Genomic DNA, 55,742 nt, shown 5'->3' on the forward strand with positions numbered 1-55,742 from the left:
TTCTCGCCTGCCGCGCGCTTGGCGTCCACGGCGCGGGCCTGCGCGAGCGCGCCCTCGCGGTCGACGTGCAGGAAGGCGTGCACCTTCTCGTCGACGGCCTCGATCCGGGCCAGGTGGGCCTCGGTGACCTCGACGGCGGTGAGCTCGCCGGCCGCGATCTTCTGGGCGATCTCGGCCGCGGTGAGCTTGATGATGTTGACGTTGGTGTCCGTCATGGTGATTAGTCCTCCCCCAGGATCTGCGGCACCTTGAAACGCTGCTGCTCCTGGGCCGGGGCGCCGGAGAGCGCCTGCTCGGGGGTGAGCGACGGACGGACCTCGTCCACGCGCATGACGTTCGTCAGCGGCAGCGGATGAGAGGTCGGCGGTACGTCTTGGTCGGCGACCTCGCTGACGCGGGCGACCGCGCCGATGATGTCGTCGAGCTGGCCTGCGAAGTGGTCGAGCTCTTCGCCCTTCAGCTCCAGACGCGCCAGCCGTGCGAGGTGGGCGACCTCCTCGCGCGTGATGCCAGGCATGCAGCGATCCTCTGGGGTGAGTGCGGTGTGGTTTGGCCCAATCCTATGGGGCCCGGGCCGATGCCCGCGCCCGGGTTTGCCGGGCCACGCCGACACCCCGGCCTCCGGCCGGACGTCCCCCACCCACGCACCACCCGTTCACCGTCCGACGAGAAGCCGGACTCTCCCGCCCGCCGTCCCGCCGTCGGCGGCCGACGGACCGACACCCGGCCTGCGGCCGGACGTCTCCCACCCACGCACCACCCGTTCACCGTCCGACGAAAAGCCGAGCTCTCCCGCTCGGTCGTCCCGCCGTCGGCGGGCCTCGCGGCGAGGGGGACGGTCGGCCGGAGGGCGGGGCCGAGTTGCTACTCGGCGGCAGGGAGCGCGGCTCGGGGGCGCTGCCAGCCGCGGGCTCCCCGGGCGAGCAGCCAGGCCGTCGCCTCCTCGGGCGGCATCGCGGCGGCGACGAGCCACCCCTGGACGGCGTCACACCCCAGATCCCGCAGCCGCTCCCACGTCTCGTCGTCCTCGACCCCCTCAGCCACGACGAGGAGCCCCAGCGAATGGGCGAGGTCGACGGTGCACCGCACGATCTCGGCGTCCTCGGCGTCGACGGCGAGCCGCGCGACGAACGAACGGTCGATCTTCAGCTCGCTGACCGGCAGCCGGCGCAGATGGACCAGGGAGGAGTACCCGGTGCCGAAGTCGTCCAGCGACATCTTCACGCCGTGCCCGGTGAGCGCCGCCAGGGTGTCGGCGGCACGCTGCGGGTCCTCCAGGAGCACATGCTCCGTTATCTCCAGTTGGAGCGCTCCCGCGGGCACTCCGTGCCGGGCCAGCCGCGCGGCGACGGCGCCCGCGAACCCCGGGGTGTGCACGTCGCGCGGCGACACGTTCACCGCGACCGGCACGTACAGCCCCTGTGCCCGCCAGCGCGCGACCTGCCCGAGGGCCGTCTCCAGGACGTACTCGGTGAGGTGCGGCATCAGCCCGGACGACTCGGCGATGGCGATGAACTCGTCCGGCGGCACCTTGCCGCGCTCGGGATGCACCCAGCGCACCAGCGCCTCCAGCCCGGCCACCTGTCCGTCGAAGCGGACCTTGGGCTGGTAGTGCAGTTCGACGTCGCCGGTGTCCAGGGCCCGGCGCAGATCGCCGAGCAGACCGAGCCGGTCGGGGGTGTTGGAGTCCCGCTTGGACTCGTACACCTCGACGCCCGTACGGTCCCGCTTCGCCTGGTACATCGCGATGTCGGCCAGGCGCAGCAGCCCCTCCGCGTCGAGCGCGTGGTCGGGGAAGACGGCGAGCCCGGCACTGGCCTCCAGGACGAGGGTGAGCCCGTCCAGGTCGAGCGGCGAGCCGAGGGTGGCGACCAGATTGCGGGCCACCCGCGTGGCCGACGTGGTGGAGTCCACGACCGGCAGTAACACGGCGAACTCGTCGCCTCCGAGCCGCGCGGCCTCCGCCCCGCGCGGCAGTGCCAGCCGCAGCCGCTCGGCTATCTGGAGGAGCAGCCGGTCACCGGCGAGGTGTCCCAGGGTGTCGTTCACCGAACGGAAGCGGTCCAGGTCGATGAGCAGGAGTGCGGAGCGCACGCCGATGCGCTCGGCGTCGTCCAGGGCCGTCCAGGTGCGTTCCAGCAGCCACTGACGGTTCGGCAGCCCGGTCAGCGGGTCGCGCAGTTGCTCCTCGGCCCGGGCCCGGGCTATCCACAGGGTGGAGTCGAGGGCGATCAGCGGGATCGAGAACAGGGGCAGCAGGGCCGGCTGGGCCGTCGCGACGACACAGATCAGCGGCGCGATGCCGAGCAGGGCCACGGCGACGAGTCCGTGCCTGACCAGGGCCGTACGGGCGACGGTGGGCAGGCCCCCACGCGGCGTGTTCAGGTACCAGAGCAGGGCGCGGGTGACGGCGAGATAGGCGCCGGCGACCAGCACGACCTGGGGTGCGGCGTAGAACGTCCAGGTGTCGGGGGCCCAGGGCGTCTCGACGCTCGGGAACCGTCCGAACGACGCGAGGACCAGGGCTCCGGCGCCGATGCCGAGGATGTCGACGGCGCCGTGCACGATGCCCTGGCGCCAGCGGTTGCGGCGGGCGGTGCCCACCAGGACGACGACGGTGAGGCTGACCATCCCGGCCGGGACCCAGCCGTACAGCAGCAGGACCGCGAGGGTGAGCGCGGCGCCGGAACCGGTGGCTCCCCACCAGCGGGCCCGGCCGAGGGCGACCAGGTGACCGACGATGACGCCGGTCAGCAGGGCCAGCGCCCAGCCGACGGTGCCGCACGGGAAGAGGGCGTGATGACCGCTGAACGCCCGGTAGAAGCCCGCCCCCAGGACGAACGCGGCCGTGGCCACGACCGCCGTGGGCAGCGTCGGCCAGGACAGATGGCGCTCGGGGTCCTGGCCGGGCAGGCCGGTGCCGGCGGTGAGGGCGGCGGGGCCGGCGGGAACGGGGAGCGGGGCGGCGCCGAGCCCGCTCCGGGCGGCGCGCTCCGACTGCCGTCCCGTCCGCAGGCCGGTCAGCCACGCGCCGGTCGTCCGGCGCGGGCGCAGCCGTGAGTCGGGAGCGGCGCTCTCGGTCGGTTCCATTCCCGTCCCTCTCACTGCCGGCGGTGCCGACGCCACACGATCCGTTGCCGGCGACAGCGGCCAACGGTGCTGCGTCGGAAAACCCTTCCCTCCGCTCATGCGGAGTCGAGGATGCGCCGGCCGCGGCCGGGCACGGCAGGCGCACACGTCAACAGTAGGCCGCGGAAGGCTTCCACGGGCAGCGGTCGTCGACGGTTGCCCGAATGCGACCTGGTCACCCGTATATCCCCGATTTGCTCCGAACGGGTGGTCTTGAACCCCTATTCCTCGATCGGAAGGGCGACTTCCGCAGCCGCGTCCGGTCCCTGCGCCAACAGGACCGCGAAGCCCTCCTCGTTCAGGACCGGAACCTTCAACTGCATCGCTTTGTCATACTTCGAGCCGGGATTGTCGCCCACCACGACGAAGGACGTCTTCTTCGAGACGGAGCCGGTCACCTTTGCTCCACGGCTCTGCAGCTCCTCCTTCGCCCCGTCCCGTGTGTGGTGTTCGAGCGTGCCCGTGACCACGACCGTGAGGCCTTCGAGCGGTCGCGGCCCCTCGTCCTCCCCCGCGCCCTCGTCCTCCATCCGGACGCCGGCCGCCTTCCACTTGCGGATGATCTCGCGATGCCAGTCCTCGGCGAACCATTCCTTGAGCGAGGCGGCGATGATCGCCCCGACGCCCTCGGTGGTGGCGAGCTCCTCCTCCGTGGCCGCCTCGATGCGCTCCACGGAACGGAACTCCCGGGCCAGCGCCTCGGCCGCGACGGGCCCGACGTGACGGATCGACAGACCGGTCAGCACGCGCGCGAGCGGCCGCTCCTTGGCCGCGGCGATGTTCTCCAGCATGGCAAGCGCGTTCTTCTTCGGCTCGCCCTGCTGGTTGGCGAAGACCGTGGCGATCTTCTCCTCGCCGGTCCTCGGATCACGCTTGGGCAGCCCGCTGTCCTGGTCGAGGACGTACGCCTTGATGGGCAGCAGCCGCTCGATCGTGAGGTCGAAGAGGTCGCTCTCGTCCTTCAGCGGCGGGTCGGAGGGTTCCAGCGGCTTGGTGAGGGCCGCCGCCGCCACGTACCCGAAGTGCTCGATGTCCAGCGCCTTGCGCCCCGCGAGGTAGAACAGCCGCTCGCGCAACTGGGCGGGGCAGGCCCGCGCGTTCGGGCAGCGCAGGTCGACGTCGCCCTCCTTCATGGGCCGCAGCGCCGTACCGCATTCGGGGCACTCGGCCGGCATCACGAACTCCCGCTCGGTGCCGTCGCGCAGGTCGGCGACCGGTCCGAGGATCTCGGGGATGACGTCACCCGCCTTGCGCAGCACCACCGTGTCCCCGATGAGGACGCCCTTGGCCTTCACCACGTCCTGGTTGTGCAGGGTGGCGAACTCGACCTCGGAGCCCGCGACCGTCACCGGCTCGACCTGCGCGTACGGAGTGACCCGGCCCGTACGGCCCACGCCGACACGGATGTTGACGAGCTTGGTGTTGACCTCCTCGGGCGCGTACTTCCAGGCGATCGCCCAGCGGGGTGCGCGCGCGGTGGAGCCGAGCCGGCCCTGGAGGGGGATCTCGTCGAGCTTGACGACCACCCCGTCGATCTCGTGCTCCACGGAGTGGCGGTTCTCCCCGTAGTTCGCGATGAACGCCCGTACGCCGTCGAGGTCGTCGACCACCTCGGCGTACCGCGTCGTCGGCAGCCCCCACGAGTGGAGCAGGCCGTAGGCCTCGGAGAGCCGGCCCAGTCCCTCGAAGCCCTCCAGGGCGCCGATGCCGTGGACGACCATGTGGAGCGGCCGGGACGCGGTGACGCGCGGGTCCTTCTGCCGCAGCGAACCGGCCGCCGCGTTACGGGGGTTGGCGAACGGCTTGTCACCCGCCGCCACCAGCCGGGCGTTGAGCTCCTCGAACTTCTCCATCGGGAAGTAGACCTCGCCGCGGATCTCCACGAGGTCGGGGACGTGATCGCCGGTCAGACGGTCCGGGATCTCCGCGATCGTACGGACGTTGGGCGTGATGTCCTCGCCCGTGCGGCCGTCACCGCGGGTCGCCGCGCGGGTGAGACGGCCCCGCTCGTACGTGAGGTTGACGGCGAGGCCGTCGACCTTCAGCTCGCACAGGAAGTGGTGGTCGGAGGCGCCCACGTCCCTGGCCACGCGCTCGGCCCACGCCGCCAGTTCCAGGTCGGTGAAGGCGTTGTCGAGCGACAGCATGCGCTGCCGGTGCTGGACCGAGGTGAATTCCGTGGCGTAGGCCCCGGCGACCTTCTGGGTCGGCGAGTCCGGTGTCCGCAGCTCGGAGTACTCCTCCTCCAGCGCCTCCAGGGAACGCAGCAGCGTGTCGAACTCCGCGTCGCTGACGACCGGGGCGTCCTTCACGTAGTACCGGAAGCGGTGCTCCTCGATCTGCTCGGCGAGCTGCGCGTGCCGCTCGCGTGCCTCGGCGGGTACCGATGTGGGCTCTGCGTGCATTTCGCCGGCCACCGTTGTGTCCTCCCGTTACTCTGGGTTGTCCGCGAGGGATCTCGCCGCCCGGACGCAGTGGGCCAGCGCCCTGCGCGCGAAGTCGGGGGAGGCCCCCGCGAGTCCGCACGACGGAGTGAGCGTGACGGCCTCCGCGAGAAGACCCGGCCGCAGCCCCAGCCTGCGCCACAACGTCCTGACACCCATGACGCTACCGGCAGGGTCCGACAATGGGACGTCCACGCCGGGGACGACACCGGCGAACAGACGGGTACCGCCCTCGACCGCTTCCCCGATCGCCTCGTCGTCACGCTCGGTGAGGAGGGAGAAGTCGAACGAGATCGCCGCCGCGCCCGCCCGGCGCAGCAGGGCGAAGGGGACGTCCGGAGCGCAGCTGTGGACCACGACGGGGCCGCCGCCGTTCACCGCGACGACGTCCCGCAGCGTGGCCTCGGCGATCTGACGGTCGACCGCGCGGTGGGTGCGGTAGCCGCTGGCGGTCGGCACCCGGCCGCGCAGCACGGAGACCAGGGAGGGCTCGTCGAGCTGGAGGACGATCTCGGCTCCCGGGATCCGCCGGCGGACCTCGTCGAGGTGGAGACGCAGTCCCTCGGCGAGCGAGCCGGCGAGGTCGCGGCAGGCGCCGGGGTCGGAGAGGGCGGACTCGCCGTTCCTCAGCTCCAGCGCGGCGGCCAGCGTCCAGGGACCGACGGCCTGCACCTTGAGGGGTCCCTCGTACCCCTGGGTGAACTCCTCCAGGGCGTCGAGGTCCTCCCCCAGCCACGACCTGGCCCGCTTGGTGTCCCGGCCCGGCCGGTCCCCGAAGCGCCAGCCGCTGGGCTCCACGCGCGCGTACAGCTCGACGAGCATCCCCGCGGTCCGGCCGATCATGTCCGCCCCGGGCCCGCGGGCGGGCAGTTCGGCGAGGAAGGGGAAGTCCTCGAAGGATCCGGTGACGGTCCTCGCGGTCTCCCGCGCGTCACCGCCCGGCATGGATCCGACGCCGGTGGCGGAGCCGAACCTGAACTCGCTGTTTTCGCTCACCCCGGAAGCCTACGGAATCCCGCGCGGAGGTCAGCCTCCCGGGCGCACCGTCAGGTCGTTGACCTCGGCGTCGCGGGGCAGGTCGAGCGCCATCACGATCGTGGTCGCCACCGACTCGGGGTCGATCCACTTAGAGGCGTCGTACTCCTTGCCCTCCTGCTGGTGGACCTTGGCCTGCATGGGGCTGGCGGTGCGCCCCGGGTAGACGGAGGTCACGCGGACGCCGGCCGCGTGCTCCTCGTGGCGCAGCGAGTCGGCGAGGGCCTTCAGGCCGTGCTTGGAGGCGGCGTAGGCGGACCAGTCGGCGTGGGCGTTCAGTCCGGCTCCGGAGTTCACGAAGACCACGTGGCCCTGGGCGAGGCGGAGCTGGGGCAGGAAGTGGCGGGTGAGTTCGGCGGGAGCGACCAGGTTGACGTTGAGCTGGTGGCGCCAGGACTTCGGGGTCAGTTCGCCGACCGGGCCGAGGTCGACCACGCCAGCGATGTGCAGCAGGGAGTCGATGCTGCCCGGGAGCGCCTGGTGCGAGAACGCCCAGGAGAGCTTGTCGGGATCCGCCAGGTCGCCGACCAGGGTCTTCGCGCCGGGGAACGCGGCGGCCAGTTCCTTCGCGCGGCCGGCGTCGCGCGCGTGGAGCACGAGTTCGTCCCCGCGCGCGTGCAGACGGCGGGCGACGGCCGCGCCGATGCCGGAACCGGCCCCGGTGATCACATGTGTAGCCATGGACGCCATGCTCGCATCACCGGGCGCCGGTCTCGAACCGCCCGCCGGGCATCTCGGCGGACGGCGTCCCGAACCGCCCGCCACCTCGGCGGGTGCCGGTCGCGTACCGCGCGGACGGTCAGCGGATGCCGACGCTCTCCTCCAGGTAGGCGAGCGCCCCCACCGGCTCCTCGGCGAAGAACACCAGGTCGGTGAGGGGGCGCGGCAGGAAGCCCTCGGTGTCCATCCGCCGGAACTGCTCCTTGAGGCCGTCGTAGAAGCCGGCCGTGTTCAGCAGGACGACCGGCTTCTCGGTCTTCCCGTGCTTCTTCAGCTCCAGGATCTCGGTCGCCTCGTCCAGGGTGCCGGTGCCGCCGACCATGACGACGACCGCGTCGGCCTTCGCCAGGAGCAGCGCCTTGCGCTCGGCCAGGTCACGGGCGACGACCATCTCTTCGGCGCCCGGGCGGGCCCGGTCGGCCAGGAAGTCCACGGAGACGCCCACGAGCCGTCCGCCCGCCTGCTGCACCCCGTCGGCGACGACCTTCATGAGTCCGACGTCGGAACCGCCCCACACGAGGGTGTGGCCGCCCTTTCCGAGGAGTTCGGCGAACTCCCGCGCGGGGCGTGTGTAGCGGTCGTCGAGGTCGGCGGCGGAGAGGAAGACGCAGATGTTCATGGCTTCACCGTACGCGGGAACGATTCGGGGCCCGCGAGCGCTTTCCCTGTATGGCTGAAGGACACACGATCACCATCGAGCAGGGCACGCGGAGCGTCCGTGTCGTGCACGGCGGCCAGGTCCTGGCGGAGAGCGACCGCCCCCTGGTGCTGCGCGAGACGGGCTGTCCGGTGCGCTACTACATCCCGCCCGAGGACGTCCGCCTGGACCTGCTGACGCCTTCCGACACCCACACGTACTGCCCGTTCAAGGGCACCGCGTCCTACTGGTCGCGTCCCGGCGCGGCCGATCTGGTGTGGGCCTACCCCGATCCCAAGCCCGATGTCGCCGAGATCAGGGACCATCTGTGCTTCTACGAGGTCGACGTGTCCTGAGATCCGGGCGGACGCGGGCGTGGTGACGCGATGAGTTCCCGGGCTGCGGGCAGTCTGTGCAGGCATGGACAAGAAGACCATCTCGCGCGACGGGACACCCATCGCGTACGAACGCCACGGTGACGGCCCGACGGTCGTCCTGGTCGGCGGTGCCATGTGCACCGGCGCCACGCTCGCGCCGCTCGCCGAGGCCCTCTCGGACCGCTTCGGCGCCGTCACCTACGACCGGCGGGGCCGCGGCGACAGCGGCGACACGGCGCCCTTCGCGGTGGCCCGTGAGATCGAGGACATCGCGGCACTGATCGAGACCTTCGGGGGCAGCGCGGCGCTCTACGGCATCTCGTCGGGCGGCGCGCTGGCCCTGGAGGCGGCCATGAGCGGGCTGCCCGTCCGTGAAGTCGTCGTCTACGAGACGCCGTTCGCCGTCGACGAGGTCGCGGGCAAGCAGCGGGCCGAGTACACCGAACGGCTGACGGAACTGCTCGGCCAGGACCGGCGCGGCGACGCCGTCGAACTGTTCCTGACCCTCGTGGGCACGCCCCCGGAGATGATCTCCGGGGTGCGCATGTCCCACGCCTGGCCCGGTATGGAGGCCATCGCGCCGACCCTGGCCTACGACGACGCCGCCATGGGGAGGGGCGAGAGCCGGGTGCCCCGCGAGCGGCTGGCCACTCTCTCCCTGCCCCTGCTGTCCGTCGCGGGCGACGCCAGCCCCGCGTGGATGCGCGAGGCGGCGCGGAGCATCGCGGAGGCGGCGCCGAACGGGTCGTACCGCACGCTGGAGGGTCAGACCCACATGGTGGATCCCCGGGTGCTGGCTCCGGTGCTGGCGGAGTTCTTCCGTACGGGCGTCTAGGCGGCCGGGCGACCAGTCGATCGGGCAAGGGGGCGAGGTCCCCCTCGCCCGGTCCGGCTAGACGTCCGCCGTCGCGCGCGTGGTCGTCGCGATCGTCGCCGAGCCCACCACGCGGGTGCCGTCGTACAGGACGATCGCCTGGCCGGGCGCGACGCCGCGGACCGGCTCGGTGAAGGTGACCCGCAGCTCGCCGTCGACGAGGTCGGCGCTCACCTCCGTCTCGCCCCCGTGGGCGCGGAGCTGGGCGGTGTAGGTGCCGGGGCCGGTCGGGGCCACGCCGCACCAGCGGGGCTTGATCGCGGTCAGCGCGGACACGTCCAGGGAGGCGGCCGGGCCGACCGTGACCGTGTTGTTCACCGGTGAGATGTCGAGGACGTAGCGGGGCTTGCCGTCGGCGGCCGGGGTGCCGATGCGCAGTCCCTTGCGCTGGCCGATCGTGAAGCCGTAGGCGCCCTCGTGGGTGCCGATCGTGGCGCCGCTCTCGTCGACGATGTCGCCCTCGGCCTTGCCGAGCCGGCCCGCGAGGAAGCCCTGGGTGTCGCCGTCGGCGATGAAGCAGATGTCGTGCGAGTCGGGCTTCTTGGCGACGGCCAGGCCCCGGCGCTCGGCCTCGGCCCGGATCTCGTCCTTGGTGGTGACCGTGTCGCCGAGCGGGAACAGCGCGTGGGCGAGCTGGCGGTCGTCCAGGACGCCGAGGACGTACGACTGGTCCTTGGCCATGTCCGAGGCGCGGTGCAGCTCGCGGGTGCCGTCCTCGCGGACGATCACCTGGGCGTAGTGGCCGGTGCAGACCGCGTCGAAGCCGAGCGCGAGCGCCTTGTCCAGCAGCGCGGCGAACTTGATCTTCTCGTTGCAGCGGAGGCACGGGTTCGGCGTGCGGCCGGCCTCGTACTCGGCGATGAAGTCCTCGACGACGTCCTCGCGGAAGCGCTCGGCGAGGTCCCAGACGTAGAACGGGATGCCGATGACGTCGGCGGCCCTGCGGGCGTCGCGCGAGTCCTCGATGGTGCAGCAGCCGCGCGCGCCGGTCCGGAACGATTGCGGGTTCGCCGAGAGGGCGAGGTGCACGCCCGTCACGTCGTGCCCGGCCTCGGCGGCACGGGCGGCGGCTACGGCGGAGTCCACTCCGCCCGACATGGCGGCGAGGACGCGGAGGGGGCGCTGCGAGGTGTCAGTCATAACCCCTCCAGAGTACGGGGCCGCGGGAACCGGGACCCGCGAGTATCCGTTGAAGATCGCATGGGGGCGAAAAAGGGGAGTCCGGGAGCGCCGCGAAGCCGTGGAGCCGCGGCGGGAGCCGGGGACGGCGACAAGCCGGTCGGCCGCCGGGTGCTGCTGATCGGCGGTCTGGTGGCCGCCGCGAGCGCGGCCGGTCTCGCCCGGGAGAAGCTGTCGCACCTGTGGTGGCGGCTGCCGGGCGTGGAGAAGTCACGCGTGGCCGGGGCGGTGGACTTCCGGGGCGCGCAGTGGGTGGCGGCCTCCGCGGCGAACTGGCGGCGGGCGGACCGACCCGACGACTACGGGATAGACCGCGTGGTCGTCCATGTCACCCAGGGCAGCTTCGCGAGCGCGGTACGGGTCTTCCAGGACCCCAAGCACGGAGCCGCAGCGCACTACATCGTGCGCAAGGACGGCCATGTCACGCAGATGATCCGCGAGCTGGACGTGGCGTTCCACGCGGGAAACCGCTCGTACAACGAACGCAGTGTCGGCATCGAGCACGAGGGATTCGTCGACCGCCCCTCCTCGTTCACGGACGCGATGTACGAGGCGTCGGCGCGGCTGACGGCCGGGATCTGCGGGCGGTACGGCATTCCCGTGGACCGCGAGCACATCATCGGGCACGTCGAGGTCCCGGGCACGGACCACACGGATCCCGGGCGGCACTGGGACTGGGACCGGTACATACGGCTCGTCCGGCGGGCACGTACGGCGTCCGCCTGACCCGGGCCGATCGGTCCCGGCCCCGGGTCTCCTCCGGGTGCCGATCCCGGCCCCGGCTCTCCCGGCCCCGGCTCTCCCGGTCCCGGTTCTCCCGATCCGGTCCCGGTCCTCGGCGGGTGAGGTCAGGTGAGGCCCGCCCGGCGCGCCCGTTCCACCGCAGGGCCGATGGCCTGCGCCACCGCGGCGACGTCGGCCCGGGTGGAGGTGTGGCCCAGGGAGAAGCGCAGGGTGCCCCGGGCGAGGTCGGGGTCGGTGCCGGTGGCGAGGAGGACGTGGCTCGGCTGGGCCACCCCCGCCGTGCAGGCCGATCCGGTGGAGCACTCGATGCCCTGCGCGTCGAGCAGCAGGAGCAGCGAGTCGCCCTCGCAGCCGGGGAACGTGAAGTGGGCGTTCGCGGGCAGCCGGCCCCCGGGTGCCGGGTCTCCGCCGAGGATGGCGTCGGGCACGGCCTTCACGACCGCGTCGGCCAGGTCGTCGCGCAGGGCGCCGATCTCGCGGGCGAACCACTCCTGGCGTTCGGCGGCCAGCCGTCCGGCGACCGCGAAGGACGCGATGGCGGGCACGTCGAGCGTGCCGGAGCGGACGTGGCGTTCCTGACCGCCGCCGTGCAGCACGGGAACCGGGGTGTACTCACGGCCGAGGAGCAGCGCGCCGATCCCGTACGGGCCGCCGATCTTGTGGCCGGACACCGTCATCGCGGCGAGGCCGGAGGCCGCGAAGTCGACGGGGACCTGACCGAAGGCCTGGACCGCGTCGGCGTGCAGCGGGACGTCGAACTCGGCCGCGACGTCGGCGAGTTCGCGGACCGACATGATGGTGCCGATCTCGTTGTTGGCCCACATGACCGTGGCGAGGGCGACGTCCTCGGGGTTGCGGGCGATGGCCTCGCGCAGGGCCTCGGGGTGGACGCGGCCGTAGGCGTCGACGGGCAGGTACTCGACCGTGGCGCCCTCGTGCTCGCCGAGCCAGTGGACCGCGTCGAGGACGGCGTGGTGCTCGACGGGGCTCGCGAGCACGCGGGTGCGGGCCGGGTCGGCGTCCCTGCGGGACCAGTACAGGCCCTTCACCGCGAGGTTGTCGGCCTCGGTGCCGCCGGAGGTGAGGACCACCTCGCTGGGGCGGGCGCCGAGGGAGTCCGCCAGGGTCTCGCGGGCCTCCTCGACCGCGCGCCGCGCGGTGCGGCCGGCGGCGTGGAGGGAGGAGGCGTTGCCCGTGACGCCCAGTCGGGCGGTCAGTGCCTCTACTGCCTCGGGAAGCATGGGGGTGGTCGCGGCGTGGTCGAGGTAAGCCATGGTGGGCTCGATTCTACGGGCCCGCTCCCCCTCGCCCCGGCCCCCCGTCCCCTGGGCCCCGTGGCGGCCTCAGAAGCTCCAGGACACCGTGTTGTCGACCTGCATGAAGGCGACCAGGACGACCAGGTCGGCGATCCCCAGGCCGAGGCCGAGGAACGCGCGGCCGCGGCGGACCGTGCCGCGCCACAGCGCGACGGAGGCGAGCACGATGGCGATGGGGCCCAGGAAGAGGTTCAGCACGAGCAGGCCGAGCAGGCCGAGGACGAAGGAGGCCACGGCCATGCCGTCGGCGTCCTTGACGCCGGTCCGGCGCGTGGCGCGGACGGCCCCGGCGGCACCGGGGGTGCGCGCGGCTTCGGCGGTGCGGTCGGCGCCGGTGGTGGCCGTGCGGGTGGAGCGGGTGGTGCCGGTGGTGCGCGCGGTGAGTTCCATGACGTGAGTCAGCTCCCAACGGTCAGTTGGTGAAGGGGTGGACCAACGGCCGGTCGGCAAAGGTGCGGGACCAACGGTCAGTTGGCGGAGGAGTGGCGTCGGCGGGCCCCGCGCTCACGCAGCGCGAAGACGATCAGCCAGACGCCGATGACGGCCGCGGCGGCGAGGGTGAAGCTCAGCGGCGCGTGCGCCACGGAGCCCATCACAACGCCGAGCAGCAGGAGTGCGGCGACGAGGAACAGCATGAGATGCCTCTCGAAGAAGTCTCGAAGTCCGGTCTCGGAACCTCCGGCACCTCAACGGTGAGGGCCCGATGTTTCCGGGACTTGACGACTCAGTGAACGGTTGTAGTAACACTTGTTCACTGACTCTGGAGTCTAACGTGTCCCACGGCTTTTAAATTCCAGAGAACAGTTGTTAACTGCATGGCATGAGTCACACTCTCGGCATCCGCCAGGCGCAGAAGCAGAAGACCCGACAGGCCCTGCTGGACGCCGCGTTGGGGCTTCTGGAGGATCAGAGCCTGAGCAGCCTGGGGCTGCGCGAGGTCACCCGTGCCGTCGGAGTCGCCCCGACCGCCTTCTACCGGCACTTCCGCTCGACGGCGGATCTCGGGGCGGCGCTGGTCGAGGAGGCGCTCGGGAGCCTGCACCCGGTGATCGAGGACACGCTGTCCACGGCCGGGGACAGCGAGGAACGCATCGCTCGCGCCGTCGAGGTGATCGCCCATCACGTCGCGGCGCATCCGGCGCACGTCCGTTTCATCGCCCGCGAGCGGCACGGCGGGGTCGCTCCGGTACGGGAGGCGATCCGCGAGCAACTGGCCCGGTTCGCCGAGGAGGTCAGGGACGCGCTGGCCGAGCACCCCGAGTCGGCGGGGTGGAGCGACGACGATCTGCTGATGCTGGCCGGCCTGTACGTCGACCACATGCTGATGGCGGCCTCGGCGTTCCTGGAGGCGCTGGACGGCTCCGAGGCGGAACGCGAGCGGGTGGCCGGGGTGGCGAGCCGCCAGATGCGGCTGATCAGCATCGGCCGCCGCCACTGGCTCGGCTGACCGCCGCGGCGACCGGTCGGCGGCCGCGGCCCCGCTACGGGGCCGCGCCGCGAGGAACCCTGAGCCGGGCCCGGCACGGTTCGCGAACCCCCGCCCGCCCCGGGACCCGGCAGAGCCGGACCGGGACGAGAGGCCGGGACGGCGGCAGCGGCCAGGCCCCGGGTCTCAGCCCTGGCCTTGGCCCATCTGCCCCCCGCCGGGGCCGCCGCAACCACCGGCCTGGCCGCCACCCGTGCCGCCGCCGGGGGCACCGCTCGGCATTCCTGAGGGGAAACCGGACGGGGCCTTCCCGGTGGGCATCGCCGAGGGGGTTCCGGACCGCGAGGGCATGCCCGTGGGAGCGCCGCTGGGGCGGCCGCCGGGCCCGCCGCTCGGCATCCCGGACGGGCGGGTGCAGTTCTGCTCGCCGGAGGTGGTGCCGTCCGAGGACGACGAGTCACCGGAGCCGCAGGCCGCCAGGAGGGGCGAGAGCGCGAGGACGGCGACGAGGGGAACGAGTCGTGCACGACGGTTCATTGGGGCAACTCCCAGTCAAGTCACGTGGATCGGCCGACGAGAGCCGGACGAGCGGCTGACAGCGGACCAGATCCACGTAGGGCCACGCTGTGCCGAACCTGTGCCTTGCTGTGCGAGACGGCCCCGGCGCGGCCCCAGGGCAGCCTCGGCGCGGTGTCGGGCCCCGTGCTCAATCCGGCTCGTACACCGCTCTGATGGCCGCCGCCGTCGTGGACAGTTCTCGGCGGGCCTCGGGCGGGGCGAGGATCTCCAGCGCGTCGCCGAAGGCCAGCAGGGTGCGGGACTCGCGCACCGAGCCGAGGACCAGGCGCGCCGTCACCCACTCGCCGGCGCCGTCGTCCTCGGGCAGCTCGGCGAGGGAGGCCGCGTGGAGGCGTACGAACATGTCCAGGCGGGAGCGCCGCACCCGGACCGTGACGTCGACGCCGCCCGGCCGCTCCTCGACCTGGCGGCGCAACACCTCCCAGGCGTCGGCGAGTTCGACGCCCGGACGGCGCCGCACCGGGTCCGGCAGCAGGGTGGCCGTGCGGACCCGGTCGGCGCGGAACAGCCGCGGAGCGCCGCGCCGGTCGGCGACCAGGTACCAGACACCCGCCTTGGAGACGAGGCCGTACGGGTCGACGGTGTACGTGCGCGGTTCTGCGTCCCCGCCGTGGCGGTAGCGCAGCCGGAGCCGGCGGTCGGAGAAGACGGCGTCCTGCAGTACGTCCAGGTCGACGGCCCGTCGGGGACCGCCCCGCCAGCGGGTGGCGTCGACGAGGATCCGCCGCCCGGTGACCTCGGCGGCGGGCCTGAAGGGGGCCGGCAGTGCGGCCATGACCTTGCGCAGCGCCGAGCCGAGCGCCGCGTCCAGGCCGAGGGCGGCGTGCGCGCCCTGCGCGGCCAGGATGAACAGCGACCGGGACTCGTCCGCGGTCAGTCCCGTGACGTCCGTACGGAATCCGGCGAGCAGCTCGATGCCGCCGTGCCGCCCGCGTTCGGCGTAGACGGGGACGCCGGAGGCGGACAGGGCCTCGACGTCCCGGTAGACGGTGCGCACCGACACCTCCAGCCGGTCGGCGAGTTCGCGGGCCGGGACGCGGCCGCGGGTCTGGAGGAGCAGCAGGATCGAGAGGAGGCGGTCGGACTTCACGCGCCCAGGATCGCGCCCGCGCCGGGCCCGCACAAATGTTGACGGAAACTGTCAGGTTATGCGTCGAGAGTGAGGGCACACCGACCCACGGAAGAGGTAGTCATGAACGCGATGGACCCCCGCCCTCTGTACTCCCGCGCCGCCGCGCAGATCGCGTCGCTGATCGCGGCCGTCCGGCCGGAGCGACTGGACGGTGTCACCCCGTGCGCCGAGTTCGACGTACGTCTGCTGCTGTCGCACATGGTCGGCGGCACCCGGCGGATCGCCGTGATCGGGGCGGGCGGGGACGGGCTCGCGGTGCGGCCGTTCGCCGACGGCGTGCCGGACGACGGCTGGAGCGCCGCCTACGCCGAGGCCAGGGAGCAGGTCCGCGTGGCGTGGGCGGACGACACGCGGCTGGACGCGGCGGTGCGGGTGCCCTGGGGCGAGGTGAGTGGACGGATCGCCCTCGCCGGGTACGTCATGGAGGCGGTGACCCACACCTGGGACCTCTCGGAGGCGCTGGGACGGCCCCTCGAACTCGATCCGGAACTGGCCGAGTTCGCGCTCACCATCGCCGCCCGTGTGCTGCCCGACGAGGGGCGCGAGGACCCCGAGCTGCCGTTCGGCGCCGTGGTGCCGGCACCCGAGGGCGCGGACGCCTACGGGCGGCTGGCGGCCTGGATGGGCCGCCGCCCCCTGGTGACCGTCTGACGGCGCGGAGCGCTGACTCGGGGGCACCCCCGGCAGGAGGGGTGCCCCCGAATCCGTGGCCGGGGCGCGAAGGCCCGGACCGGGTCAGGCGAGGCGGGCGCGGGCGAGCTGGCGGGACTGGGCGACCAGGCGGTCCTGGCTGTCCCAGACCTCCGCGTCCTCCTCCAGGAAGCCCCCGGCGAGGTTGCGGGTGGTGATCGACACACGCAGCGGGCCGGGCGCCGGGCGGCACCGCACGTGCACGGTCAGCTCGACGGTCGGCACCCAGCCGGAGAGGCCGATCTCGAAGGCCGTCGGCGGCAGCGCGTCGACCGCGAGGAGCAGCGAGAGCGGGTCCGCGTCCCGGCCGTCGGCGAGTCCGAACCACGACCGCATCTCGCCCTTGCCGGACGGGGCGCCGAGCGCCCAGCCGAGGGTGGCGGGGTCGAGCTTGAGGAACAGCCGGTCGGTGATGGCCGAGCTGCCGGGGATGGGGGCCGGGGCGTCCTGCGGGCCGAAGCACTGGTCCATGGGCGGGATCGCCGGCGGCCGCGCGGTCGTCCGGACGTCGTCGGGCAGGGAGTCGAGGTCTCCGTACGAGGCGAGCACGCGGATGCGCTCGACCTCGCGGCCCTCGTCGTCGTACTGGAACAGGGAGGCCTGTCCGGTCGACAGCGTCCGGCCGGTGCGGACGACGTCCGTGCGGACGACCGCGGGGCCCGGCTGCGACGCGGTCAGATAGTGCGCGGAGACCGTGAAGGGGTCGGAGTGCGGGAGCGCGTCGGCGAGCGCGCGGCCGAGGACGGCCAGCAGATAGCCGCCGTTGACGGCGTTGATGATCGTCCACCCGGCGGAGAGGTCGACGTCGTAGACGCCGTTCCCCCGCGGGGTGACGGCGGTGTCCCGGTCGAACTCGCTGTCGCCGATCGTGGCCCGTACGGCCTGTACCGAAGCTGCTTCTGGCATGCGTGAACGGTACAACAGGAAATTACTAAGCGGTAGCTTTCACGCTTTCGGACGCAGGGGCACCCTCGTTGTCCGGCCATACAGGTGAGGATTCGGCAATTTCTTGTCAAGTGTCCGTAATCATCCGTGACCAATCGGTCCGAGTTCTCCTCTGATGGGACATGAGCCTCACCGGGACACCGTTCCTCCTGACCTCCTTCGTACTGTGCGCCGTCGCCCTCCTCACTCCCCTGGTCCTGTGGTCCCGGGTGCCCGGACCGGGGCCGGTGCGCGCCGCGGCCCGGCTCCTGATGCTGCTCTTCGCCCAGGGGACGGCGATCAGCCTGGTGTTCGTCCTCGTGAACAACGCCAACAACCTGTACGACAACTGGGCCGACCTCCTCGGCACCGGCAACCACGTCCAGCAGGCCGCCGACCTCGGCGCGGACGGCACCGGCGGGATCTCGCTGAGGGACCTGCCCCGGATGCGGCAGACCTTCCGGCCGGCCGACGGGCCGCGGATGCGGCAGGCCGGCGGCGTACGCGTCACGGACCTGAAGGGACGGGTGTCGGGGGTGGGCGCCGAGGTCTACGTCTGGCTGCCACCGCAGTACGACGAACCCGCCTACCGGCACCGGAGGTTCCCCGTCGTGGAACTGCTGCCGGGATACCCGGGCTCCGCCAAGGCGTGGTTCGGATCCCTGCGGGTGCACGAACAGCTGCGGCCGATGATGCTCGACGGCCGGGTCGCGCCGTTCATCCTGGTCGCGCCGCGCACCAACCTGCTGGCCAGGGCGGACACCGGCTGCGCGAACATCCCGGGAACGGTGAACGCGGAGAGCTGGCTCAGCATCGACGTGCCGCGGATGGTCATGGACAACTTCCGCGCCGAGCCCGCCCCGCGCGGCTGGGCCACGGCCGGATACTCGGCCGGAGCGCACTGCGCCACCAAGCTGGCGGTCGCCCACCCCGACCGCTACCGGGCCGCGGTGAGCATGTCCGGCTACAACGACCCCAAGGGCGAACGCAGTTCACTCGCCGGACGGAGCCTCGAACTGCGCCGCCGGAACAACCCCTACCTGCTGCTGCGCGCCGAGCGCGTCCACCCCCGGCTCGCCCTCTACTTCTCCGGCGAGTCCGGCGACGGCTACCAGGCGGGCGCGGCGATCCAGGCGATCGCGAAGCCGCCGACGAGCGTGGACGTGGTGCTGCTGCCGCGCAGCATGGGCGGCCACGACATGGGGCTGTGGCGGCCGCAGCTCCCGGAGGTGTTCCGCTGGCTGACCGAGGAGTTCGGCGGCGCCAGGGGAAGCACCGCGGACGCCGGGAGCGTCCCCGACGGCGCCGGGACCGCGGACGCCGGAGGCGACCGGGGCGCCGCGGGCACCGCGAACGCGGCGGGCGTCAGGAAGTCTCTTCCTCCCGCACCGTCGAGCGGCGGTTCCACGCGCGCGGAGCTCGCCAGTGGTAGCGCATCGCGAACAGGCGCAGCACGAAGGCCGTGACGATGGCGAGGCCGCTGGTGAACGGCGTGAGCGCGTCGTAGCGGATGCAGAGCACCACCATGGTGGCGCCGACCATCGCCGGGACCGCGTAGAGGTCGCGGTCCCAGCGCAGCAGCGAGGGGACCTCGTTGGCGAGGACGTCACGCAGCACACCGCCGCCCACGGCGGTCGCGAGGCCGAGGGCGGCGGAGGCGGTCAGGCCGAGCCCGTAGTCGTACGCCTTCACCGTGCCGGTGACGCAGAACAGTCCGAGCCCGGCCGCGTCGAAGACGTTCACGCCGACCTGGATGCGCTCGACCTGCGGGTGCAGGAAGAACACGAGCAGGGCGGCGACGAGCGGGGTGGTGAAGTACCCCAGGTCGGTGAAGGCGGCCGGGGGCACGGCACCGATGATGATGTCGCGCAGCAGCCCTCCGCCCAGCGCGGTGATCTCCGCGAGGACGGCGATGCCGAAGACGTCGAAGTTCTTGCGGACGGCCAGCAGGGCGCCGGAGATCGCGAAGACGAAGATGCCGATCAGATCGAGCGTGTGCTGGACGGAGGGGCTGAACAGTTGCTGGAACACCCCCACATTCTCACCTGTCGCGGGGTGTGCGCCTTACGAAGGAAGGTCTAGAGGGCCGGCTTGCCTGTGGTGAACAGCCAGGTCTGGAAGAGATCGTCGAGCTGCTGCCCGGAGATCCGCTCCGCGAGGGCGATGAAGTCGGCGGTGCTCGCGTTGCCGTACCGGTGCAGCTTCGTCCAGGCCGGCAGCAGCTTGAAGAAGGCGGTGTCGCCGATGCGCTCGCGCAGTGTCTGGAGCGTCATCGCGCCCCGCTGGTAGACCGCCGAGGCGAACATCGTGTCGCGCTGCGGATCGCCGACCGTGGTCTGCCAGAAGGCGGAGTCCGCGGGCCGCTGGTTGTACCCGGCGAGGAACGAGTCGTGCGCCGAGCGGGTGCCCTTGTGCTCGGCCCACAGCCACTGGGCGTAGGTCGCGAAGCCCTCGTTGAGCCAGATGTCCTTCCAGTGCGCCACCGAGACCGAGTCGCCGAACCACTGGTGGGCCAGCTCGTGCACGATGGTCGTCTCCGACCGCACCGCCGAGTACGCGGGCTTCGACTGGACCTCCAGCGAGAAGCCGGCCTCGGGCATGTCGTCGACGATCGCGCCGGTCTCCTCGAACGGGTAGGGCCCGAACACCTGCGACCAGTAGTCCGTCGCCTCGGCGGTGACGGCGTACACGTCGACGCTGTTGCTGTTGGCCAGCACGGGGTCGATCGCGACGTAGATCGGTGTACCGCCCGGGGTGGTGCCGGTCTTCACGTCGAACGTGCCGATGGTCGCCGTGGCGAGGTAGGTGGCCATGGGCCGGCTCTCGCGCCAGTGGGTGACCGTGGAGGCGCCCTTGTCCCGGGTCGATATCAGGCGTCCGTTGGAGACCGCCGTCAGGCCCTTGGGCGCGGTGATGCGGATGTCGTAGGTCGCCTTGTCGGACGGGTGGTCGCTGGAGGGGAACCAGGTGGAGGCGGCGTTGGGCTCGCAGGCGACGAACACGCCGTCCGGGGTCTTCATCCACCCGTAGTCGGAGCCGAACACGATCGGGCCGTTGAGCGGCTCGGGGACCCCGCCGTAGGTGACGGTCACCGTGAAGTTCTTGCCCCTGGCCAGGGGGCCGCGCGGGGTGACGCGGATCTCGTCGCCCTCCCGCGTGAAGTGGGCTCTCCTGCCGTTCACCTCGACCTTCGTGACGTCCAGCTTCTGGAGGTCCAGGTCGAAGGCGGAGAGGTTCTGGGTGGCGCGGGCGGTGAGGGTCGTCACGCCGTCGAGGCGGTCGGTGCCGGGGTCGTACGCCACGTCGAGGGCGTAGTGGCGGGCGTCGAAGCCGCCGTTGCCGAGCTGGGGGAAGTAGGGGTCACCGATGCCGTCCGCGCCGGGGGTGGGGGCGGAGGAGGCGGCGACGAGGAGGAAGGAGGCCGCCGCTGTGGCGAGCGCGCCTAAACGTGCCGAACGGGAGAGTGCCATTTCGCGTCCCTTTCGTACGTGTGCCGATCGTTTCCGATCAGACGGTCACGCAGGACTCTGCACTCTCCCGTTCAGGCATGTTCATGACTTTGCCAAGTCGTCACGGCCTACTTGCCGGTTGACTCCTGACGATCGGCTTCCGCAACCGCGGAGTCCTTCTCGGAGCCGGCCTCGTCACCGGCGGCCGGGACCGACGCGGAGCCGGCCTCGTCGACGGTGACGGAGTCGGACGCGGCAGCGTCCTTGTCGGCGTCGGCGGCGAGCTCGGCCGGAGCCGTACCCGACACCTCGGCGGACTCCACGCCGGACACCAGCTCGACCGCTTCGCGGGCGGCCGAGAGCAGGACGACGTCCTGCGGAGCCTGGTCCGGGGCGTTCTCCGGGTGGTGGCAGGCGACGCGCTGGCCGGGCTTGAGCTCGATGAGCGGCGGCTCGACCGTCTTGCAGACCTGCGTGGCCTTCCAGCACCGGGTGTGGAACCGGCAGCCGCTCGGCGGCGCGATCGGCGAGGGAACGTCGCCGCGCAGCAGGATCCGCTCGCTCTTGGCGCCCCGGCGCTTGGGGTCCGGCACCGGCACGGCCGACATCAGGGCCTTGGTGTACGGGTGCATCGGCGCCTGGTAGAGCGAGGTGCGGTCGGCGAGCTCGACGATCTTGCCGAGGTACATCACCGCGATGCGGTCCGAGACGTGGCGCACGACGGAGAGGTCGTGAGCGATGATCACGTACGTCAGACCGAGCTCGGACTGCAGGTCGTCCATCAGGTTCACGACCTGCGCCTGGATCGACACGTCGAGCGCCGAGACCGGCTCGTCCGCCACGACCAGCTTCGGCTTCAGGGCGAGCGCGCGGGCGATGCCGATGCGCTGGCGCTGGCCGCCGGAGAACTCGTGCGGGTAGCGGTTGTAGTGCTCGGGGCTCAGACCCACCAGCTCCAGGAGCCGCTGGACCTCCTTCTTCACACCGCCCTCGGGCTCCACGTTCTGGAGCCGGAAGGGCGCCGAGACGATCGAGCCGATGGTGTGACGGGGGTTCAGCGACCCGTACGGGTCCTGGAAGATCATCTGGATGTCACGGCGCAGCGGACGCATCTTCGAGGCGCTGAGACGGGTGATGTCCTGGCCCTCGAACTCGATGGTGCCGCCGGTCGGGTCCTGGAGGCGGGTGATGACCCGGCCCATGGTCGACTTGCCGCAGCCGGACTCGCCGACGACGCCGAGCGTCTCGCCCTTGCGGACCTCGAAGTCGATGCCGTCGACGGCCTTGACCGCGCCGACCTGACGCTGGAGAACGCCCTTCCGGATGGGGAAGTGCTTCTGCAGCCCCTGGACCCGGAGGAGGACCTCACTGCTTTCCGAGGACTTCGCGCGGTGCTCGGGAGCCGCGGCCTGCTGCGGGATCACCGCGCCGGCGCCGTCCGTCTTGTTGTTCTCACTCACAGCTTCGGCGCAATCTCTTCGGTCCAGATCCGCGTGCGGTCCTCCTGCGAGAGGTGGCAGGCGGTGTAGTGATCGCTGCCAACGAGCTGCAGTTCGGGGCGCACGGTGCGGGTGACATTGCCCTTGGGCAGGTCCGCGTACGGGCAGCGCGGGTGGAAGGCGCAGCCCGAGGGGACGTTGATGAGGCTCGGCGGCTGGCCCTTGACGGGGATGAGCCGTTCGGACGTCTCACGGTCGATACGGGGCATCGAGCCGAGCAGACCCCAGGTGTAGGGGTGCTGCGGCTGCTCGAAGACCCGCTCGGCGGTGCCGCGCTCGACGCACCGGCCGCCGTACATCACGAGGACGTCGTCGGCGATCTCGGCCACCACACCCAGGTCGTGGGTGATGAGGACGACCGCGGAGCCGAACTCCTTCTGCAGGTCGCGGATGAGGTCGAGGATCTGCGCCTGGACGGTGACGTCCAGGGCGGTCGTCGGCTCGTCCGCGATGAGCAGCTCGGGGTTGTTGACGAGCGCCATGGCGATCATCGCGCGCTGGCGCATACCGCCCGAGAACTCGTGCGGGTAGCTGTCGACGCGCTTGCCCGGCTCGGGGATGCCCACGCGGTCGAGCATCTCGATCGCCCGCGTGCGGGCGACCTTCTTGCTGACCTTGTGGTGGGTGCGGTACGCCTCCACGATCTGGTTGCCGATCGTGTAGTACGGGTGCATCGCGGACAGCGGGTCCTGGAAGATCATCGCCATCTCGCGGCCGCGGAGCTTGCGCACCTCGTCCGGGTGGGCGTTGACCAGTTCCTTGCCGTCGAGCCAGATCTCGCCCGACATCTGGACGTTCTTGCCGCGCGCGCCGAGGCGGTGCAGACCCATGATCGCCAGCGAGGTGACGGACTTGCCGGAACCCGACTCGCCCACGACGCAGAGGGTCTTGCCCTTCTCGACCGAGAAGCTGAGACCGTCGACAGACTTGACCAGACCGTCGTCGGTCGGGAAGTGGACCTTGAGGTCGCGCACTTCGAGGAACGCCTTGGGAGCGTCCGAGGGCGAGGAGACGGGCTCGCCGACAGCGGCGCCGGTCTTGGAAAGTTCGGTCACGAGAGCCTCACCCGCGGGTCGGCGGCGGCGTACAGCAGGTCCACCAGGAGATTTGCCACGACGACGAAGAACGCGGCGAGAAGAGTCACGCCGAGGATCTTCGGCAGGTCGTTGTCGGTGATGCCCTGCACGGCGTACTGGCCGATGCCGTGCAGAGAGAACACGGACTCGGTGATCACGGCACCGCCGAGCAGCAGACCGAGGTCCATGCCGAAGACGGTGATGATCGGGGTGAGGGCGGCGCGCAGTCCGTGCCGGACCACGACCTTGCCCTCGCGCAGGCCCTTGGCACGGGCCGTGCGGATGAAGTCCTCGTTCATCGTCTCCAGCATGCCCGAGCGGGTGAGCCGCGCGTAGATGGCGGAGTACAGGAGAGCGAGAGAACACCACGCGGGGAAGAGGGTGTTGGCCCACTGCGCGGGGTTCTCGGTCAACGGGACGTAAGTGCGTCCGAAGATCGGCCAGTTGACGGTGAAGAGCAGCAGCGCCAGGTTGCCCGTGAAGAACATGGGCAGCGAGACACCGGCGAGCGCGATGCCCATGAAGGTGCGGTCGAAGAACGAACGCGGCTTGAGGGCGGAGATCACACCCGCGGCCACGCCGGACAGCAGCCACAGCACCGCGGCACCCGCGGCGAGCGAGAGGGTCACCGGAAGACGCGAGGTGAGGTCCGGCCACACGGCCTGGTGGGTCTTGAAGGAGTACCCGAAGCACGGCGCGTCACAGTGCGCCGTGGTGGGACCCAGGTCGTAGGTAGCGCCGCTGACGATCCCCTTGATGAAGTGCCAGTACTGGACGTAGACGGGCTGGTCCAGACCGAGGTTGTGCTTGACCGCGATGATGTCGGCCTTCGACGGGCTCTTCCCGATGTACTGCTGCGCGAGCTGGTCGGGCGTCTGGCCGGCCAGTCTGGGCAGCAGGAAGAAGATGGCGAAGGTGACCGCGGAGACGACCAGGAGCAGGATCGCTGCCGCTGCCGTCCGACGGAGGATGTACGAAATCACGGGGATCGGCGCTGGTGCCCGCGGGCTGAGCCCGCGGGCACCAATGCCTTCACCTGCCTTCCGGGGCTACTTCTTCGTGGTGCCGATGTTGAGGTAGTCGTACTGACCGCTGAAGGCCGCCGTGGAGACCAGGTTGGTCGCGTACTGCGGGCGGGCCAGCAGGACCTTGAAGTAGGTCAGCGGCACGAGGACGGCGTCGTCCATGGTCTTCTTGTCGATCTGCGTGTACAGGCCGAGACGCGCGGCGTCGTCCTGCGTGCCGATCGCCTTCTCGAGAAGACTGTTGACGTCCTTGTTGTCGTACTGCGACAGGTTGGTGTTACCGGAGTCGCCGATCGCGGAACCGTTCAGGATCTGCTGCAGGAAGCCGTAGCCGGAGGGCCAGTCGGCACCCCACTGCATCATGATCAGACCGATGTTGTTCTTCTCGGTGAACTTCGGGACACCCGCGTAGTCGGTGAAGTACTTGCCCGAGGGGTACTGCTTCAGGCTGGCGTTGATGCCGACCTTCTTCAGCGAGGCGATGATCGCCGTGGCGGCGTCGATCTCCTGCGGGCGGTCGCTGCGGGCGGAGATGTTGGTGTTGATGGTCTCCTTGCCGCAGGCCTTGAGCTGCTCCTTGGCCTTGGCGGCGTCACCCTTGTTGCCGGCCGACGCGTAGACGTCCGACTTCTCGTAGCCCGGGATGTCCGGCGGGAGAACCGTGGAGGCGATGTCGCCGCGGATCGGGCCGCCCTCGGCCGTCTGGACCGAGACCTTGTCGATCGCGAACTGCACGGCCTTGCGGCACGCGACGTTGTCGAACGGCTTCACCTTGGTGTTGATCGCCATGTAGACCAGACGGCCACCGTAGGTGTTGTCCGTGTTGGCCTTCTTGGCGGCGGAGGTGAGCACGTCCGCCTGGGTCGCGGCCTGGACACCGCCACCACCGAGGTCGATCGCGTCGCCCGCGAGGACGTCCTTGTCGATCGTCTCGGCGGCGACCTTCAGGTTGACGACGATCTTGTCCGGGTACTGCTTGCGCAGCGGGTCGGTCGCCGCGTCCCAGTTCTCGTTGCGCACGAGGACGGCCTGCTTGCCGTCGGCGTAGCTCTGGAACTTGTACGAGCCCGAGGACACGATGTTCTTGACGTAGTCGACGCCGTTGTCCTTGGCCTGCGGGACCGGAGCCGTCTGCGGCGAGGCGACCAGGTAGTCGAACTCCTGGAAGGCCGTCTTCAGGTGGAAGACGACGGTGGTGTCGTCCGGGGTCTCGATGGAGGAGAGGCCCTTGGCGCTCTTGTCCTTGTAGGGACCCTTGTACTTGTCGCCGCCCACGAGGAACTGCTGGAAGTAGTTCGGGCCGAGGGAGAGCACGTCACGCGCGAAGTTGGAGCGCTCGACCGCGTACTTGACGTCCTTGGACGTGATCGCGGTGCCGTCCTGGTACTTCAGGCCCGAACGCAGCTTGTACGTCCAGGTCTTGCCGCCGTCGCTCGGGACACCCTTGGAGGCCGCGAGGTCGGGGACAAGGGTGTTGCCCTTCTCGCCGGCGCCGGGCTGGAACGTCATCAGCGGGCGCGCGTACAGGCGGCTCAGGTTGTACATGTACGCGTAGTACGTGTTGCCCGGGTCGAAGGAGTCCGGCACGTCCGAGTACTCGTACGTGACCGTGCCCCCCTTCTTGGTGGAGGCGTTGACGACGTCCTTGGTCGCTGCGTTGGCCCCAGCTGACTTCGTGTTGTCGGTGTTCTTGTTGTCATCGGCCTTGCTGCAGCCTGCAACGAGCAGACTCGCGGAGCCGATGGCCGCAATGGCGGCCAGCGTTGACCTACGCATGATGGGCGGGTTCCCCTCCATTGTCGGAAACTTGGTGATCTCTCGGTGTCCGTCAGGCATCAGCGGCTGCGCGGGTCGAGAGCGTCGCGGAGACCGTCGCCCAGAAGGTTGAAGGCGAGGACGGTCACGAAGATGGCGAGGCCGGGCACGATCATGAACTGCGGGTCGACCTCGTAGTAGGTGACCGCTTCACGGAGCATGCCGCCCCAGGATGCCTGCGGGGGCTGGATGCCGACACCGAGGAAGCTGAGGGAAGCCTCGAAGAGGATGTTGGTCGGGATGAGCAGCGTCGAGTAGACGATGATCGGGCCGACCAGGTTGGGCAGCAGCTCCCGGAACAGGATGTACGGGCCCTTGGCGCCCATGCCCCGGGAGGCGTCCACGAATTCCCGCTCGCGCAGGGCCAGCGTCTGGCCACGCACGATCCGGCCCAGGTAGGGCCAGTTGAAGAAGCCGATCACGAAGATCAGCACGCTCAGGTGGAGCGGAAGCCCTTCGAGGCCGAACGCGCCGCCCTGAAGGGTGGCCGAGATGGCGATCGCGAAGAGCAGGAGGGGGAAGGCGAGGAAGGTGTCCATCAGGCGGCTGATGATCGAGTCGACCCGCCCGCCGTAGAAGCCCGCGACGACACCGAGGATCGCGCCGATCACGTTCGACAGGATGGTGGCGCCGAAGGCGACGACCAGGGACACCCAGGAGCCCTCGAGGAGGCGGGTGGCGAGGTCGCGGCCGAACTTCGGGTCCACACCGAGCGGGTGGTCGGCGCTCATGCCGCCCATCCCGCCCTTGGGCAGCGAGGTGTTGGCGTCGATCAGGTCCTGGTGGAAGGCGTTCGGGTCCAGCCCCAGCATCGACTGGATGGGGCGGGCGAGGATGGCCATCAGGATGAGCAGTACGACGATGACACCGCCGGCGACCGCCACCTTGTCACGCTTGAAGCGCGTCCAGGCGATCTGCCCCAGGGAACGGCCCTCGATCCGCCCCTTGTCGGCTCCGGCAAGCACAGCCTCAGGCTGCGCTTCCGTTGCCGCCGCGGTGGTCTCGATCGGTGCGGTCACAGTGACCCGACCCCTCTCGCCGGTGGTGACCGGCCTACGACTGCCGCTGTCTGCGGCTTGGTTCACTTGCTCGCCGGGAAGTTGACCGCAGATGGTGCGGTCCGGTGACCCGGCTGATGATTCGGCTTGCACTCGCTCACAGGATCGAACGACCCCGTGTCTGATGGGCGAGTCTTCAGTGCCGCCACGATCAGTTGCCAGGCTTCATGGAGAAAGTATGCGCAACCGTGATGCTTGTTGGGGGATTCCGTTATCCGAACAGTGGGTAACGGGAGCCGGACGACTGCCAATTGAGCCGAAAAGCCATGAAAGGGTCTTTTGGATCAGAAGTCCCGCCAAAACGGGACAATCGGCACATCAGTCGGCTTCCCCGCAGGTCAGCAGTATGGAACGCACGCCTCGTGAAGGCCGTGTGCAGAATCATGATGCCAGTCGTTCTCGCACTGGCATCCGACAGGTCCGGGATTCGGGACGCCCTCAGTAGCCGCCGCGGGCAGGCGGATAGCCGTAACCACCCGCGGTCGGCGCCTGCGCCGGAGCGCCGTGCGCCTCACGGTCGTAGAACGGGCGCGCGTTCGCGCGCAGCCACATCGCCACCGGGTCGAACTCGTCCGACATCGCGACGGTGGACACGGGCAGGCCGTCCGGAACCGCGCCGATGGACTGCTGCATCATCGCCCGCACCGAGTCGACGGCGGGCGGCGAGGTGTCGTACACGTCCAGGCCGATGGCCAGATACGGCGCCCCGACCGTGGGTTGGACCCAGGCCCGGCGCAACGACCGTACGGCCGGGGTCAGATGGGCGTTCTGCGTGAGCAGGGCGTAGAACTGCGGGATCTCGATGGCCGGTTCGGACAGCCGCAGCGGGCCCGCGGGCTGGCGCTCCAGGCCCGTGGCGATCCGGCGCAGATCCAGCCACGGGATGCCGAGGCCGCCGTTCGGGGCGTGCGGGTTGAGCCACAGGCCGAAGTGGTCCGGGTACAGGGTGCGGGCGACGTCCAGCCCGTCCACGACCTCGTAACTGCGGTTCCAGCCACTGGCCGAGAGCTCCTGCGCGGAGGTGACGCAGGGCGCGTAACCGAAGCCGTCCACCTGCATGTTCCCGTACTGGGCGTCCGGGGAGCCGGCCTGGCCGTGCCACAGCAGCATCCACACCTGGCCGGACGACGGGGTCGCGAGCGCGCGAAGGAGCGCCTCGTAGGCGTCGTAACGCCCGGGAGTCACCTGGCGCAGCATGTGCTCGACCTGCCCGGCCGCGGCCGTGCCCGACGCGCTCACCCTCAACCGCCCCTTCGCGAACAATTCACGACGAACTCATCCCTTACGCCCGAGGTACCGGTCACCGGCATGCGTCAACACCTCGACCAGGCCATGAAACCAGCTTATGCGGCGATCGCGCTCCGCCGGGGGAAGCAGTCGAGAGCCGGGAACCGCCACGCGGGGCGGCCCGGGGCCCCACGCGGCGGGTGTGCGGCCCCTCGGGGCACCCCCGCGGGCCGCTCCGTTCAGTGACCGTGCTGGTAGAAGGGCCGCACCTGCGCCCGCATCCAGTCACCGACCGGGTCCTGCGCCACGTCGAGGAGAACCAGGTTCACCGCGATGTTCACCGGAACCCGGCCGAGGGCGCGGCCCAGGGCGTCCAGGGGCAGGGCGCGCGCGTCGCCCTCCCACGCCGCGAGTTCGACGCCGATGAACATCACCGGCTCGTCGCCCTCGATGCTGGCCAGACAGCGCCGCGCGCTCAGGACGACACCGGTCGCGGCGAACTCCGCCGAGGCCGCGGCGAGGAAGTCCATCGGATCGTCCTGCCAGTCGGGCTCGAAGAGCCGCACACGGCCCCCGCTCGCCGACCCGTCCAGCTCGGTCCGCCCGGCCCGGCACAGCTCGGCCACGGCCGGCGGCGGCAGCGGCACGCCGACCACGCCGTCCGGGTTCACCACGATGCCGGCCTGCGGGGGCAGTCCGCGGGCGAACTCCACGGCGGGCGCGATCGTGAACGACATGTGCCCGCCGACGACCTGGCGGAACTGCTCCTCGGAGCTGAAGACGGGGACGTAGACCTGGCCGCCGATGTCCATCGTGGGCAGATCGAGCGGACCGCTCTGCGGGCCGCCGCCGTTGGGCAGCGGCACCCACACGAAGCTGCGGCCGAGCACCTCGACGATGCGGGCGGCCGCCGAGGGGCCGGGCACGCCGAGGGCGGAGGACAACACCTCCTCCAGCTCGTTGCCGGGCCAGCCGCCGTGCGGATGGGGGTGCGCCTGTGCCGGAAAGTCCATCTGTCTACCGTCCGCTTCGAACCGTTGTTCCGGCTGGAAAGGTTAGTGGGCCGCCGCGACCGGTCAGTGGCCGAAGTCGATCCTGTGCAGCACGTCCGCCGCGTCGCGGTCGATCAGCACCGCCGAGCCGCACCCCTCGGGCAGGTCTCCCCGCTCGGCGGAGCGCAGCAGCCGGGCGACCCCGCCGCGATGCCGGGCGAAGGCGTAGCGCGAGACGCCCCGGCCGCGCTCGCGCTGGCCGGCCAGCGCGGCGGCGGGCGTGACGTCGAGCAGCAGCAGGTGCAGCGCCCCGCCGCGGCGCCGGGCCTCGCGGGCGAGCCAGCGGCGCACCCAGGCCTGCGTGCCGCAGTCGTGCACGACGACCCCGCCGCCCCCGCGCAGGGCGCGGCGCAGGCCCGCGTAGTGCGCGAGGCGGACGAGGGGGCGGTAGAGCGCGTACGGCAGCAGCCCGGACATCCGGCCGTCCCAGCGGTCGCGGGTGTCCTGGGAGTCGACGCGCGCGCCCCGCACGGCCCGCCGCATCAGCGTCGACTTGCCGCTGCCCGGCAGCCCGCTGACCACCACCACGTCGTGCGTCCCGAAGCGCAGACCGTGCGGACTGTGCCCGACCCGGTCACGGAGGTCCCGCACGACGGCCGCGGGACGCCCGCCCCGCGCCTCGCGGGCCGGTGCGCCGGGCTGCTCGGGCAGTGCGAGACCCGAGGTCGTCGCGTACGCCCTGGTCCTGTTCACCGTGACCGTCCTCCCCTTCGGTGTGGAGTCCCATCCCCGTCAAGTGTAAAGAGAAGGTAATGCCCGGTGCTTCCCCATTTCATGCGCGGACTGCCACAGCACGGTCACAGATGGCGGGCTGCCGTGATCCGACAGCGCGTGCGATGATGGCCGCGCCAACTGCATACCGGCCGCTTGAATCCGCGCGGGAGAGTCCTGGGTACGTGTGCCCGGGCGCCGAAGGAGCAAGTCCCTCCCTTGAATCTCTCAGGCACCGTTACCGCGCGGGCGAGGCACATCTGAAAAGCGGGCCGCTCCGTCGGCTCCACCCAAGGTGCAAGTCAGGACCACCGTTTCGTGGGGTCTTGATGAACCTCTCAGGTTCCGATGACAGATGGGGAGGAACGACCTCGCCGTCATGCCCTGGGAGCCAGACCGATGAGCAGCAACGCACCCCGTCACACCGCGCTCGATGCCCTGCATCGTTCGCTCGGCGCGACCATGACCGACTTCGCGGGCTGGGACATGCCCCTGCGCTACGGCTCGGAGCGCGACGAGCACCTCGCCGTCCGCACGAAGGCCGGACTCTTCGACCTCTCCCACATGGGCGAGATCACCGTCACCGGACCGCAGGCGGCGGCCCTCCTGAACCACGCGCTGGTCGGCAACATCGCCACCGTCGGCGTCGGCCGCGCCCGCTACACCATGATCTGCCAGGAGGACGGCGGCATCCTGGACGACCTGATCGTCTACCGCCTGGCCGAGCACGAGTACATGGTCGTGGCCAACGCCTCCAACGCCCAGGTGGTGCTGGACGCCCTCACCGAGCGCGCCGCCGGTTTCGACGCCGTGGTGCGCGACGACCGTGACGCGTACGCGCTGATCGCCGTGCAGGGCCCCGAGTCCCCCGGCATCCTCAAGGCGGTCACCGACGCCGACCTCGACGGCCTGAAGTACTACGCGGGCCTGCCGGGCACCGTGGCCGGCGTCCCGGCCCTGATCGCCCGCACCGGCTACACCGGCGAGGACGGCTTCGAGCTGTTCGTCGCCCCCGCCGACGCCGAGAAGGTGTGGCAGGCGCTCACCGACGCGGGCACCCCGGCCGGTCTCGTCCCCTGCGGTCTGTCCTGCCGCGACACGCTGCGCCTGGAGGCGGGCATGCCGTTGTACGGGCACGAGCTGACCACCTCGCTGACCCCCTTCGACGCCGGCCTCGGCCGGGTCGTGAAGTTCGAGAAGGACGGCGACTTCGTGGGCCGCGCGGCCCTGGAACAGGCCGCCGCCCGCGCCGAGCAGAACCCGCCGCGGATCCTCGTCGGCCTCATCGCCGAGGGCCGCCGGGTGCCGCGCGCCGGGTACGCGGTCGTGGCCGACGGCCAGGTGATCGGCGAGATCACCTCCGGCGCCCCCTCCCCCACGCTGGGCAAGCCGATCGCGATGGCGTACGTCGACGCCGCGCACGCCGCGCCGGGCACCGGTGGTGTGGGCGTGGACATCCGGGGCAGCCACGAACCGTACGAGGTCGTGGCGCTGCCGTTCTACAAGCGCCAGAAGTGACACTGGCCCGCACGGGCCGGACATGACACCGGCCCGCACGGGCCGGACATGACACGGACGCCTTCCGGGCGCCGCCCCCGGCGGACGCCCCCGAGGCGCCGGCACCGGCGGGCGCCCGCCGGGTGCCGGACGTGACCCTGGGCACATCGGCCCGGTCACCCACGCTTCCCTCCATCAGCACTCCACCGCGTACAGGAGAATTCAGGTCATGAGCAACCCCCAGACGCTGCGTTACAGCAAGGAGCACGAGTGGCTGTCGGTCGCCGAGGACGGCGTCGCGACGGTCGGCATCACCGAGTTCGCGGCCAACGCGCTCGGCGACGTCGTCTACGCCCAGCTCCCGGAGGTCGGTGACACGGTGGCCGCGGGCGAGTCCTGCGGCGAGCTGGAGTCGACCAAGTCGGTCAGCGACCTGTACTCCCCGGTGAACGGCGAGGTCGTCGAGGCCAACCAGGACGTCGTGGACGACCCGGCCCTGGTGAACTCCGCGCCCTTCGAGGGCGGCTGGCTGTTCAAGGTCCGCGTCGCCGGCGAGCCCGAGGACCTGATGTCCGCCGACGAGTACACCGCGTTCACCGCCGGCTGAGGAGTCACCGCATGTCTCTCATGAACACCCCCCTGCACGAGCTCGACCCCGACGTCGCCGCCGCCGTCGACGCCGAGCTGCACCGCCAGCAGTCCACGCTGGAGATGATCGCCTCGGAGAACTTCGCTCCGGTCGCGGTCATGGAGGCCCAGGGCTCGGTCCTGACCAACAAGTACGCCGAGGGCTACCCGGGCCGCCGCTACTACGGCGGCTGCGAGCACGTCGACGTGGCCGAGCAGATCGCCATCGACCGGGTCAAGGACCTGTTCGGCGCCGAGTACGCCAACGTCCAGCCCCACTCGGGCGCGTCCGCCAACCAGGCCGCGCTGTTCGCGCTGGCCCAGCCCGGCGACACCATCCTCGGCCTGGACCTGGCGCACGGCGGCCACCTGACCCACGGGATGCGGCTGAACTTCTCCGGCAAGCAGTTCAACGTGGTCGCGTACCACGTGGACGAGGCCGGCCTGGTCGACATGGCCGAGGTCGAGCGGCTCGCCAAGGAGCACCGCCCGAAGGTGATCATCGCGGGCTGGTCCGCCTACCCGCGTCAGCTCGACTTCGCCGAGTTCCGCCGCATCGCGGACGAGGCCGGCGCCTTCCTGTGGGTCGACATGGCCCACTTCGCGGGTCTGGTCGCGGCGGGTCTGCACCCGAACCCGGTCCCGTACGCGGACGTGGTCACCTCCACCACGCACAAGACGCTCGGCGGCCCCCGCGGCGGCATCATCCTCGCGAAGAAGGACTTCGCGAAGAAGCTGAACTCCTCGGTCTTCCCGGGCTTCCAGGGCGGTCCGCTGGAGCACGTGATCGCGGCCAAGGCCGTCTCCTTCAAGGTCGCCGCCTCGGACGACTTCAAGGAGCGCCAGCAGCGGACGCTGGACGGCGCGCGCATCCTGGCGGAGCGTCTCGTCCAGGACGACGTGAAGGCCGTCGGCGTGGACGTCCTGTCCGGGGGCACGGACGTGCACCTGGTCCTGGTGGACCTGCGCAACTCCGCGCTGGACGGGCAGCAGGCCGAGGACCGCCTCCACGAGGTCGGCATCACGGTCAACCGCAACGCCATCCCGAACGACCCGCGCCCGCCGATGGTCACCTCGGGCCTGCGCATCGGCACGCCCGCCCTCGCCACCCGCGGCTTCACGGCCGAGGACTTCACCGAGGTCGCGGACGTCATCGCCGAGACGCTGAAGCCGTCGTACGACGTGGACGCGCTGAAGGCCCGGGTGTCCGCTCTGGCCGACAAGCACCCGTTGTACCCCGGCCTGAAGTAGTTCCGCAGGGTTTCTGTCCTGCGTTTTCACCCCGTACGGTTGTTTTCGTACGGACATCCGGGGCACCGCGCACACTGGAAGCAGAGCGCGGTGCCCCGTTCCATGCAGTCCCGCACCACCTCTGCCGGACAACGGCGTCCGGCGAAACCAGCAAGGAGTTCCCGTGGCCATCTCGGTCTTCGACCTGTTCTCGATCGGCATCGGCCCGTCCAGCTCCCACACGGTGGGCCCGATGCGCGCCGCGCGCATGTTCGCGCGGCGGCTGCGCAACGAGGACCTGCTGGCCCCGGTCGCCTCGATACGCGCCGAGCTGTACGGCTCCCTGGGAGCGACCGGTCACGGCCACGGCACCCCCAAGGCGGTGCTGCTCGGTCTGGAGGGCGCCTCGCCCCGGACGGTGGACGTGGAGGGCGCCGACGAGCGGGTCGAGAAGATCAAGAGCTCGGGCCGGATCCGGCTGCTCGGCGAGCACGAGATCCCCTTCTCCTTCGACGACGACCTGATCCTGCACCGCCGCAAGGCCCTGCCGTACCACGCCAACGGCATGACGATCTTCGCGTACGACGCCTCGGGCGGCCTCGTCCTGGAGAAGACGTACTACTCGGTGGGCGGCGGCTTCGTCGTCGACGAGGACGCGGTGGGCGAGGACCGCATCAAGCTCGACGACACGGTCCTGAAGTACCCGTTCCGCACGGGCGACGAGCTGCTGCGGCTCACGAAGGAGACCGGTCTGTCGATCTCCGCCCTGATGCTGGAGAACGAGCGGGCCTGGCGCACCGAGGAGGAGATCCGCGAGGGGCTTCTCGGGATCTGGCGCGTGATGCAGGCCTGCGTCTCGCGCGGCATGACCCGCGAGGGCATCCTGCCCGGCGGTCTCAAGGTCCGGCGCCGCGCCCCCCTCTCCGCCCGCCAGCTCCGCGCCGAGGGCGACCCGCTGGCCCACGCGATGGAGTGGATCACCCTCTACGCGATGGCGGTCAACGAGGAGAACGCGGCGGGCGGCCGGGTCGTCACCGCCCCCACCAACGGCGCGGCGGGCATCATCCCGGCGGTGCTGCACTACTACATCAACTTCGTGCCGGGCGCCGACGAGGACGGGGTCGTTCGGTTCCTGCTCGCGGCCGGGGCCATCGGCATGCTCTTCAAGGAGAACGCCTCCATCTCGGGCGCCGAGGTCGGCTGCCAGGGCGAGGTCGGCTCGGCCTGCTCCATGGCGGCCGGCGCGCTCGCCGAGGTGCTGGGCGGCAGCCCCGAGCAGGTCGAGAACGCCGCCGAGATCGGCATGGAGCACAACCTCGGCCTGACCTGCGACCCGGTCGGCGGTCTGGTCCAGATCCCTTGCATCGAGCGCAACGGCATGGCCGCGGTGAAGGCCGTCACGGCGGCCCGGATGGCGATGCGCGGTGACGGCTCGCACCTGGTCTCCCTCGACAAGGTCATCAAGACCATGAAGGAGACCGGCGCCGACATGAGCGTGAAGTACAAGGAGACGGCCCGGGGCGGGCTCGCGGTCAACATCATCGAGTGCTGAGCGGGTACGGCCCCGAGCGCTGAGCGGGCGGCCCCGCACCGGCCCGCGCCGGTCAGCCGGGGCGCTCGCCCTCCGGCGCGGGGGCGGGAACGGGTGCGGCTCCCGGGCCGACCAGGACGTCGCTGTGCGCGGACCGGGCCTTGGACGGCGGGGGCGCGGCCGGTCGCGGGGCGTCCACGGTGTCCGGGGCGTCCGAGGCGTCCGGGTAGAGCAGGCCGTGGCGTCTGCGGGCCTCGGCGGCGGCCTCCGGTCGCGGCACCACGGTGTGCTCGGCCCGGCCGTCCGCCCGCAGGGTGGTGACCAGGCACAGGCCGTCGAGCAGGCGCGCGGTCCGCAGGTACCGGGCCGCGCCACGCGCTCCGGCCGGCACCGCGAGACACACCGCGTCCGGGGTGTCGAACTCGGTGACCGTCAGGCCCTCGGCCCGCAGCCGTCCCCCCACGGACCGCCGTTCCCGTCCGGACCGGAACGACCACACGTCGCTGTCCTTGAGCACGACGACCGCGGCCGCCGCCGGACCCGCCCCGACGGCCGTCCCGGCCTCCGGAGCGCCGCTCCAGGGAAAGGGGCGGCACAGCAGCCGCACCCCCTCGCGCTCCGCCCAGTCCACGGCGCCCTCGTGGACGACCTTGGCGCCGTGGCGCGACATCCGGCGCACTCCCTCGTAGCTGATCCGGGTCAGGGTGCGCGCCGCCGGCACGAGGTGGGGGTCGGCGGTGCACACCCCGGGCACGTCGGAGAAGAGCTCGCAGGTGTCCGCGCCCAGCGTCGCGGCCGTCGCCACCGCCGAGAGGTCCGAGCTGTTGCGGCCCAGCATGACCGTCCGGCCGGCCGCGTCGACGGCCTGACCGCCGGGGACCACCGCGATCGGGCAGTCGGCCAGGGCCCTGGACAGCGCCTCGGAGCTCGCCGTGACCAGTTCCGCCCGGTCGCCCGGCCCTTCGGCGAGGAGCCCGGTGGCCGCCGCGGGCAGCGGGCAGCCGGGCACGCCCGCGGCGTCGAGCGCGGCGGCGAGCAGGGCGACGCTCACCGTCTCCCCGGCGGTCAGGAGCATCGCCGCGGCCCGGGCGGGCGGATCGGGGGCCAGCGCGTCCAGGGTCTGCTGGAGTCTGCCCGTCGTGCCGGACATCGCGCTCACCACGACGACCACCGGACGCTCCTCCTCGGTCCCGCGACGAGCCGCGTAGCGGGCCACGCGGTGGTAGCCGTCGAGGTCGGCGAAGGCGGAGCCGCCGAACTTCAGCACCAGCGGCCGGGGGCCCGGCCCGCGCCGGGCCGTCATCCCAGCCACCCGTTCTTCGCGGCGAGCTCCACGATCTGGAGCGCGTTCAGGGCGGCGCCCACCCACAGGTTGTCGGCGACGACCCAGAGCGCGAGGGCGCGGTCGTCCTCCGGCTCGACGCGGACGCGGCCGACGTGGACCAGCGCCCGGTCCTCGCGGCGGGCGACGACCGTACGGGGCATGGGGTACGCGGGGCTGTGGGAGCGGCGGTGGACGCGCAGGCCGGGTGTCGCGGCCAGGGCCTCCTCGACCGCCTCGGCGGTGACGGGCTCGCGCAGGGCGATGTGCACGGCCTCGGAGTGGCAGTCGAAGACCGGCACCCGTACCGCGGTGGCGCTCACCCGCAGGTCCGGCAGTCCGAGGATCTTGCGGGGTTCGCGGACGAGTTTGCGTTCCTCGTGCGTGAGGCCGTGTGCGTCCGGGAGCCCGATCTCGGGCACGAGGTTGAAGGCCAGCGGCTGCCCGAAGCGCCCGCCGGGGGCGCCCTGCGCGCCGGGGTCGTCCAGGACGGCCCTGGACTCCTCGGCCAGTTCCCGCAGGCCGCGCACCCCGCCGCCGGAGGCCGCCTGGTAGGTCGCCACCACGACGCCGCGCAGACCGGCCAGTTCGTGCACCGGGTGCAGGGCGCGTACGAGCTGGATGGTCGAGCAGTTGGGGTTGGCGACGAGGCCGCAGGCCGGCCGGTCGTCGAGCGCGGCGGGGTTGACCTGGGGCACCACGAGCGGGACGTCCGGCCGCATCCGGAACGCCGAGCTGTTGTCGACGACCAGCACTCCGGCCGCGGCCAGCCGCTCGGCCTCCCGGCCGCTGACCTCCGCGCCCGCGGAGAAGACGGCGACGTCCAGGCCGCGGGGGTCGAGTTCGTCGAGGGTGACCAGGTCCGCCAGGGGCAGGGACAGGCCCAGTTCTCGGCCCAGGTCCCGGCCGACGCTGCGCGCCGATCCCACGGGCACGACCTGTTCCACGGGCACGATCCCGCCGTCGAGCAGGGCCAGGCACTCCCGGCCCACCGCTCCGGTGGCGCCGACTACCGCGATGCGCAGCATTCCCGTCCTCCTGTCGCCCCGTCCGGGGCTCAGTACGTGGTCGCGTCCGGTGACCGGCCCCGGAAGGCACGCCGGTACGCGTGGGGGGTGGTGCCGAGGAAGTGCACGAACTGGTAGCGCAGGGCGGCCGCGTTGGCGAATCCCGTACGGGCGGCCACGGCCTCCATCGTCTCGTCGGTGTTCTCCAGCAGCCGCTGGGCGCTCAGCACCCGCTGGGCCAGCAGCCACCGGTAGGGCGTGGTCCCGGTCTCGGCCCGGAAGCGGCGGGCGAACGTGCGCGGTGACATGCAGGCGCGGGCGGAGAGCTGCTCGACGCTGATCTCCTGGTCCAGGTTCTGTTCGGCCCAGGTCAGCACCTCGCGCACGCCGTCCTCCCCGTACTGCGCCACCGGCCGTTCGATGTACTGGGCCTGGCCGCCCTCGCGGTGCGGGGGCACGACCATGCGCCGGGCGATGGCGTTGGCGACGTCGCTGCCCTGGAGCTTGCGCACGAGGTGGAGGCAGGCGTCGATCCCGGCGGAGGTGCCGGCCGAGGTGAGGATCGGGTCCTCGTCGACGTACAGCACGCCCGGTTCGACGTGGGCCTTCGGATAGCGCTCGGTGAGTGCCTCGGCGTACCGCCAGTGGGTGGTGCAGCGGCGTCCGTCGAGCAGCCCCGCGGCGCCCAGGACGAAGGCGCCGACGCAGACGCTGACCACCCTGGCCCCGCGGGCCACCGCCTGGCGCAGGGCCTCCAGCAGGGCGGGCGGGAACTCCCGGGTGTGGAAGTCGTCCCCCACCGGTATCGCGATGAGGTCGGCCTCCTCCAGCCGGTCGAGGCCGTAGGGCGTGCTGATGGTGAATCCGGGCACCGCCCGCACCGACGGGGACTCCGCGGCGACGAGCGCGAAGTCGTAGGCGGGCAGCCCCTCTTCGCGGCGGTCGATCCCGAATACCTCACACACGACACCCAGCTCGAAGGGGTGGACGTTGTCGAGCAGGACCGCGGCTACGTTTTTCAGCATGTTTTCCAATGTGGCAGTAATACATGGTGTTCTGACAGTCCCTCCGCTGTCGCATGGCCGGATCAGCCCTCATACTCACGGCATGGACCCGGAAGCGCGTCGGGATTCACTCGTCGGCGCTCATGGGTGGGACACATCGTCGACAGGCTGGCCGATGGACACGATCCCGCTGCGGATACCCATGACGACGGCTTGCGTCCGATCGGACGCGCCGACCTTCATGAAGACCGCGGACAAATGGTTCTTCACCGTTTTCTCGGATATGCCGAGTGCCTTCGCCACACGCCGATTCGAATTCCCCTGGGAGATGAGCACGAGAATCTGACGTTCGCGGGCCGTCAGCACGGCGAGGGCCTGTCCCGCCCCGGCCGCCTCCGCGGAGGGCGGCGCGGCAGGGGCGCCGCGGCGGCCGTCGGCCCGTAGGTCCTCGATGAGCTGTTCCTGGGCCTCGAGGGCGTCCCGTGCCTCGCCCAGGGCCTTGTGCACCTTGGCGACGCCCTCGGCCAAGGCCGTCACGGGCTGGGCCGGTGCCCCGCAGACCGCGCAGCACTGCCGGGTCCCCAGTTCCTCGACCGACCCGCGCACAACAGGCGACATCAGATGAACTCCCTCCACCGAGGTGAATGACCGGACCGCTCTTCTCCGTAGGGCCGAAATCGTGCGAAGGAAACCGGGGGCGCCGGGTCAGGAAGGAAGCTGCGCGTGGATCGCCACCGTCTTGCACCGCGTGTATTCACGCAGCGCCTCCAGTCCCTTCTCCACTCCGATTCCCGAACGCCGGTGGCCGCCGAACGGCAGCTCGACGCCCCCGGCCGCGCTGTAGTTGTTCACGAACACCTGGCCCACCCTGAGCCGCCCGGCGAGCCAGTGGGCACGGGTCACGTCGGACGTCCACACTCCGGCGGCCAGTCCGTACGTGGTGTGTTCCGCGAGGGCGACCGCTTCCTCCAGCGAGTCGAAGACCGAGACGCACAGGACGGGACCGAATATCTCCTCGTTGAACACCCGGTGTTTCGGGGTGACCTCGTCGAGGATGGTGGGCTCCACGAAGAACCCGTCGGCGTACGCCTTCCCCGGGGGGACCCCGCCGCCCGTGCGCAGGACGGCGTCGCGCCGGCCCTCGTCCAGGTGGCCGAGCACCCGCTCGCGCTGTCTCGCGGAGATGAGCGGCCCCATGTCGGGATCGGCCGCTCCCGGCCCGATGGTCAGGGCGCGGAACCGTTCGACGAGCGCGTCCACCAGTTCGCGGTGGACGGACCGGTGCACGAGCAGCCGGCTGCCGGCCGAGCAGTTCTGCCCCGCGTGCTCGGTGATCGACTCCACGATCTGCGGCACCGCGCGTCCGGCGTCGAAGTCGGGGAGCACGAGGTGCGGGGACTTCCCCCCGAGCTCCAGGGTGACCGGCACGATGCTGCGCGCCGCCGCGGTCATGACGGCCTCGCCGACCTCCCGCGAGCCGGTGAAGGCCAGCCGGTCCAGGCCCGGATGCGCGGCGAGTGCGGCGCCGGCCTCCGTCCCGAGACCGGGTACGACGTTCAGGGCGCCCGCCGGAAGTCCCGCCTCCTCGACGAGCTCCGCGAGCCTGAGCGAGGTCAGCGGAGCGTCCTCGGCGGGCTTGAGGACACAGCAGTTCCCGGTCGCGAGGGCGGGTGCGAGGGTCCTGGCCGCGATCTGGAGCGGGTAGTTCCAGGGGATGATGTGCCCGCACACTCCGTAGGGTTCGCGCAGGGTGAAGGCGGGCCGGTCCGGCCGGTGCTGGATGGTCTCGCCGCCGAGGCTCTCCACGGCGTTGGCGTAGAACTCGAAGTAGCGGGCGGCGATGTCGGCGTCGGCGAGCGACTGGCGCAGCGGCTTGCCGGTGTCGAGCGTCTCCAGCGCCGCGAGTTCGGCGCGCCGGGCGCGCAGCACCTCCGCGATGCGGTGGCAGACACGGGAGCGCTCGACCGGCGTCGCGAACCGCCAGAGGGTCTCGTGGGTGTGCCGGGCCGCTTCCACCGCCGCCCCGATCTCGGCCGGGCCGCAGCGGGCGACGCGGGCGACGGTGCGGGCGTCCGACGGATCGAGGACGTCGATCCACCGGTCCGTGGGAACCTGCTTGCCCGCGATGACGGCCGGGTGTTCCGGTATCGATGCATCACTCACGGGTGCATCCAGCTCCTTGGCGTGGGGGCGCACTTCTTCGGTGGTTCAGTGGGTCATCGATGCGGCGATGACCCGTTCGAGATCACGTGCGGCGACGTCGCGCGGGCAGCACACCAGCAGCCGCCGCTGTTTGCGGGCGCCCTCGACGAGGCCGGGGAGGTCCTTGGCCGAGTAGCCGAAGTCCCGCAGCCCGGTGGGTCCTCCGGTGTCCGCGACGATGCTCAGGAGCGTGGCCGGCAGCACGTCCGAACCGTTCGCCTCCGTCACCCCGTCGAGGTTCGCGCCGAGCAACTCGGCCGCGCGCAGGTGGCGTTCGGGAGAGGTCGGGTAGGTGAACTCGAAGGCCGCGGCCGCGGTGGAGACGACGGCCGCCCCGTGCGGCACCATGGCGTGGTCGACCTCGTACCCGTCGGGCCGGTAGTCGCGGACCATGCCCGCCACGGGGTAGGCGCAGGCGTGCGGGATGTGGGTGCCCGCGTTGCCGAATCCCATCCCGGCGAAGCTCGCGGCCCGGCTCATTCCCGTACGGGCCTCCAGGTCGTCGGGGTTGAGCACGGCGCGCCGCAGAAAGCGGCCGACCAGTTCCAGCGCCTGCTCCGCCCATACGTCGCTGATCGGGTTGGCGCCGATGTACAGCGGCCGGTCGGCGGGTGTGGGGTACGGGGGGCGCCGGTCGTAGGCGCGGGCCGTGTACGACTCGCAGGCGTGGGTCAGGACGTCGTAGCCCGAGGAGGCGGTGACGGCCGGGGGCAGCGTCAGGGTGTTGGCCGGGTCGACGAGCGCCAGGGACGGCATCAGCCGCAGGTCGCTGATGCCCGTCTTCACGTTCAGGTCCGTCACCCCGAGGGCGACCATGGCGGTGCACTCGCTGCCGCTGCCTGCGGTGGTGGGCACGGCCACCAGGGGCTTGAGCGGGCCCGGGATCGGGGCTCCGGCGCCGATCGGGGCGTTCAGGTAGTCGCGTACCGGCCGGCCGGGGTGGGTGAGCAGCAGGTTCAGCATCTTGGCGGTGTCGATCGAGCTGCCGCCGCCGAGCCCGACGTAGCCGTCCACGTGGAGGCCTTCGAGCTCCCGGGCCGCGTCGGCGACGCTCGTGTCGGTGGGTTCGACCCGGGCCCGGTCGAAGAGCGTGACCGAGATCCCCTCCTGCTCGATCCCCTTGGCGACGCGGGCCGGCAGGCCGAGCCCGGCGAGGACGGGATCGGTCACCAGCAGGACCGAGGCGACACCCGCCCGGCGCAGTTCGTGTCCGAGGTCCCCGGTGGCGCCGACACCGAATTTCAGCGGTGGAGCCTGCCAGGCGATTAATCGTTCATGCTCCGGCATCCCGCCGCCCCACCCGAGCGATTCCACAGTCCGTCCCCGCCTTCATCGACTTGACTCGGAATTCCGGCCGAGAAAATGACATGACGAACGGGGACGCGCACCCAGACGTCTCGGCCGACCCGGCGAATCGACGTCACCTTCACACAGAATTTCGACCAGGCGTGGGCCACAGTAGCCAGTCGGCCAGAGTCCCGCCATAGGTCCCTTGCCCTATGACAGAAACGGCTCAATCACTACCACCGGCACATATCGGAAGTCAGCGGATCAACACCCCGGTCCGCGCCCCGGCACGGGTCCGTCCCGACGCCGGCCCCGAGGCGCCGCTGGCAGGAAATCGTGGTTGCGTGTCAGTTCCGCCACTGTCGCCGGAGGCGTCCCGGCCAGCAGAGTTGAGTCATGAAGTCCACTGGGCGGCGGTACGTGATCGTCGTAGACGGCTACCACATCAGGGACGGCGACGACCGGGGCTTCGCCAGCGCCTTCCGGGCCCGGGGCGTGCTGCCGGTCACCGTCATGAGCACCCCACAGCCACTGGCGAAATTCGTCAAGAAGAACATCTGGTACCCCGACGACTTCGAGGCCGTGCATTATTTCGACGGCGACTTCGAGGCAATGGCAAAGATTGTGGAATCCTACGACCCGGTGGGGATCGTCACCGGCAACGAGAGCGGTGTCGAATTCGCCGCCCGGCTCGTGGAACGTCTGATGCCACAGTTCCAGAACGTTCCCGGCAGCGCCAAATACCAGCGGCACAAAGGGGAGATGGCGCTCGCCCTGGAGCGCGCCGGAGTGGCCGGTCCGCGCACCCTGTCGACGGCCGACCCCGCCGAGGCCGCCGCCTGGATCGAGTCGAGCGGTCTCGCCGGCCGGCCGCTCATCCTGAAGCCGCCGCACAGCGCGGGGACCGACAACGTGCACTTCGTGCCGGCCGGCGGCGAGTGGCGCGGTCACTTCGACCACATCCTCGGCCAGGTCAACGGGTTCGAACTGCGCAACGACACCGTCATCGTGCAGGAGTTCCTGGAGGGACCCGAGTACATCGTCGACCTGTACTCGGTGGACGGGCGGCACGGCCTGGTCGACACCTGCGTCTACGCCAAGCACGACCGGGGCCCGCGCTACGGCATCTACGACGTCGCCGACTTCCTGGCCCCCGACCACCCCGACGTGGCGGTCCTCGCTCCCTACGTGATGCGCGCGGCCGACGCCGTCGGCATCCGCAACGGCTCCACGCACGCCGAGGCGATCATGACGCCGGAGGGCCCGCGCCTGGTGGAGCTGGCCGCCCGCTACTCGGGGAGCTGCATGATGATCTCCGGGTCACTGGCCACCGGCGACAACCAGATCGAGCGCACCGTACGGCACGTCCTCGACGGGGAGTTCGTGCCCTCGTTCGAGCTCGTCAAGGAGGTCCGCACCCTCTGGCTCTGCTCGGACCTGGCCGGACCGGTGCACCACATGGAGATCCTCGAGGCGATCGCGGACCTGCCCACCACCCACTCCATGTCGATCCCGGCCGAGGGCCGGGACATGCCGCTCACCAACGACGTGACCACCAGCCTGGGCTGGGTCATCCAGGGCGCCGACGACTGGGACGCCATCGAGAAGGACTCGGCCCGCATCCGGGAGCTGGAACGGACGTGGAACGCGGCCCGCGCCGACGACGCGGCCGGCGATGGGAGGACCGCCTGACATGCCGGGCCAGTCGTTCGGGACCCACGTACCCCACCTCCTGCTCATCTGTCCCCGCCACGACGTCCTGGGCAAGTTCGTCGGCCTGCCGGTCGCCCTCACCGTGGTCCACCGCCCCGGCGGCGACCGGGAGCTGGAGGAATCCCTCGCCCTCCAGGTCGTCGACGCCGACTTCACCGACCCCGACGCCCTGCTCGCCGTCGCCCGCGAGGTGCACGCCCGGCGCCCCGTGGACGCGGTGCTCGGGCTCACCGAGCTCTCGCTGCGCCCGGCCAGCGTCGTGGCCGAGGCACTGGGCGCCCGCGGCAACACCCCTGCCACGCTCGCCCTGACCCAGGACAAGGCGGCCATGCGCGCGCACCTGCGGGACAGGGGCCTGGGGACGGTGGCCCACCGGGTGTGCGCCGGCATCGGCGAGGCCCGCGAACTGCTCCGCCGCTGTCCGGCCGGAGTGATCCTCAAGCCGGTCGACGGCAACGGCGGCACCGGCGTCCATCTCGTGCGCACGGAAGAGGAGCTGGCCCCGGCGTGGGCCTGGACCAGCGGTGCCCGCACCGGTTTCGCCTGGCCGCAGGGCGAGTCGGCGTCCAGGGTGCTGGCGGAGGAGTTCCTGACCGGCCAGGAGTTCAGCGTCGAGTCGCTGTCCGCCGCCGGACGCCACCGGGTCCTCGCGGTCACCCGTAAACACACCTCGGGTGCCCCGCACTTCGTGGAGACCGGCCACGACCTGCCCGCGCCGCTGCCGCCCGACCGGCACCGGACCGTCGTGGACGCGGCGCTGAAGGCCCTGGACGCCGTCGGCTACGCCTGGGGCCCCTGTCACACCGAGGTGATGCTCGCCGAGGACGGCGAACGCGCCACCGTCGTCGAGATCAACGCCCGGCAGGGCGGCGACCAGATCTGGGAGCTCGTCCACCACGTCACCGGCGTCGACATGCTCCAGGGCGCCGTCCTCGCGCTCGCCCACGGCGTCCTGCCGGGGCCGGCTACGGGCCTCGCGGGCGGCGCCTCGATCCGCTACCTCACCCCCCGGCCCGGATGGGTCACCGAGGTGACGGGCACGGCCGAGGCGCTGGCCATGGAGGGTGTGATCCGGATCGGCGAACTCCCCGCCGTGGGAGCCGAACTGGTCGCGCTCGGCGACTCCTGGAACCGGGCCGGGCACGTCGTCGCCGCCGGCCCCGACCCCAAGACCGCCGCCGACGCGGCCGACGCGGCGGCCGCCCGGATCGTCGTCCGTACCGAGGGGGAGTCCGCCCGATGACCTCCGAGAAGGGAGACGGCGTGACGCTCGCCGGGAACTCCGGGGCGCGGGCGGAGCACACCCCGGGGACGCGGCCCGGCCGTTTCCTGGCCGGACGGGGTCCGGCGTATGTCGTCATCCTCGGCCGCTTCACCACCAACATCGGCTTCTTCATGGTCGTGCCGTTCCTCGCGGTGCACCTGACCAGGGACGAGGGGCTGAGCAGCTTCCAGACCGGTCTGCTCTTCGCCGTCATGGAGTTCACCCGGCGCGGGCTCGGCATCCCGTCCGGCTGGGTCAGCGACCGCTTCGGCGCCGCCCGGATCCTGAGCCTCGGGCTCGCCGTCGAGGCGGGCGCGTACGTCGTGTTCACCCTGGCCGGCGGCAGCTTCGCCGTCTGGGGCGCGGCCGTCGCGCTGCTCGGCATCGGCGGCTCCCTCAACAACAACGGCGCGCGCAGCGTCCTCGCCTCCAGCAGGTCCGGCGGGGTCGCGGCCAACCTCAGCCGCTACTACGTGTCGATCAACGGGGCCGCCCTGATCGGCCCGTTGATCGGCACCGCGCTGATGGCGGCGGGCGCGATGAAGGCCGGGTTCCTCATCGCCGCCGCCCTGCACCTGGGGTTCGCCGTGACCTCCGCGGTGCTGCTGCGCGGGCTGCACGCCACGAACGCCGCGCCGATCAGACCCGCCGCCATGGCCGAGGCCCTGCGCGACCGGCCGCTGATGATCTTCTGCTCACTGGCGGTCGGCGGCTGGTTCCTCATCACCCAGTACCGCGTCGCGCTGCCCCTGACCGTCGTCCACCAGAAACTCGACTCCGACCTGGTCGGCCTGCTCACCGCGGGCAACGCCGTCGTGGTGATGCTGACCGTGTGGCTGATCGGATCACGTGTCGAGAAGCGCTCCACGGTCGGCCGCCTGGACCTGTTCACGGCGTCCGGGGTCCTGCTCGGCGGCGGCTGGCTGCTGTGCTCGGTCGACGGGATCAGCCCCGTCGTCGCCGCCGTGATCGTCACCTCGATCGGCGAGTCGCTCTTCTGCGGCGTGGTCGACGCGGTCGTCGCGGGCCTGGCGACCGAGGGCCGTACCGGCCTGTATCTGGGCTACTCCACGATGGCCTGGGGTGTCGGCGGCATGCTGGGCGGCTTCGTCGGCGGCGGCTTCGACCTGGCCGCGGGCCATGGCGCGCTGTCGCTGTTCTGGCTGGTCCTGGCCCTCGTGGGGATCGGCTACGGGGCGGGCACCCGCGTGGTGCGCCGCTCGCTCGCCGACGCGGTGGACCGGCGCCGGACCGCCGAGACCGCGCCGGCCGGTCCACCTGCCGCGTCCGGCTGACCGGCCCGCTCCGCCCGGGTCCGGACGCCTCGAACCGGCCCCGGCCGCCCGCGTCCGGGCGCCTTCGACGCTCGTACGGGACGACCCGGAACACACCCCCGAACACCGACCGAGAAGGAGGCCGCATGCCGCCCAAGGAGTTACGCGCACAGGTGCGCGAACTGATGGGCCGGGCGCAGGAGGACCTGCGGGACCTGGTCGCGCACCGGTCCGTCGCCGACCCCCGGCAGTATCCGGTGGAGGAGTGCGAGAGCGCCGCGGCGCTGGTCGCGCGGCTGTTCGCCGGCGCCGGCATCCCCGGGACGCGGCTGCTGGACACGCCGGACGGCAGCAAGGCGGTGTACGGCCACCTGCCCGCCGCGCCCGGCTACCCCACCGTCCTCCTCTACAGCCACTACGACGTCCAGCCGCCGCTCGACGAACCCGCCTGGACCACCCCGGTGTGGACCCTGACCGAGCGCGCCGACGGCCGCTGGTACGGGCGTGGGGCCGCCGACTGCAAGGGCAACATCGTCATGCAGCTCACCGCGCTGCGGGCGCTCGGCGACCCGGGCCGGCTCGGGGTGGGCGTCAAGGTCATATCCGAGGGCGCCGAGGAGCAGAGCACCGGCGGTCTCGCCACCCTGATCCGGGAGAACCCGAAGCTCCTGTACGCCGACACCGTGCTCGTGTGCGACACGGGCAACTCCGCGGCCGGGCTGCCGACCGCCACCACCGACCTGCGGGGCGTCGTGCACGCCACCGTCACCGTCCGCTCGCTGGCCGGGCCGGTGCACTCGGGGTCGTTCGGCGGCCCCGCCCCCGACCCGCTCAACGCGCTGATCGCGATGCTCGCCACCCTGCACGACGCGGCCGGCAACACGACCGTCGACGGCATCGACAACAGCGGGCGCTGGCAGGGCGCGGAGTACCCGGCCGAGCGCTACCGCCACGACATCGGGGCGCGCGACGGCGTCCGGCTGGTGGGCGACGGCAGCGTGGCCGACATGCTGTGGGCCAGGCCCGCCCTCACCGTCGTCGGCATCGACTGCCCGCCGGTGGTCGGTTCGGCCCCGGCCGTGCTCGGCGAGGTCACGGCCAAGCTCAATCTGCGCATCCCCTACGGAACCGAACCGGACGCCGCCTGGGAGGCGCTGAAGGCGCATCTGGAGCGGGCCGCCCCCTGGCAGGTCGAGGTGGAGACCGTCCGGCTCTCCTCCAGCCGCCCCTTCCGGGCCCGCACCGACGGCCCGGCCTACGCGCTGCTCGCGGAGTCGATGCGGGAGGCGTTCGGACGGGAGCTGACGACGGCGGGGCAGGGCGGCTCGATCCCCACCTGCGACGCGCTGCAGGAGACCTTCCCGGACGCGGAGATCGCGCTGATCGGGGTCGAGGAGCCGCAGTGCCTCATCCACGCGCCCGACGAGAGCGTGGACCCCGGGGAGATCGAACGCATGGCGCTGGCCCTCGCGTTGTTCCTGGAGTCCACGGGAGGGCGGTCGTGACCGGACTGGCGGGACGTCAGGTCACCTTCGGCGAGACGGACATGGCCGATCACCTGGACCGGCTCGGCCGGGCGGCCCCCGATCTGCACGCGTGCGTCGACCCCGCGCGGGCCCGGGCCTGGGCCCGCACGGCCGGGGCCGAGGACTTCAAGGACGACTTCGGCGCGGACGGGGCCGGCGGCCGGGGCTCCTCGTACATCCGCGCGCAGGCCCGCAACCTCACCGCACGCGCGCGGGGCATCCACCATCTGCTCTCCCTGGTGCCGGCCCGGACCGACCGGCGGCCCGCCGTCGTCGTGGACGTGCTCGGCGGAGACGGCCTGGTCCGCAGGGTCGCGGACGCCCGGGGCCTGACCGGCCTGTCCGTGCTGACCTGCGACGCCTCCCCGTACATGGTGCGCGCCGCCTGGGCGGCGGACTGTCCGGCGCTGGTGCAGCGCGCCGACCGGCTGCTCATGCGCGACGGCAGTGTCGACACGGTGCTCGTCGCCTACGGGTCGCACCACATCGCCGCCGAGGACCGGGCCGAACTCGTCCACGAGGCGTACCGGGTGCTGCGGCCCGGCGGGGTCCTGCTGCTGCACGACTTCCTCGTGGGGTCCCCGATGGAGACCTGGTTCCAGGACGTGGTCGACCCGTACTCGCGGACCGGCCACGCCTTCGACCACTTCACCCGGGAGGAGCTGTGGGGCTACCTGACGAAGGCGGGCTTCGAGTCGGGTGAGGTGACCGACATGGCCGACCCGTACGTGGCGACGGCGGCCGCGGCCCGGGAGGCCGAACTGGAACTGGGGCGCTACCTGCTGGACATGTACGGCCTCGCCGCGATCGAGCGGAGGCACGCGGCGGACGCGGCCCGCCACACCGTCGAACTGGCCAGGTCGATCTTCCGCGAGCGGCGCGCCGACGGGTCCGTGGAGACCTTCTCGGCCGCGTACGACCCGTCCGCCCGCACCTGGACCTGCACCCTGCCGAGAACGGCCGTCCTCGCGATCGGCCGGAAGTCCCCCTGAGGCGGCCACCCGCACCGGGGCCGGGCCGGACCGGCACACATCGCCGGTCCGGCCCGGCGCCGGCCGACTCGGCGGCGGGTCGCATACGGGCGGGCACCCCGCTGTGGCGGCGCGGGCACGGCCGCACGCGCGGCTGGTGCGGGTACGGCGGACGCCCGCGCGGCTGGCGCGGGTCGGCGCCCGGGGGGGGCTGGTGCGGGTCGGCGCCCGGCGCGGCCACGCCCGGCGCGGTTCGGCGATCGGTGTGCGGCGGGGGGCCGGCCAGCGGGCGGGGAGCCTGCCTGGGGCGGGGTGACGGGGCGGCGGCCACCCGTCCGGGTGGCCGCCGCGGTGGTACGGGCAGGGTCGCGGACCGGTCAGCCGGGCTCCCCCGGCTTGGCGTCGGCCAGGCCGGTGAGCGCCTGGTCGAAGACCTCGCGCGCCCGCTGGAGGACCCGCTCGCGCCACCGGGCGTCCTCCACCGGGCAGAAAGCGTCACGGATCAGCCGCTTGAGGCCGGAGCGGACCGCCTCGGCCGGCGGACGGTTCCGGTGCAGCCAGGCGTCGGCGCACAGCGCCACCAGCACCTCGGGGCCCGGCTGGGTGCCGAACTCCAGGGTGATCGCGGTCAGCAGGCCGCCCGCGCCGAGGCCGTCGGCCACCGCGGTCGCCGTGTTGCCGACGATCGGGGTGGAGGAGGACGTTCCCTCCTCCGAGGCGGTGAGCGCGTCGCCGTACCAGCGGCGGGCCCGCTCGTGGGCGTCCGCGTCCCGTCCGCCGCGGAAGATGGGCTCGCCGACGCCGCGCTCGCCGAGCCCGGTGTGCAGGTCGATGTAGGCGACGTGACCGGCGCCGGCGATCCGCTCGGCGACCACCGTCTCGAACACCCGCCGGGACCAGGCCGGTGCGTCTCCGCCGTAGAACAGGCCGTCGGGGTGGCGGTACTGGCCGCGGGTGACGGCCTCCTGGAGGCGCTGCGGGCCGAGCCGGTCGCGGAGCGCGGTGAGCTCCGCGACCAGGTCGCCGGGCACGAACGCGGCGGCCCGAGCCGGCACCAGGGTGCGGTGCACGGCGTCGTAGGCGTCGTTGTGCGGCGGGGCGGCGTGGTCGACGAAGTTCCGGTTGAGGTCGACGTTGTCCTCGTTGACGCGCCGCAGATGGGCGAAGCCGTAGGGGTTGAGGGCATGGACGAGCAGGACGCCGGTGTCGGGCCCCGCGGCGGCCTTGGCGACGCCTTCCCGCAGCAGGACGCCGGTCTGGCAGGCCGAGCCGCAGAAGCCCTCGACGCCATGGGTCCCGGAGACCGTGACCAGGAGCTTCGCCGGGTCGGGCGGCCCCATCTGAGCGGTGTCCACGCAGAGTTCGCCGCCGTCGGGCCCGAGGTGCCCCGGCAGGGTGAAGGTCCTCAGCCGCGCGCCCGCCTCCTCGGCGGCGCCCAGGAAGGCCGCGCGGGCCCGGGAGTAGTCGGGAGGAAACATGATCGATGTGTCCGCCATTGCCGCCTCGCGTTCCTGGAGTAGTGGACCGGCCGGCCGTCCTGCGGCCGCGCCCGGGGGACGGGCCGGAACCTCGCCCGGCCCGCCGGCGGGACTCAGCCCCGCCCGGAGGGCAGCGGCACCCCGAGCGCCGTGAGGATCGCGTGCGCCCCCTCCCGGGTGGGCACGTCCAGCAGACACAGCACCCGGTCCCCCGGCCGCGTGTGCTCGGCGAAGTACCGGTTGGCCTCGGGCACATGGCTCAGCGGCCGTTCCCGGTAGAGGTCCAGCGGACGGCCGATGCCGGGGACGACCCCGCGCACCGGGTCGAACGCGGCCCGGGGGGCGAGCGCCGCGGCCACCTCGGCCGCCAGCGCCTCCTGGCTGTCGTCCTTGCCCGCGAGGTCCGGGTACATGGTGATGTCCGGATGGCCGCTGAACGCCGCCATCGCGCAGTGCACCACGGGGTTGTACGTCTTGAGGGCGATCACCTCGGGGAACGGGCGGCCGTCGGCGAGCAGCCGGGCGAAGTGCAGGGCCCAGCTCTCCTTGAAGACGGTGCCGCCCCGGTACGCGTCCCCCACGAACTGGATCATGATGTGGAGGCAGGGCCGCCCGGACGGGATCTCGGCCCAGCGGGAGGTGAGCAGCGAGACGACCCGGTCGCGTGCGCGGTCCACCCCGACGACGACGTACTCGGCGTCGGTCAGCATCTCGCGGCGCAGGGTGAAGAGCTGGCGGGTGTGGAGTCCCGGCATGGCGAGGACCAGACCGTCCACGATCCATTTCTCGGTGCTGCTCGGCAGTTCCCGGCCGGGCGGCAGGGCCAGTACCTCGACCCCGGACCGCCCGCCGGGCCGTGTGCCCCGGTCGTCGTCGGCCACCGTCGCCCCGCTCAGACCTCGGAGGTGGTGGGCAGCGGGATCTGGGCGTCGCTCTTGCCGAGCACGGTGAGCTGGTGCAGTTCCACGAAGTAGAGCTTCCAGAGCCAGTAGACGTTGTGGAGGTGCTCGACGACCTTGCGCTCGTCGTCCTCGGAGTGGATCAGCGTGGACAGCACGCGCCACACGAAGTCGTCGTGGTCGTCGTCGAGGTCGGTGTTGACGTGCGCGCGGGCGCCCTTGACGTTCTCCTCGCCGAGGACGTCGCCCAGGTTGTCCAGCCAGTCGGGCTGGGTGCGCGTGGTGACGTACTCGACGAAGTACACGCTGGTGATCAGCGCCATCGGGCTGTCCTCGAACTCCATGCCGAACTGGAGGTATCCGGTGAGGAGTTTGGTGGAGAGCAGGGGTTCCGTGGAGTAGATCTGGTCCTTGGTGACCCCGACCTTGGCGAGGTCGGCGGCGAACAGCCGGTCGTGCAGCATCTCGTCGTCGGTGTAGTGCGCCCAGGCCTTGGCCTGCACGGGGTCCACCTTGGTGAAGTACTTGATGGCCAGCGCGTCGACGGTCCGCTTGCGGCGCAGGCGCAGGATCGTCTCGATGTTGTGCCGCTTGTAGTAGTCGAGGTTCAGCTCGGAGGCGTCCTTCTGGTGCTGGGCGTAGGGGACGGTCTCGTAGAAGTCCTTGATGAAGGTGTCGAGGACCGCGTCGACCTTCTTGCGCAGTTCGGAGTTGATCGTCATGGCGTGCTTCCCTCCTTGGGGTCAGTGGCAGCCGCAGCCCGCGCTGGAGACGCGCTGCATCCGGCCGCGGCGTACCGCCTTGCGGGCGCCGAGGACGGCGGTGCCGTCCGATGTCAGCAGCGAGCTGCGGGGGCAGAGGAAGGCCAGGGCGAAGCGCGTGGCCGGCGTGATCCCCAGGCCGAGGTTCACGACACCGCCGGTGGCGCCGTACACCTCGTTCGGTCCGCAGTTCGCCGGGATGATCTCCGTGCTGGTGTTGATCCCGAATCCGAGTTCCCAGATGACGCGGTAGCGCGGATCGTCGGTGAGCAGCTTCTCCAGCTCCACGGCGGCCGATGTCGCCCCCGGGGTCTGCGGGGTGACGCTCTCGATGCTTCCGGCGGCGACGCGCAGCGTCACGGCGTTGGAGACGAGCGGCGCGAGCGCCTCGAACAGCCGCCGCTGGTCGGCGCCGTCGGCCGGGTCCTGGTGGCGGTGGACGATCGGCCAGCCGCGCAGGGTCAGTTCCCCGTGCAGGCCGAGCAGCCGGGCCTCCGGTTCGAAGGTGGTGATCTCGGCGGCGGTGACGCTCAGTTTGCCCGAGGGGAAGATCTGCTGGTCGCCCTCTTCCAGGACGCCGGCCTGCTGGTTCCAGACGCAGTCGCCGGCCGTGTGGTCGAGCTCGGCCTCGGTGCCGGAGACGTCGTCGACGATCGTCAGCCGGTCGCTGTCGCCCACCAGGTCGAAGAACTCCTCGGCCACCTGGGCGTGCCGGGCGACGTCGGTGAGGGCGGCGGTGCGCAGGAAGTAGCGGACGTGTTCGTCGGTCAGCGGCGTGGATCCGGCCGGCAGCACGGCCAGTTTGCGGCCGCCCAGCTCCCGCTCGGTCGGCGAGTCGAGGAACCGTCCGGGGCAGACCGCCAGCACGTGCGCGTCCGCGGGGACGCTCCGCTCGATCAGCTCGCCCAGGCGGACGCCGGGCGGAAGGGTCAGCGGGAGCACGCGGGAACATCCGTCGCCGGGACGCAGGGAGACGAGGCCGCCGTGCTGTTCGCTCGTGATCAGACAGAATGTACCGGCCGGCCGGCCGAACTGGTCGAAGTCGCTCGTCGCGATGTCAAGCGGTGGCACGGAGAACTCCCTGGAAGAGAAATACGGGAACCTCACGAGAGGAAAAGGGGAACCCCGCGACGGGGCATGGTCACTGCCCCGCCGCGGGTCGGTACTCAGCCCAGGAGCGTGCCCAGGTAGTTGCGGTTCTTCTGCACCTTGATCTTCTTCATGGGGAGTCACCTCCTGTTGGGTTGAATTTCCTTGCGTTCACCCCGGCCGGGCGGTCGTGACCCGCTATGCGAGGGGCACGACCCTTTCCACGGTGGGGTGGTCCGGGTGGCCGATCACCGCGACGCCGTTACTGGTCAGCACGCGGGTGTCGGGCGAGATGATGTCGAGGTGGTACTGGGTGTACGGGGTGAGTCCGAGGCCGAAGTGCAGGCACCCCTCGGTACCGCCGTACACCTCGTTCATGGCGTGGTTGCCGGGCAGGATGTCGTGCGAGGTGTTGAGCGCGTGGCCGATCTCCCAGACGATCCGGTACCGGGAGTCCACGGCGAACATCTGCTCCAGCATCGCGACGGCCGGCGCCGCTCCCGCGTCCAGTGCCCGAAGGCGGGTGATCCTGCCGTCCTCGACGGTGGCCTTGATCGCGTTGTCGCGCATCGCCCAGAGCTGGGAGTGGACACGGGCCTGGTCGGCGCGGGAGAAGGAGGGGGTGCCGTTGTGCAGGATCGGGTAGCCGCGCAGCGTGATCTCGCCCTCCAGGGGCAGCTTCAGCGCCTCGTCGAACTCCCTGATCTCGACGGGCAGCACGCTGATCTCGCCGGAGGGGACGATCTGCTGGTCGCCCCAGTCCAGCGGTCCCGCCTGCTGGTTCCACACCAGGCCCTCGCGCAGATGGTCGAGGGTGGCGCGGGTGCCGTGCACGGGGTCGACGTACACGAGCTGGTCGGAGTCCTCGGCGAGTTCGAAGAAGGTGTCGCAGAACGCCGCCTGTTCGGCCGCCGAGGTCCGCTCCATCACGCCGAGGAAGTGCCGGATCTCGTCGAGGCCGGTCGGCGTCGAGTTGCACGCCATTCCCATGATCTTCCGCTGGCCCACGAGGTCGGGGTCGGGTGATTCGAAGAACCTGTGGGGCGATACCACGAGTACGTGCGCGGGTTCCGGGATCCGCTTCTCCAGGATTTCCTCGAACCGGTCGCCGGCGTCCAGCGTGATGGTGAGGAATTCCCGGTACGGGGCCGTCTCGACGATTTCGATCCGATCGACCAGCTCGGAATTCGTGATCAGACAGAAGGTGCTTCCGGTGGCTTCTCCGAATTGGCTGAAGCGGCCGGGATCAATTGCTATCTGCGCGGACACGATCACTCCCGTCATGACCTTTGCACGTTTTCTCGCCGTGGTCTCCAATGTGACGGTTCGTGGGGTGCCGTGACTATAGGACGATGGTCCCCGCACCGATTCCCGCGACTGGTACTTCCGCCTGTGTCGGCACCTGTCCGCGGTGCTGTATTTTCTACGGCCGCCTTCTCCCTCCCGAGGGGCCGGCCGGCCGCGGGGCGCGGCCCGCAAGCGGGACGGCGCGTGCGGTCCGGCGGGGGGCGGTCACACGTGCGAGCGTGGAGACGGCCAAGTGCGGGCACCCCCATGACAGTTGCCCTTTCACGGACCGCCCTGGGCGACGGCGGCCGTTCCCCACGGCCGCCGGGCATCGGTCACCGGGCAGCGCCCCGCGTGACCCGTCCCCCCTCCCCCCACGCACGGAGGCCCCACCCATGCTGCGAGGCATCGACGTCAGCGCCTATCAGCCGTCCGCGTACGGCACCGCCGGTCTCTCCTTCGTCTTCGTCAAGGCGACGGAAGGCCGCTCGTACGTCAACCCGAAACTCACCGCGCAGACGCGGACCGCCCGCGACGCGGACTGCGTCGTGGGCTTCTACCACTTCCTGTGGCCCGGCAACATCACCGCCCAGGCCGCGTACTTCGTGAGCAAGGCCCCCGAGAGGGCGGGCGACCTGCTCGCCGTCGACTGGGAGACGACCGGCGAGGGCACGCACGCCAGCAACGCGGAGAAGGACCGCTTCATCCGCAGGGTGAAGGAACTCCGCCCGGACAACCGCGTGGTGCTCTACACGAACCGGGACTTCTGGCTGAACGTCGACACCACCTCGTACGCCGGTGACGGTCTGTGGATCGCCGACTACGTGACCGCCGGCGAACCCCGCATCCAGGCGAAGTGGCGCTTCCACCAGTACACCTCCGAGCCGGTGGACCGGGACGTCGCGGACTTCGCGAGCAAGGCCGCCCTGCGCGCGTGGGCGGGCGGGGCCTAGCCGCCGGCGGTCCTGCGCCCACCGGGACCGGAGTACGGTTGGCTTACCGAGCGCACCTCGCACGCCGCCATCCGTCGCGGCGTCGCCCTCGGGGAACGGCAAGGCCGGAGCGGTTCGCGTCCGGCAGGAAAAGAGCCGCCCCACATGAGCCTGATGAGTCTCGGAGTAGTCGCCTCGTCCCGCAAGGAGAACGAGTTCCGGCTGCCGCTGCACCCCGGCCATCTCGACCGCATCGCCCCGGACGTACGCGAGAGGATCTTCCTGGAACGGGGCTACGGCCGTCGTTTCGGCGTCGCCGACGACGCGCTGCGGCCCCTCGTGGCCGGGCTGCGCTCCCGCGAGGAACTCGTCGCCGAGTGCGACGTCCTGCTGCTGCCCAAGCCCCTGCACGAGGATCTCGCCGAGCTGCGCGAGGGCCAGGTGCTGTGGGGATGGCCGCACTGCGTGCAGGACGAGCGGACGACCCAGATCGGCATCGACCGGCGGCTGACGCTGATCGCCTGGGAAGCCATGAACCACTGGACCTCCGCGGGCGCCTTCAGCGTGCACGTGTTCCACAAGAACAACGAGCTCGCGGGCTACTGCTCGGTGCTGCACGCCCTGCAGCTCGGCGGGCTGACCGGCAGCTACGGGCGCCGCCTGCGCGCGGCGGTCATCAGTTTCGGCGCCACCGCGCGCGGAGCGGTCACGGGCCTGGGCGCCA

Annotated in this window: 52 protein-coding genes and 2 riboswitches (2 of these 54 running past the window's edge); of the genes, 17 read left to right on the forward strand and 35 right to left on the reverse strand. The window is 71.6% G+C overall.

Going from position 1 to position 55,742, the window contains the following annotated elements:
• The 7 genes from gatA to ACZ4TO_RS35975 all read right to left on the reverse strand — a co-directional run.
• A protein-coding gene (gene gatA, locus ACZ4TO_RS35945) for an Asp-tRNA(Asn)/Glu-tRNA(Gln) amidotransferase subunit GatA (protein ID WP_382791053.1) crosses the window boundary here: on the reverse strand, nucleotides 1–215 show its beginning. The gene continues 1,291 nt to the left of window position 1, outside the view; only the first 215 of its 1,506 coding nucleotides appear in the window; its start codon is at nucleotides 213–215; its stop codon lies off the left edge, out of view.
• Between the two features lie 5 nt (nucleotides 216–220).
• Nucleotides 221–517, reverse strand: coding sequence for an Asp-tRNA(Asn)/Glu-tRNA(Gln) amidotransferase subunit GatC (gene gatC / locus ACZ4TO_RS35950; protein WP_037622623.1), 297 nt, complete (start codon nucleotides 515–517; stop codon nucleotides 221–223).
• Nucleotides 518–864: 347 nt separating this feature from the next.
• Nucleotides 865–3,090, reverse strand: coding sequence for a putative bifunctional diguanylate cyclase/phosphodiesterase (locus ACZ4TO_RS35955; RefSeq protein WP_385046944.1), 2,226 nt, complete (start codon nucleotides 3,088–3,090; stop codon nucleotides 865–867).
• 260 nt (nucleotides 3,091–3,350) lie between these two features.
• Nucleotides 3,351–5,546: an NAD-dependent DNA ligase LigA gene (gene ligA, locus ACZ4TO_RS35960; protein WP_468026385.1), complete on the reverse strand. Its 2,196-nt coding sequence runs from the start codon at nucleotides 5,544–5,546 to the stop codon at nucleotides 3,351–3,353.
• A gap of 15 nt (nucleotides 5,547–5,561) precedes the next feature.
• Nucleotides 5,562–6,569 carry a methionine synthase gene (locus ACZ4TO_RS35965; protein WP_468026386.1) on the reverse strand — a complete coding sequence of 336 codons (1,008 nt, stop codon included), beginning with the start codon at nucleotides 6,567–6,569 and terminating at the stop codon, nucleotides 5,562–5,564.
• A gap of 30 nt (nucleotides 6,570–6,599) precedes the next feature.
• Nucleotides 6,600–7,298: an SDR family oxidoreductase gene (locus ACZ4TO_RS35970; protein WP_468026387.1), complete on the reverse strand. Its 699-nt coding sequence runs from the start codon at nucleotides 7,296–7,298 to the stop codon at nucleotides 6,600–6,602.
• 109 nt (nucleotides 7,299–7,407) lie between these two features.
• Entirely contained in the window at nucleotides 7,408–7,947 is a 540-nt protein-coding gene (locus ACZ4TO_RS35975; protein WP_468026388.1) for an LOG family protein, read from the reverse strand.
• Between the two features lie 50 nt (nucleotides 7,948–7,997).
• Here ACZ4TO_RS35975 and ACZ4TO_RS35980 point away from each other — a divergent pair, with 50 nt between their 5' ends.
• Together ACZ4TO_RS35980 and ACZ4TO_RS35985 are read left to right on the forward strand one after the other, a co-directional pair.
• A complete protein-coding gene (locus tag ACZ4TO_RS35980; protein ID WP_382791072.1) occupies nucleotides 7,998–8,321 on the forward strand; it encodes a DUF427 domain-containing protein in 324 nt (107 codons plus the stop codon).
• A 64-nt stretch (nucleotides 8,322–8,385) separates the two neighbouring features.
• Nucleotides 8,386–9,177 (forward strand): alpha/beta fold hydrolase, encoded by a 792-nt coding sequence (locus tag ACZ4TO_RS35985; RefSeq protein WP_468026389.1) that lies wholly within the window; start codon nucleotides 8,386–8,388, stop codon nucleotides 9,175–9,177.
• Between the two features lie 57 nt (nucleotides 9,178–9,234).
• Here ACZ4TO_RS35985 and mnmA read toward each other — a convergent pair whose 3' ends face one another.
• Nucleotides 9,235–10,356, reverse strand: coding sequence for a tRNA 2-thiouridine(34) synthase MnmA (gene mnmA / locus ACZ4TO_RS35990; protein ID WP_468026390.1), 1,122 nt, complete (start codon nucleotides 10,354–10,356; stop codon nucleotides 9,235–9,237).
• A gap of 60 nt (nucleotides 10,357–10,416) precedes the next feature.
• Between mnmA and ACZ4TO_RS35995 the strand changes: the two genes are divergently transcribed.
• On the forward strand, nucleotides 10,417–11,121 hold the full coding sequence (locus ACZ4TO_RS35995; protein WP_468026391.1) for an N-acetylmuramoyl-L-alanine amidase: 705 nt from the start codon (nucleotides 10,417–10,419) through the stop codon (nucleotides 11,119–11,121).
• Nucleotides 11,122–11,243: 122 nt separating this feature from the next.
• Here the strand turns inward: ACZ4TO_RS35995 and ACZ4TO_RS36000 are convergent, their stop codons facing one another.
• The 3 genes from ACZ4TO_RS36000 to ACZ4TO_RS36010 form a co-directional block, all read right to left on the reverse strand.
• Nucleotides 11,244–12,413, reverse strand: coding sequence for a cysteine desulfurase family protein (locus tag ACZ4TO_RS36000; RefSeq protein ID WP_468026392.1), 1,170 nt, complete (start codon nucleotides 12,411–12,413; stop codon nucleotides 11,244–11,246).
• A gap of 69 nt (nucleotides 12,414–12,482) precedes the next feature.
• Nucleotides 12,483–12,695 carry a DUF4190 domain-containing protein gene (locus ACZ4TO_RS36005; RefSeq protein ID WP_468026427.1) on the reverse strand — a complete coding sequence of 71 codons (213 nt, stop codon included), beginning with the start codon at nucleotides 12,693–12,695 and terminating at the stop codon, nucleotides 12,483–12,485.
• 227 nt (nucleotides 12,696–12,922) lie between these two features.
• Complete coding sequence (locus ACZ4TO_RS36010) at nucleotides 12,923–13,090, reverse strand: hypothetical protein (protein WP_355767555.1); 168 nt, start codon at nucleotides 13,088–13,090, stop codon at nucleotides 12,923–12,925.
• Nucleotides 13,091–13,275: 185 nt separating this feature from the next.
• Here ACZ4TO_RS36010 and ACZ4TO_RS36015 point away from each other — a divergent pair, with 185 nt between their 5' ends.
• On the forward strand, nucleotides 13,276–13,902 hold the full coding sequence (locus tag ACZ4TO_RS36015) for a TetR family transcriptional regulator (protein WP_382791088.1): 627 nt from the start codon (nucleotides 13,276–13,278) through the stop codon (nucleotides 13,900–13,902).
• 165 nt (nucleotides 13,903–14,067) lie between these two features.
• On the opposite strand, the gene ACZ4TO_RS36020 is transcribed toward ACZ4TO_RS36015, so the two are convergent.
• Both ACZ4TO_RS36020 and ACZ4TO_RS36025 read right to left on the reverse strand, forming a co-directional pair.
• Complete coding sequence (locus ACZ4TO_RS36020; protein WP_468026393.1) at nucleotides 14,068–14,418, reverse strand: hypothetical protein; 351 nt, start codon at nucleotides 14,416–14,418, stop codon at nucleotides 14,068–14,070.
• A 169-nt stretch (nucleotides 14,419–14,587) separates the two neighbouring features.
• The gene (locus ACZ4TO_RS36025; RefSeq protein ID WP_385046963.1) at nucleotides 14,588–15,550 is read right to left on the reverse strand and encodes a helix-turn-helix transcriptional regulator; all 963 of its coding nucleotides are present in this window, start codon (nucleotides 15,548–15,550) and stop codon (nucleotides 14,588–14,590) included.
• A 102-nt stretch (nucleotides 15,551–15,652) separates the two neighbouring features.
• On the opposite strand from ACZ4TO_RS36025, the gene ACZ4TO_RS36030 reads away from it, so the two are divergent.
• The gene (locus tag ACZ4TO_RS36030; RefSeq protein ID WP_468026394.1) at nucleotides 15,653–16,243 is read left to right on the forward strand and encodes a TIGR03086 family metal-binding protein; all 591 of its coding nucleotides are present in this window, start codon (nucleotides 15,653–15,655) and stop codon (nucleotides 16,241–16,243) included.
• An 84-nt stretch (nucleotides 16,244–16,327) separates the two neighbouring features.
• Here the strand turns inward: ACZ4TO_RS36030 and ACZ4TO_RS36035 are convergent, their stop codons facing one another.
• Nucleotides 16,328–17,188 (reverse strand): thioesterase family protein, encoded by an 861-nt coding sequence (locus ACZ4TO_RS36035; RefSeq protein ID WP_382791101.1) that lies wholly within the window; start codon nucleotides 17,186–17,188, stop codon nucleotides 16,328–16,330.
• A 161-nt stretch (nucleotides 17,189–17,349) separates the two neighbouring features.
• Between ACZ4TO_RS36035 and ACZ4TO_RS36040 the strand changes: the two genes are divergently transcribed.
• On the forward strand, nucleotides 17,350–18,672 hold the full coding sequence (locus ACZ4TO_RS36040) for an alpha/beta hydrolase (RefSeq protein WP_468026395.1): 1,323 nt from the start codon (nucleotides 17,350–17,352) through the stop codon (nucleotides 18,670–18,672).
• Here the strand turns inward: ACZ4TO_RS36040 and ACZ4TO_RS36045 are convergent.
• The 10 genes from ACZ4TO_RS36045 to ACZ4TO_RS36090 all read right to left on the reverse strand — a co-directional run bounded on the left by ACZ4TO_RS36045 (nucleotide 18,572) and on the right by ACZ4TO_RS36090 (nucleotide 30,100).
• Nucleotides 18,572–19,237, reverse strand: a complete 666-nt coding sequence (locus ACZ4TO_RS36045) for a trimeric intracellular cation channel family protein (RefSeq protein WP_355767789.1) — start codon at nucleotides 19,235–19,237, stop codon at nucleotides 18,572–18,574. The genes ACZ4TO_RS36040 and ACZ4TO_RS36045 overlap by 101 nt on opposite strands.
• Nucleotides 19,238–19,284: 47 nt before the next feature.
• Nucleotides 19,285–20,676, reverse strand: a complete 1,392-nt coding sequence (locus ACZ4TO_RS36050) for a M1 family metallopeptidase (protein ID WP_382791108.1) — start codon at nucleotides 20,674–20,676, stop codon at nucleotides 19,285–19,287.
• Nucleotides 20,677–20,783: 107 nt separating this feature from the next.
• On the reverse strand, nucleotides 20,784–22,115 hold the full coding sequence (locus ACZ4TO_RS36055; protein WP_382791111.1) for an ABC transporter ATP-binding protein: 1,332 nt from the start codon (nucleotides 22,113–22,115) through the stop codon (nucleotides 20,784–20,786).
• Entirely contained in the window at nucleotides 22,112–23,209 is a 1,098-nt protein-coding gene (locus ACZ4TO_RS36060; RefSeq protein ID WP_382791115.1) for an ABC transporter ATP-binding protein, read from the reverse strand. The genes ACZ4TO_RS36055 and ACZ4TO_RS36060 overlap by 4 nt, the downstream gene beginning before the upstream one ends.
• Nucleotides 23,206–24,213 (reverse strand): ABC transporter permease, encoded by a 1,008-nt coding sequence (locus ACZ4TO_RS36065; RefSeq protein ID WP_382791118.1) that lies wholly within the window; start codon nucleotides 24,211–24,213, stop codon nucleotides 23,206–23,208. Before ACZ4TO_RS36065 ends, ACZ4TO_RS36060 begins: the two co-directional genes overlap by 4 nt.
• Nucleotides 24,214–24,279: 66 nt before the next feature.
• Entirely contained in the window at nucleotides 24,280–26,031 is a 1,752-nt protein-coding gene (locus ACZ4TO_RS36070) for an ABC transporter substrate-binding protein (protein ID WP_451076206.1), read from the reverse strand.
• A gap of 59 nt (nucleotides 26,032–26,090) precedes the next feature.
• Nucleotides 26,091–27,089: an ABC transporter permease gene (locus ACZ4TO_RS36075; protein WP_382791125.1), complete on the reverse strand. Its 999-nt coding sequence runs from the start codon at nucleotides 27,087–27,089 to the stop codon at nucleotides 26,091–26,093.
• Nucleotides 27,090–27,566: 477 nt separating this feature from the next.
• Complete coding sequence (locus ACZ4TO_RS36080) at nucleotides 27,567–28,367, reverse strand: enhanced serine sensitivity protein SseB C-terminal domain-containing protein (protein WP_382791128.1); 801 nt, start codon at nucleotides 28,365–28,367, stop codon at nucleotides 27,567–27,569.
• 227 nt (nucleotides 28,368–28,594) lie between these two features.
• The gene (locus ACZ4TO_RS36085) at nucleotides 28,595–29,368 is read right to left on the reverse strand and encodes an enhanced serine sensitivity protein SseB (protein WP_382791131.1); all 774 of its coding nucleotides are present in this window, start codon (nucleotides 29,366–29,368) and stop codon (nucleotides 28,595–28,597) included.
• Nucleotides 29,369–29,431: 63 nt separating this feature from the next.
• Nucleotides 29,432–30,100 (reverse strand): AAA family ATPase, encoded by a 669-nt coding sequence (locus ACZ4TO_RS36090; protein ID WP_382791134.1) that lies wholly within the window; start codon nucleotides 30,098–30,100, stop codon nucleotides 29,432–29,434.
• 175 nt (nucleotides 30,101–30,275) lie between these two features.
• Nucleotides 30,276–30,372, forward strand: a riboswitch (glycine riboswitch).
• A riboswitch (glycine riboswitch) is annotated at nucleotides 30,373–30,483 on the forward strand.
• Nucleotides 30,484–30,517: 34 nt separating this feature from the next.
• Here ACZ4TO_RS36090 and gcvT point away from each other — a divergent pair.
• The 4 genes from gcvT (at nucleotide 30,518) to ACZ4TO_RS36110 (ending at nucleotide 35,024) form a co-directional block, all read left to right on the forward strand.
• Complete coding sequence (gcvT, locus tag ACZ4TO_RS36095; RefSeq protein WP_451076205.1) at nucleotides 30,518–31,636, forward strand: glycine cleavage system aminomethyltransferase GcvT; 1,119 nt, start codon at nucleotides 30,518–30,520, stop codon at nucleotides 31,634–31,636.
• 208 nt (nucleotides 31,637–31,844) lie between these two features.
• Complete coding sequence (gene gcvH, locus ACZ4TO_RS36100) at nucleotides 31,845–32,222, forward strand: glycine cleavage system protein GcvH (RefSeq protein ID WP_382791140.1); 378 nt, start codon at nucleotides 31,845–31,847, stop codon at nucleotides 32,220–32,222.
• An 11-nt stretch (nucleotides 32,223–32,233) separates the two neighbouring features.
• Nucleotides 32,234–33,493 (forward strand): serine hydroxymethyltransferase, encoded by a 1,260-nt coding sequence (glyA, locus tag ACZ4TO_RS36105; protein ID WP_382791144.1) that lies wholly within the window; start codon nucleotides 32,234–32,236, stop codon nucleotides 33,491–33,493.
• A 163-nt stretch (nucleotides 33,494–33,656) separates the two neighbouring features.
• Complete coding sequence (locus tag ACZ4TO_RS36110) at nucleotides 33,657–35,024, forward strand: L-serine ammonia-lyase (protein WP_382791147.1); 1,368 nt, start codon at nucleotides 33,657–33,659, stop codon at nucleotides 35,022–35,024.
• Between the two features lie 52 nt (nucleotides 35,025–35,076).
• Here the strand turns inward: ACZ4TO_RS36110 and ACZ4TO_RS36115 are convergent, their stop codons facing one another.
• The 6 genes from ACZ4TO_RS36115 to ACZ4TO_RS36140 form a co-directional block, all read right to left on the reverse strand.
• Nucleotides 35,077–36,306 carry an amino acid kinase family protein gene (locus tag ACZ4TO_RS36115; RefSeq protein ID WP_382791149.1) on the reverse strand — a complete coding sequence of 410 codons (1,230 nt, stop codon included), beginning with the start codon at nucleotides 36,304–36,306 and terminating at the stop codon, nucleotides 35,077–35,079.
• Nucleotides 36,303–37,352 (reverse strand): aspartate-semialdehyde dehydrogenase, encoded by a 1,050-nt coding sequence (locus ACZ4TO_RS36120; protein ID WP_468026396.1) that lies wholly within the window; start codon nucleotides 37,350–37,352, stop codon nucleotides 36,303–36,305. Before ACZ4TO_RS36120 ends, ACZ4TO_RS36115 begins: the two co-directional genes overlap by 4 nt.
• Nucleotides 37,353–37,381: 29 nt before the next feature.
• Nucleotides 37,382–38,356 (reverse strand): GlxA family transcriptional regulator, encoded by a 975-nt coding sequence (locus ACZ4TO_RS36125; RefSeq protein WP_382791154.1) that lies wholly within the window; start codon nucleotides 38,354–38,356, stop codon nucleotides 37,382–37,384.
• Between the two features lie 120 nt (nucleotides 38,357–38,476).
• A complete protein-coding gene (locus tag ACZ4TO_RS36130; protein WP_382791157.1) occupies nucleotides 38,477–38,953 on the reverse strand; it encodes a response regulator transcription factor in 477 nt (158 codons plus the stop codon).
• Nucleotides 38,954–39,040: 87 nt separating this feature from the next.
• Nucleotides 39,041–40,498, reverse strand: a complete 1,458-nt coding sequence (locus tag ACZ4TO_RS36135) for an aldehyde dehydrogenase family protein (RefSeq protein ID WP_468026397.1) — start codon at nucleotides 40,496–40,498, stop codon at nucleotides 39,041–39,043.
• A 45-nt stretch (nucleotides 40,499–40,543) separates the two neighbouring features.
• Complete coding sequence (locus ACZ4TO_RS36140) at nucleotides 40,544–41,824, reverse strand: hydroxyacid-oxoacid transhydrogenase (RefSeq protein ID WP_382791162.1); 1,281 nt, start codon at nucleotides 41,822–41,824, stop codon at nucleotides 40,544–40,546.
• A gap of 396 nt (nucleotides 41,825–42,220) precedes the next feature.
• On the opposite strand from ACZ4TO_RS36140, the gene ACZ4TO_RS36145 reads away from it, so the two are divergent.
• The 5 genes from ACZ4TO_RS36145 (at nucleotide 42,221) to ACZ4TO_RS36165 (ending at nucleotide 48,593) form a co-directional block, all read left to right on the forward strand.
• A complete protein-coding gene (locus ACZ4TO_RS36145; protein WP_468026398.1) occupies nucleotides 42,221–43,516 on the forward strand; it encodes an ATP-grasp domain-containing protein in 1,296 nt (431 codons plus the stop codon).
• Between the two features lies 1 nt (nucleotide 43,517).
• The gene (locus ACZ4TO_RS36150; RefSeq protein WP_468026399.1) at nucleotides 43,518–44,780 is read left to right on the forward strand and encodes an ATP-grasp domain-containing protein; all 1,263 of its coding nucleotides are present in this window, start codon (nucleotides 43,518–43,520) and stop codon (nucleotides 44,778–44,780) included.
• On the forward strand, nucleotides 44,777–46,096 hold the full coding sequence (locus ACZ4TO_RS36155) for an MFS transporter (RefSeq protein ID WP_468026400.1): 1,320 nt from the start codon (nucleotides 44,777–44,779) through the stop codon (nucleotides 46,094–46,096). The genes ACZ4TO_RS36150 and ACZ4TO_RS36155 overlap by 4 nt, the downstream gene beginning before the upstream one ends.
• Nucleotides 46,097–46,221: 125 nt before the next feature.
• Nucleotides 46,222–47,580, forward strand: coding sequence for a M20/M25/M40 family metallo-hydrolase (locus ACZ4TO_RS36160; protein WP_468026401.1), 1,359 nt, complete (start codon nucleotides 46,222–46,224; stop codon nucleotides 47,578–47,580).
• Complete coding sequence (locus ACZ4TO_RS36165) at nucleotides 47,577–48,593, forward strand: class I SAM-dependent methyltransferase (protein ID WP_385047002.1); 1,017 nt, start codon at nucleotides 47,577–47,579, stop codon at nucleotides 48,591–48,593. Before ACZ4TO_RS36160 ends, ACZ4TO_RS36165 begins: the two co-directional genes overlap by 4 nt.
• A 356-nt stretch (nucleotides 48,594–48,949) precedes the next feature.
• Here the strand turns inward: ACZ4TO_RS36165 and ACZ4TO_RS36170 are convergent, their stop codons facing one another.
• The 5 genes from ACZ4TO_RS36170 to ACZ4TO_RS36190 form a co-directional block, all read right to left on the reverse strand.
• Nucleotides 48,950–50,068 carry a M14 family metallopeptidase gene (locus tag ACZ4TO_RS36170; RefSeq protein ID WP_382791179.1) on the reverse strand — a complete coding sequence of 373 codons (1,119 nt, stop codon included), beginning with the start codon at nucleotides 50,066–50,068 and terminating at the stop codon, nucleotides 48,950–48,952.
• Between the two features lie 95 nt (nucleotides 50,069–50,163).
• Nucleotides 50,164–50,931 carry a hypothetical protein gene (locus ACZ4TO_RS36175; RefSeq protein WP_382791183.1) on the reverse strand — a complete coding sequence of 256 codons (768 nt, stop codon included), beginning with the start codon at nucleotides 50,929–50,931 and terminating at the stop codon, nucleotides 50,164–50,166.
• 11 nt (nucleotides 50,932–50,942) lie between these two features.
• Entirely contained in the window at nucleotides 50,943–51,671 is a 729-nt protein-coding gene (locus ACZ4TO_RS36180; protein ID WP_382791186.1) for a hypothetical protein, read from the reverse strand.
• Nucleotides 51,672–51,692: 21 nt separating this feature from the next.
• Nucleotides 51,693–52,781, reverse strand: a complete 1,089-nt coding sequence (locus tag ACZ4TO_RS36185; RefSeq protein ID WP_468026402.1) for a hypothetical protein — start codon at nucleotides 52,779–52,781, stop codon at nucleotides 51,693–51,695.
• A gap of 216 nt (nucleotides 52,782–52,997) precedes the next feature.
• Nucleotides 52,998–54,083 (reverse strand): hypothetical protein, encoded by a 1,086-nt coding sequence (locus ACZ4TO_RS36190; RefSeq protein ID WP_468026403.1) that lies wholly within the window; start codon nucleotides 54,081–54,083, stop codon nucleotides 52,998–53,000.
• Between the two features lie 398 nt (nucleotides 54,084–54,481).
• Between ACZ4TO_RS36190 and ACZ4TO_RS36195 the strand changes: the two genes are divergently transcribed.
• Nucleotides 54,482–55,039, forward strand: coding sequence for a glycoside hydrolase family 25 protein (locus ACZ4TO_RS36195; protein WP_468026404.1), 558 nt, complete (start codon nucleotides 54,482–54,484; stop codon nucleotides 55,037–55,039).
• 144 nt (nucleotides 55,040–55,183) lie between these two features.
• Nucleotides 55,184–55,742: the 5' end (the start) of a N(5)-(carboxyethyl)ornithine synthase gene (locus ACZ4TO_RS36200; protein WP_468026405.1), read on the forward strand. Its footprint extends 617 nt past the window's final position; only the first 559 of its 1,176 coding nucleotides appear in the window; its start codon is at nucleotides 55,184–55,186; the stop codon falls past the right edge of the window.

It is taken from the genome of Streptomyces sp. NPDC028298, from assembly GCF_055565895.1.

Excerpts from the sequence above, each read along its gene's own strand:
- gatC (WP_037622623.1), bottom strand. The coding sequence starts at position 517 with ATGCCTGGCATCACGCGCGAGGAGGTCGCCCACCTCGCACGGCTGGCG.
- ACZ4TO_RS35955 (WP_385046944.1), bottom strand. The coding sequence starts at position 3,090 with ATGGAACCGACCGAGAGCGCCGCTCCCGACTCACGGCTGCGCCCGCGC.
- ACZ4TO_RS35970 (WP_468026387.1), bottom strand. The coding sequence starts at position 7,298 with ATGGCGTCCATGGCTACACATGTGATCACCGGGGCCGGTTCCGGCATC.
- ACZ4TO_RS35975 (WP_468026388.1), bottom strand. The coding sequence starts at position 7,947 with ATGAACATCTGCGTCTTCCTCTCCGCCGCCGACCTCGACGACCGCTAC.
- ACZ4TO_RS35980 (WP_382791072.1), top strand. The coding sequence starts at position 7,998 with ATGGCTGAAGGACACACGATCACCATCGAGCAGGGCACGCGGAGCGTC.
- ACZ4TO_RS35985 (WP_468026389.1), top strand. The coding sequence starts at position 8,386 with ATGGACAAGAAGACCATCTCGCGCGACGGGACACCCATCGCGTACGAA.
- mnmA (WP_468026390.1), bottom strand. The coding sequence starts at position 10,356 with ATGACTGACACCTCGCAGCGCCCCCTCCGCGTCCTCGCCGCCATGTCG.
- ACZ4TO_RS35995 (WP_468026391.1), top strand. The coding sequence starts at position 10,417 with ATGGGGGCGAAAAAGGGGAGTCCGGGAGCGCCGCGAAGCCGTGGAGCC.
- ACZ4TO_RS36000 (WP_468026392.1), bottom strand. The coding sequence starts at position 12,413 with ATGGCTTACCTCGACCACGCCGCGACCACCCCCATGCTTCCCGAGGCA.
- ACZ4TO_RS36005 (WP_468026427.1), bottom strand. The coding sequence starts at position 12,695 with ATGGCCGTGGCCTCCTTCGTCCTCGGCCTGCTCGGCCTGCTCGTGCTG.
- ACZ4TO_RS36010 (WP_355767555.1), bottom strand. The coding sequence starts at position 13,090 with ATGCTGTTCCTCGTCGCCGCACTCCTGCTGCTCGGCGTTGTGATGGGC.
- ACZ4TO_RS36015 (WP_382791088.1), top strand. The coding sequence starts at position 13,276 with ATGAGTCACACTCTCGGCATCCGCCAGGCGCAGAAGCAGAAGACCCGA.
- ACZ4TO_RS36020 (WP_468026393.1), bottom strand. The coding sequence starts at position 14,418 with ATGAACCGTCGTGCACGACTCGTTCCCCTCGTCGCCGTCCTCGCGCTC.
- ACZ4TO_RS36030 (WP_468026394.1), top strand. The coding sequence starts at position 15,653 with ATGAACGCGATGGACCCCCGCCCTCTGTACTCCCGCGCCGCCGCGCAG.
- ACZ4TO_RS36035 (WP_382791101.1), bottom strand. The coding sequence starts at position 17,188 with ATGCCAGAAGCAGCTTCGGTACAGGCCGTACGGGCCACGATCGGCGAC.
- ACZ4TO_RS36040 (WP_468026395.1), top strand. The coding sequence starts at position 17,350 with ATGAGCCTCACCGGGACACCGTTCCTCCTGACCTCCTTCGTACTGTGC.
- ACZ4TO_RS36050 (WP_382791108.1), bottom strand. The coding sequence starts at position 20,676 with ATGGCACTCTCCCGTTCGGCACGTTTAGGCGCGCTCGCCACAGCGGCG.
- ACZ4TO_RS36070 (WP_451076206.1), bottom strand. The coding sequence starts at position 26,031 with ATGCGTAGGTCAACGCTGGCCGCCATTGCGGCCATCGGCTCCGCGAGT.
- ACZ4TO_RS36085 (WP_382791131.1), bottom strand. The coding sequence starts at position 29,368 with ATGGACTTTCCGGCACAGGCGCACCCCCATCCGCACGGCGGCTGGCCC.
- gcvT (WP_451076205.1), top strand. The coding sequence starts at position 30,518 with ATGAGCAGCAACGCACCCCGTCACACCGCGCTCGATGCCCTGCATCGT.
- gcvH (WP_382791140.1), top strand. The coding sequence starts at position 31,845 with ATGAGCAACCCCCAGACGCTGCGTTACAGCAAGGAGCACGAGTGGCTG.
- glyA (WP_382791144.1), top strand. The coding sequence starts at position 32,234 with ATGTCTCTCATGAACACCCCCCTGCACGAGCTCGACCCCGACGTCGCC.
- ACZ4TO_RS36115 (WP_382791149.1), bottom strand. The coding sequence starts at position 36,306 with ATGACGGCCCGGCGCGGGCCGGGCCCCCGGCCGCTGGTGCTGAAGTTC.
- ACZ4TO_RS36120 (WP_468026396.1), bottom strand. The coding sequence starts at position 37,352 with ATGCTGCGCATCGCGGTAGTCGGCGCCACCGGAGCGGTGGGCCGGGAG.
- ACZ4TO_RS36125 (WP_382791154.1), bottom strand. The coding sequence starts at position 38,356 with ATGCTGAAAAACGTAGCCGCGGTCCTGCTCGACAACGTCCACCCCTTC.
- ACZ4TO_RS36130 (WP_382791157.1), bottom strand. The coding sequence starts at position 38,953 with ATGTCGCCTGTTGTGCGCGGGTCGGTCGAGGAACTGGGGACCCGGCAG.
- ACZ4TO_RS36140 (WP_382791162.1), bottom strand. The coding sequence starts at position 41,824 with ATGCCGGAGCATGAACGATTAATCGCCTGGCAGGCTCCACCGCTGAAA.
- ACZ4TO_RS36145 (WP_468026398.1), top strand. The coding sequence starts at position 42,221 with ATGAAGTCCACTGGGCGGCGGTACGTGATCGTCGTAGACGGCTACCAC.
- ACZ4TO_RS36150 (WP_468026399.1), top strand. The coding sequence starts at position 43,518 with ATGCCGGGCCAGTCGTTCGGGACCCACGTACCCCACCTCCTGCTCATC.
- ACZ4TO_RS36155 (WP_468026400.1), top strand. The coding sequence starts at position 44,777 with ATGACCTCCGAGAAGGGAGACGGCGTGACGCTCGCCGGGAACTCCGGG.
- ACZ4TO_RS36160 (WP_468026401.1), top strand. The coding sequence starts at position 46,222 with ATGCCGCCCAAGGAGTTACGCGCACAGGTGCGCGAACTGATGGGCCGG.
- ACZ4TO_RS36170 (WP_382791179.1), bottom strand. The coding sequence starts at position 50,068 with ATGGCGGACACATCGATCATGTTTCCTCCCGACTACTCCCGGGCCCGC.
- ACZ4TO_RS36180 (WP_382791186.1), bottom strand. The coding sequence starts at position 51,671 with ATGACGATCAACTCCGAACTGCGCAAGAAGGTCGACGCGGTCCTCGAC.
- ACZ4TO_RS36190 (WP_468026403.1), bottom strand. The coding sequence starts at position 54,083 with ATGACGGGAGTGATCGTGTCCGCGCAGATAGCAATTGATCCCGGCCGC.
- ACZ4TO_RS36195 (WP_468026404.1), top strand. The coding sequence starts at position 54,482 with ATGCTGCGAGGCATCGACGTCAGCGCCTATCAGCCGTCCGCGTACGGC.